This window comes from Pseudomonas sp. 3A(2025), assembly GCF_054589175.1.
The window spans coordinates 1-55,928 of record NZ_BAAILM010000050.1; the positions used below are offsets into that span (position 1 = coordinate 1).

Here is a 55,928-nt window from a genome sequence, read left to right on the forward strand (position 1 = left end):
TGCAGACCTGCGTCGCTGCGCTCCGACTGCCTGTCCAAATGGACGTGGATCAGGTGTCCAAGTGAGCATGGAACGAGTGTCCAAATGGTAGCGGTCTGAGTGTCCAAGTGGCGTGGAATGCGCAGGAGGCAGCTCTGCTGGCGATTGAGCGCGAAGCGCTCACAGGAATCTGCGAAACGCTGCAAATCTACGACTGCTGCGCAGCCGATCGCGGGCAGAGCCCCCTCCTACAGGTCCCATGTTTGCTGCGCGACAGCGCGGCGCCATGGCGACGGGCGATCTCTCATCAAACATAAAATAAATCATCGATTTTATTGAATTAAAAACACAAATTTGTAGGAGGCAGCTCTGCTGGCGATTGAGCGCGAAGCGCTCACAGAGATTTCTGAAACGCTAGCATTTTACGACTGCTACGCAGCCGATCGCGATGGTCCGGCATTCCGGCAGAGCTCCCTCCTACATCCAATGTTTGCTGCGCGACAGCGCGGCGCCATGGCGACGGGCGATCTCTCATCAAACATAAAATAACCTATTGATTTTATTGAATTAAAAAACACCGCTTGTAGGAGGGAGCGGGCGGCGATCCGTCTCTGCTGGCGATTGAGCGCGAAGCGCTCACAGAAATCGTCGAAACGCTGCAAACCTACGACTGCTGCGCAGCCGATCGCGATGGTCCGGCATTTCGGCAGAGCTCCCTCCTACATGTTGCTGCGCGACAGCGCGGCGCCATGGCAGCGGGTGATCTCCTACAGGGCTCAGTACCCCAGCGACAACCCGGTATTACGCCGTGGATCGTTGGCGCCGTAATACTTGTTGTTGCCCACCGGCGTGCCGTTCAGCGCCGGTGCCCCGACCAGTATCGCGGCCAGGTGGTTAGGGTCTTGCGGGCCTGCAAATTTATGCCCCCAGCCTTCGAGAATCTTGCGCGTGTCGGGGCTGATGGCGAAGTTCTCCAGGTTGGTTTCTTCAGGCAGCCACTGCTGGTGGAATTTCGGCGCATCCACCGCTTCCTGAATGTTCATGCCGTAGTCAATGACATTGAGCATGGTCAGCAAGGTCGCGGTGATGATCCGGCTGCCGCCCGGCGTACCGACCACCATCACGGTCTTGCCATCCCTGGTGACGATGGTCGGGCTCATCGACGACAACGGCGCCTTGCCGGGCGCGATGGCATTGGCCTCGCCCTGTACCAGGCCGTACATGTTGGGCACGCCGACCTTGACGGTGAAGTCGTCCATTTCGTCGTTGAGGATAACGCCGGTGTTGCTGGCCATGACCCCGGCACCGAACCAGTCGTTGAGGGTATAGGTCACCGACACCGCGTTGCCCCACTTGTCGACGATCGAGTAATGCGTGGTGTTGTTGCCTTCATGCGGCGCAACGCCCGGCGCCAGGTCTTTGGAAATTGCCGCCTTTTGCGGGTCGATGGCCTCGCGCAGTTTCGCTGCGTACTTTTTGTCCAGCAGATGCTCGACCGGGTTTTTCACGAAATCCGGGTCGCCCAGGTAACTGTTGCGGTCGACATAGGCGTGACGCATCGCCTCGATCTGATAATGCATGCCCTGGGCCGAACGGAAGCCCAGGTCCTGCATCGGGTAGCCTTCGAGAATGTTCAGAATCTGACAGATCACCACACCGCCCGAGCTCGGCGGTGGCGCGGAAACAACGTGATAACCACGGTAATCGCACTCCACCGGCGCCAGCTCACGGGTCTTGTAGCGATCAAGGTCAGCCTGGACGATGATGCCCTTGCCGGCCTTGCTGGAGCTGACAATCGCATCGGCCACCCACCCCTTGTAGAAACCGTCCTGGCCCTTGCTGGAAATCTCGCGCAGGGTTTTGGCCAGGTCTTTCTGCACCAGCTTCTGGCCGACCTGCATCGGCTTGCCGTCGATGAGAAAGATCGACCCTGAGTCCTTCATGTCTTTCTTGAAATCTTCGGTGGCGGTCCACAACAGGTCGACGTCGCCCTGCTCCAGCACAAAACCTTCGTCCGCCAGCTTGATCGCCGGGGCAATCAACTCCGCGCGCGGTTTGCTGCCGTATTTTTCACGCGCGTATTCCATGCCCGACACCGTGCCCGGTACACCGACCGCCAGGTGCCCGCGCGAGCTGAGCCCGGGGATCACGTTGCCGTCCTTGTCCAGGTACATGTTGGCGGTGGCGGCCAACGGAGCTTTTTCGCGGAAATCGAGAAAGGTCTTCTTGCCGTCCGCCATCTGCACGGTCATGAAGCCGCCACCGCCCAGATTACCGGCGGCCGGGTAAACCACCGCCAGCGCATAACCCACCGCCACGGCAGCATCCACCGCATTGCCGCCGGCTTTGAGCACGTCGACACCGACATGGCTGGCCAGGTGCTGAGCGGTGACGACCATGCCGTTTTCGGCAGCGACCGGGGCGGTGGAGGCGGCGAGAACGAAGGGGCTTTCGACAAGCGCAAAGGAAACAACGAAGAGTGCAGCCAGCTTGCTGTACATCATGGGCAGAGTCATCCTTGTCCAAGGTCTGATAAAGGGGCCGTGCAGCAGCAGCCCCCGAAAGAGCATAGCGGCAAAACGACAGGAGGCCGCACCGGCCTCCTGTTTCGGTTACTGGAACTCGCCAGACACCTCGGACCACAGGCTGACGGGTTGGCCGCGGCCCTTGAACAGTTCGATCTCGCGCTTGATTCCGGCGCTGATCTCCCAGCCCGGCAAATCGACGATGATCAGCTCTTGCATCGCGTCCATGAACACCGCATCGACCGGCGCCCACAGTTTGCCGATGGCGGCATTGTCCTTGCCTTCGAAAGCCAGGTTGATCGGGTGTGACATCGACACCTGACTGAACACGGCGTGGCCCGATTCGATGATCGCTGCCGCAACTTTATTGCACGCCACAAAGCGCTCGTGAATCACCGACTTGTCAGCGTGGCTGTAAGGGCAGGCCAGAAAAATCTTTCTCATTGCATTCTCGTTTTTGGTTGGGTGATGAAGATCAGGCCGGGCGCAAGGCTTCGCCCTGCGTAGCCGGGTCACGCTGTTCGGCGGCACGATCGGCCGCTTCATAGCGCAGCGCCGCCGGCACGGAAATCCTGATGGCAATCGCAACCGCCAGCAGGCCACCGAACAGCTTGGCCAACAGCACCGGCATGATCAGGCCCGGCTGGAAATTCGCGGTAAAGGCCAAGTGGTCGCCGATGGTCGCCTGGGCACAAACGCCCATCGCCACGCACAGCACCTTGTCACGGGCGTTCATGGTCTTGAACATGTGGTACACCGCGATGATGTTGGCCAGCACCATGACGAACGCTGCGGCGCCGGCGCTCGACAGGCCGAACTGCTTGCCCAGCACGGTCATGGGTTTGCGGCAGTAGCGCTGGAACAGGTAGCAGATCGGAAAGGTGCCGGCGAGCATGATGCCAATGTAACCGGCGATCTCGATGGCCCGGAACAGCTCCTTCTGGTCAGCGAACATCGGGTCGAAACCCCATACGCCGAAGGTCTTCATGAAGAAGCCGGTAAAGTGCTCGACGATGGCCAGTGCCAGGATGATCTTGATGAAGGCGTCCATGATTTTGCCGAACACCAGAAAGCCGCTGACCATCAGGTTGGCCCGGTAACGCAGGCCGGCCGCAATGGCGAAACAGAACACGAACAAGGGCGCCAGCAACTTGATCGACGCGACGAAATCCAGGGTCAGGTAGTGCAGCGCCGGCGAGTTGGTCGAAACGATGTCGCGCACCGGAATGTTGAAGGCGGTGATCATCAGCATCGAGGCCAGCACCGCAAACGGAATGCTGATCAGCCCCGCCATCGCCCCCAGCGCCAGGTACTTGTGGTCCTTGCGCTCCAGCATCATCAGGCCGACCGGAATCAGGTAGACGATCGTCGCCCCGGAGGTGTAGCCCACGATCATCGCGGTGATCCACACATCGCGATTGCTGGTCAGGGCATCGGCCAACTGGTAGCCGCCCATGTCCACCGCAATGATCGACAGCGCGGCAATCGAGACATCCGAGCCCAGCAGGCTGAACCAAGGCCCCAGCGCCATTTCGATGAAGCGCGACAGAAACGGAATGGAAATCATGATCCCGGCCTGCGCCAGAAACACCGGCCCGATGGAGTGGATACCATTGACGAATTCACGGCCCAGGCCGCTGTCGGGTTTAAGCACCGACGCACACGCCCCGATCACGGCGCCCAGCATGATCAGCCAGATCACATAGTTGCCAAACTCAGCCATCACTTTCCCCTTTATCTGTTTTTATTGAACGCCCGCCCTTTTCAGAGCCGGCGCACCGATACTTCTGACCGGTTATCAACCACATCGCATGCCATTCGTTGTTTTTCTGTGGTTTTGTGTGGGAAAGCCACTGGATTCGGTCAAAACGGCTGCGTATGCTGATCGCAAGCCCCGTGGCATCTGGCCTGCATCCACGCCAACACCTGGCGGCAAAACCACCGTTTGCACTTCTCGATGGCTTGCGCAACGCTCGTAAAACCGGCCGTGTGCGCCCTATGGGTGCCGCAGTAACACGGGTGCGCTAACACAGAGCTCTCCAACCGTTACACAGAGGTAAAGATGCGACCGGGTGAAAGACGCCAACACATCCTCGAATTACTGCGCCAGCGCGAACGCATCTCGGTCGACGAACTGGCCCGCGCGCTGAGCACCTCACAGGAAACCATTCGCCGCGACCTCACGGTGCTGGCCGATGACGGGCAAGTGACCAAGTTTCACGGCGGCGCTTCGTTACCGCCGCGCGGTGAGCATGAGAATGCCTTCCAGACCCGGATGAACGAGTTTTCCCAGGAAAAACGCACCGTGGCGCGCTATGCCGCCGGCCTGTATGCGCCAGGCGACAGCATCCTGATCGACACCGGCACCACGACCCTGTTTTTCGCCAGAGAACTGGCCAGGCTCAGCCGCATCACGGTGATTACCAACTCGCTATTGATTGCCCAGAGCATCGGCGCCAGCGGTAACCGGGTGTTCATGATCGGCGGCGAATACCGCCCGGAGTCGGAACAGAATATCGGCGCACTGGCCATGGAGCAGATTGCGCGCTTCAACGCCGAACACGCAGTGGTTACCATCGGCGCATTGAGTGCAGACGGCGCGTTCGACTTCTCGATTGAAGAGGCTGAAATCACCCGCGCGATGATTGCCCGAACCCGCTACCTGACGGTGATCGCGGATTCGTCGAAGATGGGCAAGCGCGCGTTGTTTCAGGTGTTTCCGCTGCAGCGCATCGACCGGCTGATCATTGATCGCAAGCCGGTCGGCGAACTGGCCAGGGCGCTGGCCGAGGCACAGGTGGAAGTGCATGAAGCGACACCGGCGCGGCAAGGGCCGGGTTATTGAGCGCTGCGTTACGGTTACCGCCACCCCCTGCAACGCTGCACGGCCTGGCCGAAGGTCTCGCGCCATTCCAGGGCTTGTGCGGTTTCTATGCGTGGGCGGAACTGCGTGCTGGTGTTGCGCGGTGGGGTCAGTTCGATGCCCAGGCCCTTGGCCGCCAGCGCCGCGCAACCAAACGAGGTCAGTTCATCGAAGCGCTGGGTGACGATGCAGCGCTGCAAGGTGTCGGCCAGAAACTGCGCGAAGTACGGGCTGCGCGCCAGGCCACCGTCGATGGACAATCGGTCGCTGACATTGAGAAACCCGTCCATGGCGGTAATCACTTCGGCACTGCGCAGCGCCACGCCTTCGAGCAACGCCTGGCACATGTCCTGACGCGTGGTGCCGCCGCTCATGCCGACCCACAAAGCGGCTGCGCTGCGGTCCCAGTGCGGGCAGGCCAAGCCTGAAAGCGCCGGCACAAACGCCAGTTGCCGCGAGATGGCCGGCGGCTCGGCAAAGGCTGCCAGTTCGGAAAAGTCGCTGAACAGCCCCAGCCGCCCTGCCCACTCCACCGCAGCACTGGCGTCATAGACGCCGCCGTCCATGGCGTAGGTCGGCTTGCCGTCGATCTGCCAGGCGATGGTCGCCAGCAGGCCTTTGTCCGGCGCACGAATGATCTGCTCGCCGGTCACCGTCAAGGCAAATGCACCGGTGCCGAAAGTGATCTTGGCGTCGCCCTGGTTTCTGCACCCATGCCCATACAGCGATGCCTGCTGGTCGACCAGTGAGGTGGTGACCGGCGTCACGCCGATTTCGCCAAAGTAGCCCACCGTGTCGCGAATCTCCGGCAAGGTCTCGATGGGCACGCCAAACAGTTCGCACAACTCAGGGTCCCATTGCCCGGTGGAAAGATTCATCAGCGAGGTTCGGGACGCGGTGGTGACATCGGTGGCGAACACGCCGGTCAACCGGTCCAGAAACCAGGCATCCGTAGTCCCAAGGCGCAGGCGCCCGGTGCTCAGGGCTTTTTGCGCAGCCGGCAGGTTGCGCACGATCCAGGCCAGCTTGCTGGCGGAAAAATACGGGTCCAGCGCCAGCCCTGCGCGCTCAAGGGTCAGCGCTTGCGCGCCATCGGCCTTGAGCCTGGCGATTTCGGCCCAGGTGCGGTTGTCTTGCCAGACGATTACCGGCGACAGCGGCTCGCCGGTTCTGGCGTCCCAGGCCAGGCAGCTTTCGCCCTGATTGGCGATGCCGATGGCGTCGACCCGCCCGGTCGCTTCCAGGCAGCGCTGAAGGTTATTGAGCAGTTCCAGCGGGTCATGCTCGACCCAGCCGGGCTGCGGATGATGCTGCTGATGGCGCAGCGAGAGCTGGATATCGGCAGACCCGTTTTGAGTGACGACCAGTACCCGGGTGCTGGTTGTCCCTTGGTCGAGAGCGGCTATACGCATGGTTGGGGTTTCCTCGAAAATCTGTTCATTGCTCGACAAAGTCGACTTCAATCCGCTGTACGCCATGCGGCACCTTCAACGCCGCAATCGGCACCAGGATGCGCCGCTCCGGCAGCGCCGAGGTCGCACGCGACCACAATTCGCGGCCATCGGCGCACACCCGCAAACGCCCTTGAGTGGCCTGGCTGACGCGCAATTGCAGATGCTGCAAACCGGCCCCAAGGGACGGGTTCAGCCGCTGCGGTACACACAGCTTTAAACCGGTCTGGCAGACAATCTCGATGTCGGCGGCGCTCGTCGTCAGCTCACCGCGCAAGTCGCGGGCAATGAAGGTGGCGATCTTGCGGCCTTCTCGGTACGACCAGCCGGCCGTCTCGATCGGGCGCAGCAAATTGCCCGCCGCAAAATAGGCAGGGTCCGAACAACGCCCGTACTGATCGATGGCCGGTCCGCCACTGTGCGGGTCGAGCGTCAGATCGCTCAGGCGCACCAGGCTCGACTCCGGCACAAAGCGTCCGGTCAGCAACACGCCGTCGCAGGCAAACTCTTTGACGTTGCCATCGGCCAGCCTGACGCTGGCGCCTTCGACACGGCCGGTGCCGTGTACCTCAAGCAACTGCGCACCGAAATGCATGGGCACACCACACAGCCTTGGAAACAGGGTCAAGGGCCAGCGCGCGGTGCCTCGCGAGTTGGCCTCGATCATCGCCACCGGCTTGATGCCGGCGCGCCGGCAACTCCATACCGACGACAGGCTGACCAGTTCGGTGCCGACGATCAGCGGCCGCTCGAACGGCTTCAAGTGCTCGACGTACAGGTACGACTGCAAGGCGCCGGTGTTGATCACGCCCAACGGCCGGTCGCCGCCCACTAAACGCGCCGAGCGCGGTGTTTCGCGGGCGCCGGTGGCGATCAGCACGCGCCTGGCGCGCAATGTGGCCGGGCCTGCCGGGCTGACCAGCTCCAGACGGCCCTGACTGCCCAAGTGGGTAATGGTGTGCAAAAGGCGGATATCGACGCCAGCCTTTTGAGCCTCGCTGACAGTGCGCCGTGCGTACTGCGGGCCGGTATAGAGACGGGCGTATTCGCGCAGGCCAAACGGCGGATGCGCGCAATGCCGGGGAATGCCACCGGCCTGGGCTTCGCGCTCCAGAACCACGACCTTGTCGATGCCCTGGCGGCGCAGTTCGATGGCGGCCGCCAGCCCCGCAGGACCGGCACCGATGATCGCTACATCCACCGATTCGATGTTCAAATTGTCACTGAGGCTCATGGCAGGCACCTGTCGCAAGAGGAACAGCAAGACGGCCAGCGCTCAGTTCGGCCACCCGCGCCCCGCAATAAAAACCCTGGCATCGGCCCATGCAGGCCCGCGTGCGGCGCTTGAGACCACCCAGATCGCCGGGCGGCAAGGCACTGCCGAGGGCCGCACGAATCTCGCGCAGAGTGACCATTTCGCAATGGCAGACAATTTCGCCGTAGCCCGGCTGCTGATAATCGCGCGGCCGATGCTCGGCCAGGTTGGGCAGGCTCGGCCACTTCAGGTCTTCGCTCATAACCGGCGCATGATGCCCTTCGTACAGGGTGAACACATGCCGGGCGATGCCCAGCGCCGCCGTCAGACCGGTAGAGCGAATGCCGCCCACGGTGATCCAGTTCTTGCCCTCGACCTTGTGGATTCGATACTCCTTTTTCTCGGTCGCCGGGCGCAGGGCGGCGTAGGTCGCCGTGACCGGCATGCCGTGCAGCGCAGGAATACGCTGCACAGCCGCATCGACCAGTTGCTCCAGCACCTCGCTGTCGAGCCGTGCATGCAGCCGGTCCTGCTGCTCCTCGGCGGTCGGGCCGACCAGCAGATTGCCGTACACGGTGCGGGTCAGCACGATGCCCTTGGTACGCTCGTTGGGCACCGGCAACACGATGTTGCCCAGATAGCGCGAGGCGGCCTTGTCGAACACCACGAACTGGCCCTTGCGCGGGTGAATGGAAAAACTCGCTTCACCCAGCAGTTTCTGCTCCAGATGATCGCCGAACAGGCCGGCACAGTTGATGACCGTTCTGGCCAGTACCGTGCCCTGCCCGGTGCTCAGCCGCCAGGTCTGGCCATCGAACTCGCCGCCGCTGACCTCGGCATTGAACTGCACGCGGGCGCCATGCAGCAAACCTTGCAGCACATAGCCCAGCGGCGCCGACCACGGGTCGATCAGAAACTCGCCCGGTACCTCGACGGCGCCCAGCGCATTCAGTGCCAGATGCGGTTCACGCTGGCGGATGTGCTCGCGCCCGATCAGGCGCGCGTCGCTCACGCCATTGTCGTGGGCCTGGGCAACGATGCCGTCGAGCTTGTGCAGGTCTTCCTCGTTCCAGGCCACCACCATAGCGCCGGACTTGAGCAGCGGCAGCGACATATTGTGGTGAATCTCGAGGTATTCCTGATAGCCGTCCTGCATGCACTGCAATTCAAGGCTGCCACGCGGCGCATCGAAGCCGGTATGCAAAATCGCACTGTTGCCCTTGCTGGCGCCCGACAGAATATCGGCGCTCTTTTCCAGCAACAGCACGCGCGCGCCCTGCAACGCAAAGCGCCGCAGTACGGCGCAGCCCACCACGCCGCCGCCGATCACGACGACATCGTAGGCTTGTGGGTGAATCGGTATCGGATGGGTCATGTTCCTGCCTGTCTGGACTGCCTGTCTAAAGAAGTCGGCTTGCCCAGAACAGTTGCAGTGCACATGCCATTGACCGATTGGATGAACAGATGACTGCCCGATCACACTCAATCGGGCATAAATCGGGCATCTATCTGTGGAGTAACCGTCTTGCGGGTCAAGCAGCCTCAGGTAGCCATCGCCGCAAGTTCTGACTCCTTGCGCACTGACTGCTTTTGGCCTGGCCCGAAGCAATCGGTCAGGCAGGCGGATCGGTCACGACCTGTGGACTCGGTCAGCCGTGCCACACAGTGCTACCGTGCTGCACAAAACCGCAGCAAAGGGTTACCGGTGCACGCTTTTTTGACGCACACCCGGCTTATTGCGGCTCAGCCTGAAGGGGTCGATAAGAGGCTTTTTCCGAGGTTTCCGGCATCAACAGCAGGTACAGGACAAAGCCCACGGCGGCCACCGCCGCCAGGGTCATGAACGCATGGGCATAACTGAGCTGGACAATGATCACCCCGGCGACCGTGGCGCTGATCGAGGCGCCCACGCCTTGCGCGGTCGCAATGGCGCCCTGGCTGATATTGAAGCGGCCAGTGCCGCGTGTGAGGTCGGCCACGACCACCGGAATCAACGCGCCATAAATACCGGCGCCGATGCCGTCCAGGCACTGCACCGCGACCAGGTAATACGGGTTATCGGAAAAGGTGTAGAGCACACCGCGAATCGCCAGCACCGCAAAGGCCAACAGAAAGATCGGTTTGCGCCCGAAGCGGTCGGCCGTTCTGCCTACCACAATCGCCACCGGCACCATCACGCACTGCGCCGCGACGATGCACAGCGCCACCAGCGAGGTGGCGCTGTCCTTGCCGACGATATGGGTGAGTTGCTGGCCAATCGAGGTCAGCATCGCCGCGTTGGCCAGATGAAAGATCGCTGCCAACAGCGCCAGCAGCATCAAGTGCCGGTTCGACAACAAGACCTTCCAGGCCGACACCGGGGGATGTTGGGGATCGTGCGCCGCACCCTCTTCCAGACCCCGCGCCAGATCGTTGTCGATCTCGTGCGCCGGCACGCGCCACAAGGCGGCAATCGAGGCAACCGCCATCACTGCCATCAGCCAGAACACCACCATCGGCCCGAAGGCATAACCGAGCATGGCGGCCAGCGCCGCAGAAGCCGCATTACCGGCATGGTTGAAGCCTTCGTTACGGCCGATATGCCGGGTGAAGGCGGCAGGACCGACGATGCCCAGGGTGATGGCTGCCAGCGCCGGGGCAAAGATCGCTGCCGCCACCTGTGCCAACGATTGGGTCAACGCCACCGCATAGAAGCCAGAAATCAGCGGCAATACCAGGCAGCACAGCGTGACAACAAGGGCTGCGATAGCGACCATGCCGCGCTTGCTGCGCGTACGGTCGATCAGCGCGCCCATCGGTGTTTGCGCCAGCAACCCGGCCAGGCCCGCCAAGGTCATGACGAAGCCGACGGTGGCCTCGTTCCAGCCTTCGCCGGGACCACGCACTGCAATCAGGTAAATGGCCAGATACGGTCCCAGGCCATCGCGCACATCGGCCAGGGTAAAGTTGAGCGCATCGAGGCCGCGCCGGGTACGCGGTGAAGGCTCACCGCGCCTGGCTGCGATAGAAGAAGGAGTGGCTGACATGGAAGGCTTCCAGACAATGGAGTGGTAACTCCCCCTGCCCGGCCGCGCCAGCAAAGGTTACGAAATATGACCAAGGCCAATCGGCGCAGTGCCGGTGTCGGCGCAAAGAAATATTGCGTTCGTTACTGGCCGCTCAATACATCCACTTCTGCACGATCTCATCGCCCAGATGCTCGCGCAGCAGGTCTTCATTGTCCTCTTCACCATGGGCTTCGAGCAGGCACTTGAACATGAGCACATCGAGGTACTGACCCACGTCGGTGAAGATTTGCGTAAGCATCGGCGAGTCGTCGTGATCGAAGTACCAGACCTCGCCGGCTTCGCGGTGAAAACACCACAGGTTGCCGTTGCCCAGATAGTCGCCGAAGGCAATCAATGCATCGACCAGCGCCCACTGCTGATCGGCGTCAGCGGCATCTTGCAGAATGTCGGTAATGCCGGGATAGGCATCACGCAACGGCTCGATGTTGGCGTATTTGGCGGGCGTCACGCTGCACAGCGTTTCAGCCAGGTTCAGCGTGCCTATGTGCTGGTGATAACGACGCAGCAATGGGGGCAGCGAGCACCCCAGACGCTGTTCGAGTACATCCAGCGCCTGAATACTGACCGGGCTGAGGGGGTCGGGATTTTCCCATTGCGCAAGATGCGCCTGGGCGCAGGCACGCCACCAGTCCAGGCGTGTGCTGTCATCGGCAAATTGTGGCCATGCCAGGGGCGGGATTTCGCTGGCAGGCTCCGGTGTGTCGTTGGTTGTATTCATTCAAGCCCCATCAATTCAAGACGCTATCCATTCAAGACGTTATCGCCGCCAGGTCATCGTCGAGAACACGCCGTCGCGATACACCCAGGCATGCAGCAGTGCCGCCGACAAGTGCGCCAGCACCGTGGCAAACAGGGTCCAGGCCAGCAGGCCGTGGGCATCGCGCAGCCAGGCATAGGCCTGTGGGCTGGCCGGCACGATGGCGGGCAGGTTCCAGCCGCTGAACACCGTGACCGGATAGCCACCGGCCGACAGCAGCGCCCAGCCCAGTACCGGCAACGTCAGCATCAGGGCATAGAGCATAACGTGCGAGGCCTTGGCCAGGAACGCCTGCCAGCCCGGCACGCTGGCCGGCAACGGTGGGGTCTTGTGGGTCAGGCGATTGATCAGGCGCACCAGCGCCAGCACCAGGATCGCCAGGCCCAGCGGCCGGTGCAGGTCGATCAGGAAAATCCGGTGGTGCACCGAACTGACCATGCCCACGCCGATAAACAGCATGGCCAGAATCATGAATGCCATCAGCCAGTGCAGCACGCGCGCCAGGGTATTGAAGTGGCGTGGCGATTGATCGTTGGACGGCTTCATGGCGCGCTCCTTTGTTCGGCTGGATTGCCAACCGCATCCGTGGCTTTGCCGTAACCGATTTCCCGTTCGCGTGCATTGAACGAGCGCGAATAGGCCGCCGAACGGGCAACAAGGATCGGGTCGTTGGACAGGTCGACGCCGACCGGCACGATGGTCGGGTCGAAATTGATGTCACGGCAGGCGCCGGTGGCCTGATCGGCAACCTGGGTGACTTCCAGCGTCCCGGCCACCACTTGCTGGCGGTCGGCGGGCCATGGCTGCGACGGGTCATCGACCGGGTCACCGGGCTGCGCCACTTGCATGACAAAGTCCCAGTAAAGCGGCTTGTCGGCCAGCTTGTTCTTCAGGTCCTGAAACAGAAAATCCTGGCCGGCCTGTGCGCTGCGCTCGACAAAGGCGTCGTGTGCACGCATGTGCCAGCGCACCGGCACGCGCTTGCCATGCGCCGAAGTCAGGATAAAGGCGTTGATGCCATGGAAATCCACCCCGGAATAACTGCCGGGCGCCGGTGCTGCCTTGGCGCGGTCGAGAAATTTCTGCGCCTCGGGGTACTGCTGCAGAAATTGCGCAACCTGTTCAGGGACCGGCTTGCCGGTGGCAGGATCAGGGGTCATGGCTTTTTGCAGGGCCAGAAAACCTTCGGCGTCATGGGTGGCGAAGTACGGCTGGTTGTTCATCGCCATGCGCCATTGCTGGTTATCGTCGGTGGTCATCAACAGCGCCATGCTGATGGTTTTGGTCGAGTCATCGCCGGCAAACGGGCTGCCGGCGCCTACCGAGAAGCGCCCCACGATCGGTGTTTGCGGCTGCGAGAAAGCCCGCGCCTTCGACAGCGCGCGGCCTTCGTCGGTCGGGCGAAAGGTCGCCGCAAAGCACAGGCCCTTGCCATGCGCCCGGCGAAAGCCCGGCGGAAAGGTCGGCGAGGCATTGACGAACGCCTTGGCGGTGACCCGTTGACCGACCCAGCCAGCGCTCCAGGCAAAGGCCAGCGCCAGGGAGCCGGCAATGACGCCGATGACCGCTAACGGCCACCACCTGCGATTATTGGCGTACTGTGTTTTCGACATGAGATGAACAATTCCGAATGATGGTTGCCGCACACCGAGTACGGCATCAGTTTGAGATCACAGCCTGATAACGCTAGTTCAATACACCAGCACGACTGAACCTTGACTGATCAGCGTACTGATTCAGCAAACAGACGGAGTTTTTTGGAAACTTGAGCGCTCAAGCGACTCAAACAGACATTAGGGCAGCTACAAGCTTGAAGCTCCAAGCTCGAAAAAATACCGATGCAATGCCCAACCACCCGCAGAGGCAATTAGCAATGAAAGTACTGATGGTTCTGACCTCCCACGATCAACTCGGTGACACCGGCAAGAAAACCGGCTTCTGGCTCGAAGAGTTCGCGGCGCCCTACTACGTGTTCAAGGATGCCGGTGCGCAGGTGGTGCTGGCTTCACCGGCCGGCGGTCAGCCGCCGCTTGACCCGAAAAGCGATGAACCTGATGCGCAGACCGAAGCGACGCATCGCTTCAAGGCTGACGGCGCCGCCCAGGACGCGCTGGCCAGCACGGTGAAACTCGACACGGTCAAGGTCGAGGACTTCGACACTGTGTTTTATCCCGGTGGCCACGGCCCGCTGTGGGATCTGGCCGAGTCGCCAACCTCTATCAACCTGATCGAAAGTTTTCTGCGCACCGGCAAACCGATTGGCTTTGTCTGCCATGCGCCTGGCGTGCTGCGTCATGTCAAAACCTTCGATGGCGCGCTGTTGATCGAGGGCCGTCGGGTGACAGGCTTTACCAACAGCGAAGAAGAGGCCGTCGGCCTGACCGATGTGGTGCCGTTTCTGATCGAGGATGAATTCAAGAAAGCCGGTGCGCTGTATGAGAAAGGCCCGGATTGGGGCGTTTTCGTGGTCGAGGATGATCGACTGGTGACAGGCCAGAACCCGGCAAGCTCCGAGGCGGTGGCCGAGAAGCTGATCGAACTGGTCAAGGAATATCGCTAAAGGTTGTTTGCCAATCGCGTGTTGGAACACCGTCGTCGTAGGAGTGGCTTTAGCCGCGAAGGGCAGCACCACGCAAATCAGCGGTGCCTGTTTCCCGGCTAAAGCGGTTCGCCGCCCGGCCGGTCCTACGGTTCGCCACCCGGTCGGGCCGAGGCTTAAAACGCCGTCACCACCGTCACTCCCGCCGTTTCAAAGCGGTCCATATTCACCAGCGCATCGATGGACTGTTCCAGGCTGATGGTTTTGCCCACCAGTTTTTCCGGCGCCAGCTTGCCCGAGGAGATCATCTCGATCATCGCGCCGTAGCGGTGCGCCTGCATGCCGTGGCTGCCGACGATCTCCAGCTCATGGCCGATGACTTTGCTCATTGGAATGGCTGGTGTGCTGTGGTCGGCGAGCATCAAGCCCACCTGCACGTGCCGGCCACGCCGGCGCAGGTTGCTGATCGAGTTGAAGCAGGTGGTCGGGTGCCCCAGCGCGTCGAGTGACACGTGCGCGCCGCCTCGGGTAATTTCCTGCACGGCCTCGACCACGCTGGCGACCTGGCTGGCATTGATGGTTGCCACCGCGCCCAGCGAGCGCGCCAGTGCCAGCTTGTCTTCGGCAATGTCGATGGCGATGACATTGGCGCCGACCGCTTGCGCGATCATCACCGCCGACAGACCCACACCGCCGCAACCGTGCACCGCCACCCATTGCCCGGCGCTGACCCGGCCCTGGTCCACCACCGCGCGGAACGAGGTGACAAAGCGGCAGCCCAGGCTGGCGGCGGTGGCGTAATCCATGTTCTCCGGCAGCGCCACCAGGTTCAGGTCCGCCTGATGAATGCCGACATATTGCGCAAACGAGCCCCAGTGGGTAAAACCCGGCTGAAATTGCGTGTGGCAGACCTGCTGATTGCCGCTGTTGCATTCCGGGCACGCGCCGCAGCCGCCCACGAACGGCACGGTAATGCGGTCGCCGACCTTCCACTTTCTGACGTCCGAGCCCGTGGCGACCACCACGCCGGCCAGTTCATGGCCGGGCACATGCGGCAACTGGATGTCCGGGTCGTGACCTTTCCAGCCGTGCCAGTCGCTGCGGCACACGCCGGTACCCAATACCTGAACGACCACGCCGTGACGCTCGGGCGTGGGGTCATCCACGGTCAAAAGCCTGGGCGGCTGGGAAAAGGCTTCGTAGACAACAGCTTTCATGGGATCACCTCGGTCTGAAAATGCGCTGACAACTCCCTGAAAATTATGAATGAGCGCTCTGAAATTACTTTGCAGATTGCAATTGACGCTTCCTGAACAATGAAATTAGGCTTCATTAAACCTTAAAAGACCGAAGGATTCTTTCATGACACCCGTTCTGGATAAGCTGGATGTTGCACTTGCAGAGCGCCTTCAGCGTGACGGCCGATTGTCGAATGTGAAGCTCGCCGAGCAACTGTCGCTCAGCGAAGCGTCCTGCTGGCGCCGGCAAAAGCGCCTGGAAGAAAGCGGCATCATCGAGGGTTATCAAGCGGTGCTGAATCGCAAGCAACTGGGGCTGGGGGTCATGGCCTTTGTGCAGATCTCCTGCCATGAGCACAGCGAAGAAGCGACGGCGCTTTTCGAACGGATCATCGAGTCGGCCCCGCAAGTGCTCAGTTGCCACAACACCACAGGCGAAGCGGATTATCTGCTGCAAGTGGTGGCCAAGGATCTGGACGGCTACAGCCGCTTTGTCGAGAAAGTGCTGCGCAAACTGCCGGGTGTTTCCAGCATTCGCTCCAACCTTTCGTTGCGCGAGCTGAAAACAACCAACAGATTGCCAGTGAGCGAATTGCTGAGTATCTGACCCAGGCTCAGCCGCGCTGTCCCACCTTCACCCACGCCATCAGCAAGGCTGAAGACAGCACGCCAACGGTCATGAAGATATAGGCCGCGCCCGGATTGCCGGTCAGGCCGATCAGGTGGCCAACGATCCACGAACCGACAAAGGCGCCCAGAGCGCCACAGGCGTTGATCAGCCCGATTGCGCCGCCGAATACATTGGCCGGCAGAATCTCCGGGATCAGCGCAAAGAACGGCCCATAGGGTGCATACAGCGCAGCGCCCGCCACGGTCAGCAAGGCAAACGACAGCCAGAAATGGCTCGACCCCAGCAGGTACGAGCAGAAGAACGCCAGCGCGCCCAGCGCCAGCAGCGGCCAGACAAAGTGTTTACGCTGCTGGGTTTTGTCTGATGCCCACGACACCAGCAGCATGGTTGCCACTGCCGCGACGTAAGGCACTGCGCTCAACCAACCCACCGTGACGATGTCGGCGGCTGCGGCCTGCTTGATGATGGTCGGCAGCCACATAATGAAGCCGTACACGCCGATGCTCCACAGCGCATGCACGCCGCACAGCTGGATCACCACCGGGCTGGTAAAGGCCTGACGGTAGTTACGCACCGCCTTGATGCCCTTCTGCTCTTCGGCCAGTACAGTGGCCAGGCGGCTTTTCTCGGCATCGGTCAGCCAGGTCACCTGCTCGGGTTTGTCGCGTGCCAGGCGCCACCAGACAAAGGCCCACAACACCGCTGGCGCGCCTTCGATGATGAACATTTCACGCCAGCCCCAGGCCTGGATCAGATAGCCCGAGAGCACCGACATCCACAGCACCGTGACCGGATTGCCCAACACCAGAAAGGTGTTGGCGCGCGAGCGCTCTTTGCGGGTGAACCAGTTGCTGATGAAGATCAGCATCGCCGGCATCACCGCCGCCTCGACAATGCCCAGCGACACCCGGATGAACATCAGCATCGGGATATTGGTCACCATGCCGGTGGCCATGGCGCACAGGCCCCAGAGAATCAGGCTCCAGAACACCAGTTTGCGCACGCTGTATTTCTGCGCGTAAATCGCCCCCGGTACCTGAAAGAAAAAGTAGCCGAGAAAAAACAGCGCGCCGATCAGCGACGAGGTGCTCTTGGTGATGCCCAGGTCCTGCTCGATGCCGGCGGCGCTGGCGAAGCCATAGTTGGCGCGGTCCAGATACGCCAGGCTGTAGGTGATGAAAATCAGCGGAATCAGGTACAGCCAGCGCTTGGTCGCAAAACCTTTGGTCAAGGTGGTTGCCGCGCTGTTGTGCTCAGTAAGCGTCGTCATGGATTAACCCTGTTGTTGTTGTTTTCAGGACTGGAAAAACCGTTCACACCACGCAGGTCATGCCGCCGTCGACGAACAGCGTCTGGCCGTTGATGAAGTCGGAAGCCGGGCTGGCCAGAAACACCGCCGCGCCACACAGCTCATCGACCCGCCCCCAACGCCCGGCCGGCGTGCGCTTGCACAGCCATTCGGAGAACGCCTGATCGTCGACCAGCGCCTGGTTCATTTCGGTGGCGAAGTAACCTGGCGCCAGGCCGTTGGCCTGGATGCCGTGACGCGCCCATTCGGCGCACATGCCTTTCGTGAGCATTTTCACCGCGCCCTTGGAGGCGGCATATGGCGCAATGGACGGCCGCGCCAGCTCGCTCTGCACCGAACAGATATTGATGATCTTGCCGCGCCCGCGCGTGATCATGTGCCGGGCCACGGCTTGGGAGACGTGGAATACGCCGTCCAGATTGACCTTCATGATGTCGTGCCAGTCGCTGGCAGCAAACTCCTCCAGCGGCGCACGGCGCTGAATACCGGCGTTGTTGATCAGTATGTCGATGGCGCCGATACGCGCTTCGAAGGCATCGATCGCCTCGAATAACTGTGCACGGTCGGTGACGTCGAAAACGGCGATCTCAGTGTTGATGCCCTCCTCGCGCAGTTGCTCGGCCACCTGCTGCGCCGTCTCTGCATTGCGATGATTGATCACCACGGTGGCACCGGCGGCGCCCAGCCCGCGCGCCAGCTCCAGGCCAATGCCGCGACAGGAACCGGTGATCAAGGCGTTACGCCCATGCAATTGAAAACTCTCGACAGTGAATGCCATGCTGTTGTTCTCCACGCCATTGAAGTGGCAATGCCTTTGCCGTCACTTCACCCCAGCGCGAGAATCACGTCCAATCGTCATTGCTGATCTGGTGATCAAAATCCATGATCAGTGTTTTTCAGTCCTTCACTGCCGAGCCTCCGAATGGAAATCAAACACCTGCGCGCGTTCGTCATCCTTGCTCAAGAGCTGCATTTTGGCCGTGCCGCGCAACGCCTGGCGATTGTGCAGCCGGCGTTGAGCATGCAGATCAAGCTGCTGGAAGAGGAGTTGGGCGTGCGTTTGTTCGAGCGCAACCGGCATTCCGTGGCCTTGACCGCCGTGGGTGCGCTGTTTTTGCCTGAAGCCCAGGCAACCTTGCATCAAGCCGCGCATGCCGCCGATGTGGCCAGGGCCGGCGGGCGTGGTGAAATTGGCCGTGTGCGCCTGGGGTTTGTGTCCTCGGTGCTGGCAGAACTGCTGCCAACGCTGATCCGCACCCTGCACGAGCGCTTTCCACGTATCGAACTGGAACTCAAGGACATGCCCGGCCCGGATCAGGCGGCGGCATTAAAACAAGGTCAGCTGGATTTTGGTCTGATGCGCTTGCCGGTCAGCTACCCCGGTATTCAGACGCTGGCGATGCTGCAGGAAAGCGTGGTGATTGCCATGCCGCACGATCATCCGCTGGCGGCGCGCAACGCTTTGCAGCCCGTAGACCTGGCGCAATGGCCATTGCTGGTGCTCGCGCGGCGTTATGCGCCGGGGTTTCATGATGAGTTGATGCAGGCGCTGAAAAACCACGACACGCCGCTGACCATCGCCTCCGAGCTTGGCGAGTTCACCACCATGCTGGCGCTGGTATCTGCTGGCCTGGGCATTGGCCTGCTACCCGCCAACGCCGCACGAGCATTGCCGGGTAATGTGGTGGCCAGGCCCTTGCTGCTCGGTGATTACCGGGCAACGACGGGGCTGGCCTGGGTTGAGTTGAACAGCGCGGTGAAAACCACGGTGTTCAATTTATTGAATGAACAGCGGCTGGATTCGAGGCAGTCCTAAGTCCCCAACTCAATCCGGTAATACGCCTGTGCGGTGCGCCAGAAAAAAGCGTCGCGCTGCTCAGGTGTATCCCCGGCCAGAAAATCCGCCATATGCCGCACCAGCTCGCCATAACCAATGCGCAACCCGGCCACCGGAAAATTGCTGGCAAACATGCAGCGATCATGACCGAACATTTCCAGCGTTTCGCGCACGATGCTGCGGTTTTCATCGACTCGCCATCCTGGTTCCGGCAACCCGAACTCCGAGACCTTGACCGCCACCCGAGGCAAGCGCGCCAGCGCCTGCATGCCGCGCCGCCAGCCGGCCAGCCCTTCGGGGCTACGGTCCCAAGGCAGCCCCGTGTGGTTGAGAATCACCGGCAAGTCGGGAAAATGCTCCAGCAACTGCGCCGCCTCTTCGAGGTGCCACCAGGGTACGCGCAAGTCCCACGACAAACCGTGTTCTTGCAGCAGTCGCAAGCCAGCGTGCCAGGCAGGGTCCTGCAAACTGCCCGGCGCGCCATGAACCGAGTCCCGCTGCCCTGCCCCTTTGGCTGTCACCGGTTTGCAGCGGATACCGCGCAGCAGCGGCGATTGCCCATGCGCCTCAAGCATCGCCTGCGCCGTGGCGGTATTGGTCAGCGGTGCCCAGGCGACCAGCACCGTGGGCAACTGCGAGTATGCATTCAACTCGGTCAGCCACTCGGTCTCCGCCACCGGGTTGACACGCGAATGCTCGGCCTCGCAATGCACCGAGGCCAGCAGGCGAAAATCACGGGCATCGCGTTGCAGGTCTTCGGGCAGGTAATCGCGACGCAACGCCCGGTAGTCGCCCAGAAAGAAGCCGGGTTCGCCCTCCCCCTGTAGCCAGGGATAGTCCAGCCGGGACAAGTCCCAGAGGTGGTGATGGGCATCGATCAGGGCGAGTTGGCTCATACCACGATCACCTGCGACACATCGGGCTCCAGCAGGGTGTTGAAGTAGCGGGTCACTTCGCGGGTGTGCAGGTCAAGCATGCCGACCCGCTGGTCCTTCAGGGTGACGAAGGCCAGGTCTTTGGTGGGGTGAAAACTCATCGCAATGGCGGTGCTGGCCAGATCGATACGCGCCAGCTCATTGAGCGCGGTGTCGAATACCGACAGCGAGGTTTCGCCGTAGTTGGTGACATAAAGCAGGTTTTGCCGATCACGATAGATGCGCGTCGGGTCGATGCCGGTTTTGCCACGGGCAACGATCTCCAGGCTGTCGGTGTCCACCGCCACGATCGAGTTGTCGCTGCGGGTGGCAACATACAGCACTTTTTCGTCGGCACTGAAGCAGTTGCCTTCCGGGCGGCTGCCCGGCTGCAGAGGCTTGGGCGCCTGCGTCGGGTCCTGCGGTTTCAGGCGGGTGACGGTGTTGCTGAGCAGGTTAAGGGCAAAGGCCGTCTCGCCGTCGCGTGTCAGGGCGACCAGATGGCTTTTGTAGCCGCCCGACGGAATGGCCCGGTCCGGCACATCGCGTTCTTGCGGTGCATCGAAAATCAACAGGGTCGAGTCGCCTTCGCTGAGCACGTAAAGACGCCCTTTGTCGTCCATCGCCAGGCCGTGCGGGCGCCGATATGGCCAGATGTCCAGGGTGCGCACGTGCTTGCGGGTCTGCAGGTCGATGACAAAAATCGAGGTGCCGCCCTCGCCTTTATGGCTGGAGGTTTCGATACCGTAATGGCCGACATAGGCGAAGCGGTTCTGCGCGTCGACGACAAATTCATGGGGAAAATCCGGCAGGCGGATGTGCTCAAGGGCATCGCCGCTTTCGACATCATAGAAACTGAAGGTGTGGGCACATTTTTCGACCAGCAGCAGTATTTCGCGACTCATGATTGGATACTCCGGAGTTGTTATTGGAATTAACGTTCGCAACGAGCAGGTAAAAACAGGGCCAGCAACGCGGCCAGCGCCAGCGACATAGCCAGGGCGTAAATGCCCGCGCCCTGGTCGTAATGGGTGATCAGTACGCCGACGATGTACGGGCCACAGAACCCGCCCAGATTGCCCAGTGCGTTGATCAACCCGCGCGCACCGCCCGCCGCTTCTGCGCTGAACAGCTTGGGCGGAATGGTCCAGAACACGCCCGCCGCCGATTGCAGAAAGAAGCCACAACCGACCAGCGCACTGTAGGCCAGCCAGATGTTGTCGCGCAGCACCACCGACATGAACAGGCACGCCGCGAACCCGGCCAGCGGAATACAGACGAAAATGCGCCGTTTGCCGGTGCGGTCAGACAGGTTGGAAAACAGGAACATGCCCGCCAGTGCGCCGAGGAACGGCAGGATCGACAGCATGCCGACCATGCCCATGCCGCTGTGGGTCAGGTTCTTGATGATGGTCGGCAGCCACAGGGTGAAACCGTAAATACCGAACTGATAGAAGAAGTTGACCGCAATCAAGTGCCACAGCGTGCTGTCGGGCAAGATCTGCCGAAGCGACTGGTTGCCCTTGCCTTCCTTGTGCAGCCCTTCCTGTTCGGCGCGCAGGGTATTGACCAGGTAATCGCGCTCTTCATCGCTGATCCATTTGGCCTCCTGCGGGCGGTCGCTGATGGTGAAACACCACAGCACCATGACCAGCGCCGACAACACCCCGGCGACGATGAACAGCATGCGCCAGTCATAGACCGCAATGATCCAGCCGGCCAGCGGCGCACTGACAATCCCGGCCAGTGGCACGAACATGATCACGATGGCATTGGCCCGACCGCGTTCGTGGTCCGGGAACCAGTTGGCAATCATGGTCAGCACCACGGGCAACATACCGCCCTCGGCCACCCCGAGGGCAAACCTCAGAATCAGCAGTTCATATTCGTTGCGCACAAACCCCGTGAGCACCGACAGCACGGCCCAAGCCAGCAACGACCAACCGATAAAGGTTTTGCCGCTGCCGTGCACGGCCAGTTTGCCGCCCGGCACCTGCAAGAACAGGTAACCGATAAAGAAGATACCGCCGGCAAACCCCACCATGCTGGCCGGCACGCCCAGATCGCTGGCCATGCCGCCCGGCATGGCGAAGGCGATACTGATGCGGTCCATGTAAGACATGATGCAGGTGATCAGAATCGGTGGAATCACTCGCAGCCAACGCTGGCTGGCGACCCGTGTCGCGGAGGATGCAGCGGCGCCTGAGGCCGCTTCAATAGTGCCCGTCATACTGGAGTCCCTTTTATTGTTGTTAGTGGCAAGCGGGGTAAACGTGATCGTTTAAAACTGGCCATCCACCAGGCGCCGGATCCCTAGCGGGTTGGCGTCCTTGAGCGCCTCGGGCAGCAAGGCATCGGGGTAATTCTGGAAGCACACCGGTCGCAGGAAACGATCGATGGCCAGCGAACCCACCGAGGTGCCGCGTGAGTCGGAGGTCGCAGGATACGGCCCGCCATGCACCATCGCATCGCAGACTTCGACGCCGGTCGGGTAGCCATTGAGCAGGATGCGCCCGACCTTTTCCTGCAACGCTTCCAGCAGCCAGGCATGGCTGGCCAGTTCCTGTTGCTCGCCAATCACCGTGGCGGTGAGCTGGCCGCCCAGACCATCGAGTGCCTGACACAGCATCGCCTGATCGTCGAGTTCGACCACCACCGTGGCCGGGCCGAAGACCTCCTCCTGCAAGACCTCGTCGCCCTCCAGCAACAGCCGCGCCTGGGCCTGGAACAATTGCGCGCGGGCCTGATTGCCCTGTTGTGCCTGCCCGGCCAGATGGGTGATGCCCGGATGTTCGTGCAGGCGTTGCAGGCCGTGCTCATAGCTGGCCAGCGTGCCGGCGTTGAGCATGCTTTGCGGTGCCTGGTCGGCCAGTTTGGCGCCCAATTGCTCAATGAAGGCGCTGAACGCCTCGCTGCGCACGCCGATCACCAGACCGGGGCTGGTGCAGAACTGGCCACAGCCGAGCGCCACGGAACCGGCCAGTTCGCCGGCAATCCGCTCGCCATGCAGGTTCAGCGCCTCGGGCAACAGGAACACCGGGTTGATGCTCGACATCTCGGCGAACACCGGAATCGGCCGTGGTCGCTGCGCCGCCAGTTGGCTCAAGGCATTGCCGCCCTTGAGCGAGCCGGTAAAACCGACCGCCTGAATTGCCGGATGGCTGACCAGCCATTGGCCGACGCCGCCGCCATAAATCATGTTGAACACGCCTGCCGGCATGCCGGTGCGTTCAGCGGCGCGGATGATGGCTTCGGCCACCCGCTCGGCGGTTGCCATGTGCCCGCTGTGTGCCTTGAACACCACCGGGCAGCCGGCCGCCAGCGCCGAGGCGGTGTCGCCGCCCGCGGTGGAAAAGGCCAGCGGAAAATTGCTCGCACCGAACACGGCGACCGGACCGACGCCGATGCGGTACTGACGCAGGTCTGGCCGGGGCAGCGGCTGGCGGTCGGGCAAAGCGTGGTCGATCCGTGCGCCATAAAAATCGCCACGCCGCAGCACCTTGGCAAACAGGCGCATCTGGCCGCTGGTGCGCGCCCGCTCGCCTTGAATACGGGCATTCGGCAAGGCAGTTTCGGCACACACCAGGTCGATGAACGCGCTGTCGAGTGCGTCCAGCTCATCGGCGATGCTGTCGAGAAACCGCGCCCGTTGCTCGGCCGGCAGGTTACGGAAAATCGGGTAGGCCGTTTGCGCCGCACGTGCGGCGGCGTCGACCTCGGCTTCGGTGGCTTGCACAAAGGGGTGCGCCAGCGGCTCGCCGCTGCTGGCTACCACGCTGTGCTGCAAGACCGTGCCTTGCGCGCTGCGTTGGCCGCCGATGAAGTTGTGTCCATTATTCGATGACATGAAAACCTCGTTAGCCATGACGCCGCCGACTGTGGGCGACGTCGACAGGCGCTGATCACTCGATGATGTTGAATTCGCTCAGGTACTCATCGGAGATTTCCAGGCCCAGGCCGGGCTTGTTGTCGTCGAGCTGGATAAAGCCGTTGACCGGCTGGGGCTCGCCCTTGAACACGTAATAGAACAACTCGTTACCGACCTCGACGTCGAACACCGGGAAGAACTCGGCCATTGGCGAAGCGGTGGTCGACATGGTCAGGTGATAGTTGTGCATCTGCCCGGCATGCGGAATGACCGGCACCGACCAGGCCTCGGCCAGGGCGTTGATCTTGCGCGCGGCGGTAATGCCGCCGACGCGGTTGGTGTCGTACTGGATCACGTCGACGGCGCGGCGCTCCAGCAGGTCCTTGAAGCCATACGAGGTGAACTCGTGCTCGCCGCCGGAGATCGGCATGATGCCCATCTTTTTAAGCTCGATATAACCTTCGATGTCGTCGGCAATCACTGGCTCTTCCAACCAGCGCGGCTCGAACTCGGCCAGTTTCGGCAACATGCGCCGGGCGTATTCCAGGGTCCAGCCCATGTAGCATTCGAGCATGATGTCGACGTCGGGACCGGCCAGTTCACGCAGCGCACGGACCTGCTCGATGTTGCGGCGCATGCCGGCCGGGCCATCCTTGGGACCGTAGCCGAAGCGCATTTTCAGCGCGTTGAAACCCTGGCTCAGATAGCCCTGAGCTTCTTCGAGGAACAGGTCGAGGTTGTCGTTGGCGTACAGCTTGGAGGCGTAGGTCCAGATCTTTTCCTTGGTGCGCCCGCCCAGCAGCTTGAACACCGGCTTGTTGACCGCCTTGCCCATGATGTCCCAGACCGCGATGTCGATGGCCGAGATGGCCGCCATGCCGATGCCTTTGCGGCCCCAGGCGTGACTCTGGCGGTACATTTTCTGCCAGATGTATTCGTTGTCGAACGGGTCTTCACCAATGGCGATCGGCGCCAGGTAGGTGTCGATGATTTCTTTGGCGACCCGTGGTGCCAGGGCGCAGTTACCGATGCCGACGATGCCGGTGTCGGTTTCGACTTCCACCACCAGCCAGCCGTGGAAACGGAACGAGCCCATGGCGTCGCCACGCTCGAACAGAATGTCGCTGGCATTGGTGCAGAAGTGCGCCTGCGGAGGAACGACCTTGCCTTTCCACTCGAATACACGGGTACGAATCGCTTTGATTTTCATGCGTCAGGTTTCCTTTTCCAGTGCTTGTTTTAAGTCAGCCGACCTGAACCGGTTCGTGCTGTGAGGAGGGTTTCTGGGTGTCCTGGCGATTGAGCCGCGCCAGCAAAATCGCGCCGACGATGCCGACCGCCGCCAGGGCGAACATGCCGGCCCGTGGGTCGGCGAACTGGGTTTCCATGACCGTCTTGAGGTTCGGCGCCACAAAGCCGCCCAGGTTGCCGATGGAGTTGATCAGGGCAATGCCACCGGCCGCCGCTGCGCCACTCAGGTAGCTGGTGGGAATGGTCCAGAACAGTGGCTGCACCGCGACAAATCCGGCGGCGGCAAAGCAGAACGCCAACACCACCGGCACCATGCTCGACCCCAATGCCGAGGCGGCAATGCCCAGCGCCGCCATGCCCAGCATGCACACCGCCAGGCGCTGATGCTGGCCGGTGCGGTCGGCGTAACGGGTGATCAGGCGAGTGACGATGAGCGCACAGATCCATGGAATCGCGGTGATCAGGCCAACGCTCAGGCCGATGTGCCCGTCGAGCAGCCCGGCGATGCGGGTCGGCAGGTAAAACACCACGCCATACACGCTCATTTGCACGGTGAAATACGCCAGGCAGAATTGCAGCACTCGACGGTTACGCAACGCACTGAGAAAAGAATGCGGGCTGCTCTGCTGCTTGCGCGCATCTTCTTGCGCCAGCGCGGCTTGCAGTGCCTGTTTTTCCTCGCTGCTCAACCAGCGTGCTTCGGATGGGCGATTGACCAGATAGAAGTAAGCGACAACCCCGACCACCGAGGCCATCAGGCCCTCGACCACAAACAGCCACTGCCAGTTTTTCAGGCCGAACACACCGTGAAATTCCAGCAACCAGCCCGACAGCGGGCTGCCGAGAACCAGCGCCAACGGCAGGCCGAAATAGAACAGGCCCAGCGCCTGACCACGGCTTTGTGCCGGGAACCAGTAGGTGAGGTACAGAATGATGCCGGGGAAGAAACCTGCTTCGGCGACACCGAGCAAAAAGCGCAGCGCGTAGAAGGTGTAGGCGTCGTGGGCGAACATCATCGCCGCCGACACCAGCCCCCAGGTGACCATGATCCGGCACAGCCAGACCTTGGCGCCGAGCTTGTGCAGCATGTAGTTGCTGGGCACCTCGAAGAAGGCATAACCGATAAAGAAGATGCTCGCGCCAAACGCAAACGCCGCATCGCCCAGCCCGGTATCGGCCAACAGCGCAGCCTTGGCAAAACCCACGTTGGAACGATCGATGAAGGCCAGGATGTACATGAGGATCAGGAAAGGCATCAGCCGCAGGCGGCTCTTGCCGATGGCGCGTTCGAGCGCCGGCGCAGTAGCGGAATGTTCCATCAGAAGTGTTCCTTGTGCCGATGTGTCCCTGCTGTGGCGGGACGGGCTTTTTGTAGTTGTTGTCGACGAATCGATGGGTTGATTTAGCCAGTTGCGGGGATGAGCGGCTAATCACTTATCCATATCCAGTGATAGCTACAGGTAATGGCTGGGCGGGGATGTCGGGGGATGGGGTTATAGGAGGACGAGAAAAGCGCAAGTCGCCGGCTCAATGGCCGGCGACTGCGGACAGGATCAGGCAATACTTGCCCCAAGGGCCGGGAACACGTCGCTGAACAGCAGGCCGATCAGTTGCTGACCGTCCGGTGTGGACCAGTCCTGAGCGATCTCGGCGATCAGGGTGTTGGTGGCCGTGAGTACCACACCGGCATCGTGCATGCGCTGGCGGGAGAACGCCTCGGACAGATCGCTCGGAGAACCGGAAGCGTCCATCACAGCCTGCACATTGAACCCTTCAAGCGCCGCGTCGATGGCCGGGAATATCAGGCAAACGTCAGTGGTCACGCCGGCCATGATCAGGTGTTTGCGCCCGGTCGCCAGCACTGCATCGCGAAACGCAGCGTAGGCCCAGGCATTTACCACGCCAGGGCGCTTGATCCGGGCAGCATGGGCTTCAGGCAGGATCTGCGCAATTTCCGGCAGGATCGGACCTTGGGCGTTGTCCTCCTGGCTGGAGGTGATCACGGTGGGCAGATTGAGGATCTTTGCCAGTTTGGCCAGCGCAATCGACTGTTTGGCAGCCAGTTCGGTGTCAATGTTCTTGATCAGTTGCATGGTTCCGACCTGATGGTCGATCAGCAACAGTGCAGCGTTTTCAGCCGTGAAGCGTTGTTGGGCCATGGTAGAGCTCCTTTGGTAGGGGAATCAGGCAAGAGGTAGTGGCGGGCCGCTGAACAACGCGACCTTGATGTTGCCCAGGGGCGCGGTGAGCAACAGCTCGCGCGCGGCGTCCCGGGTGTGAAACAGCGCAGCCTTGAGGTCTTCGCTGTCAAAACGAGTACCGCCCACCTCCAGCGTGCCGAAGATCGGCAAGGCAAACAGGATGTGGCCGGCAGGGATAGGCACGCTCAGCTCAAAGCCCTGCTCCAGAGAGATGTCCAGCAGCGTGACCTCGGTCGGCGGCAGCAGTGGCGAGCACGTATCGCCATAGCGGCCTAGCGGAATGCGGATTCGCCCCCCCGGCAACTGAACCACCGGCACGTCCTGAGGCTCGATGCTCAACGCAAACGGCGCAATATTTTTCCGGGCAGGTGCGAGCTCGACAAAAATTTGCAGACCATGCACCGTTTTGCCCGACTCGGCCGGCACCTCTTCATGCACTACGCCCTGGCCGGCGGTGGTCCAGTGCAGCCCGCCAGGCTGAATCAGGTTGTCAGTGCCAATGGAGTCGCGGTTGGCCATGCCGGTTTCGGAGTCGGGCAGCAGGTACGACACAGCTGAAATACCGGCATGCGGGTGTGCCGCAAAGGTCGGCGCATTCATCCAGTAATGGTCGACGCCAAGAAACGGCGAGAGCAGCTCTGGTTCGCCCCGCAGGCTCAACCCGCGAAAACGCCCTGCACGGTTGGCACGCTTGAGAGCCACAACGGCATCCGGTGCCTCGACCTGATAAGGGGGAAGAAAAAGCGAGTTCATGACGATGTCCTCAGGGTTGATAGGGCCATCATCGGGCTTATTTATTTTGGGATAAACCGGACTGAACGGATAACATTGCTCCACCAATGGAGCAGTGCAATGGAACAGTTTTTGAACGACATGGCCTTGTTCGTCGAGGTCGTCAAAGCCAAGGGATTCCGTGGTGCGGCGGACGCGACCGGGGTACCCAACTCCACGCTGTCGCGGCGCATCAGCCAACTGGAAAAAGCCGTGGGCTTGCGCCTGTTGCATCGCACCACACGCAAGGTCGAACTGACTGAGGCGGGGCAGATTTACTACGAGCGCTGCAAGCGAATTGTCGACGAAGCCAGGCTGGCCCATGAGCAACTGGGCGACATGCTTGCCCAGCCCAGCGGCGTGCTGCGCGTCTCGTTGCCGGTAGATTTTGCCGTCACCTACCTGGCGCCGCTGATTGCGGATTTCGCCCGCCACTATCCGGGCATCCGCTTCGACTTGGACCTTAATCCTCGACGCGTCGACCTGATCAGCGAGCCATTCGATGTAGCGATCCGGATCGGCGAATCGGAAAACTCGCAATTGATCGCCCGTCCACTGGCGCGATTACCCACCGGGCTTTTCGCCTCCCCGGATTACCTTGAGCGCTCAGGCGAACCCGGCGTACCCGAAGACCTGACGCAACATGAGTGCCTGGGCATGGCGAAAATCAACACCTGGACGCTGCATGACGACGAACGCTCGGCCACGATTTCGGCCGGCAGTCGTTTCGTGCTCAATAACGTGGGGATGATCCGACGCTTGGCGACACTCGGCATGGGCATCATCCTGTTGCCGGTAGAAATGGCCACCGACGATGTTGCCAGCGGGCGATTGCGCCGTGTGCTGCCGCAGTGGCAAGGCAATGCGATCCCGGTCTATGCCATCACCGAGACACGCCTGCTGCCGGCCAAGACGCAACGCTTTATCGAATTTGTGCGCGAGCGCTTGCTGAACGCCTGAGCAAGCGGCATAAAAAAACCGCATGACGTGCAGAGCACGGCATGCGGCAAACAGGATGCTTTATAGCGCGATCAGGCGTTGTTACGGCCCATCCGGCAGGCGATCTCGAAGGCCTGGCGAATCGCGCCGGGGTTGGCCTTGCCCTGCCCTGCGATATCGAACGCGGTGCCGTGCGCCGGTGTGGTGATCGGGATCGGCAGGCCGCCCTGTACGGTGACGCCGCGCGAGAAGCCCATCAGTTTGATCGCGATCTGGCCCTGGTCGTGGTACATGGTCACCACCGCGTCAAAGGCGCTGGCATCGCCCTGCACCTTGAGAAAGATGGTGTCGCCCGGATACGGTCCGTCAGCGTCGATGCCCTTGGCCTGGGCGGTGCGCACTGCGGGGGCGATGATGTCGATTTCTTCGCGGCCGAACGAGCCGTTGTCGCCGTTGTGCGGGTTGAGGCCGCACACGCCGATGCGCGGTTTGCTCAGGCCGTTGCGCTTGAGTGCGGTGTCGATCAGTTCGATGGCTTGCACCACCTTGTCATGGCTAAGCAGGCCCGGCACCGAGGCCAGCGAGACGTGCGAGGTCACGCGTGAGGTCCAGAGGTTGTCCAGCACGTTGAACTCACAGAACGGCCCATCGAAACCCAACTGCTCGGCGAACCAGTGCAGTTCGTCGCTGTGGTCCATGCCGGCCATGTGCAAGGAGGTTTTGTTCAGCGGCCCGAACAGTACCGCATCGGTGTTTTTCCCGGCGGTCAGTTTCAGGGCAATCTCGAAGGTATCGAGGCAGTAGCGGCCGCCCTTGGCGCTGGCTTCGCTGCGCACGAACTCGCCCTCGGTGTCGCCGCGATAGTTGAAGAACAACGGCGTGTCGTCGCTGAAGTCGAGGTTGTCCACCGAGCTGACGTGGCGATAGGGAAACTCGACGCCGGCGATGCGCATGCCGCGTTGCATCTCGGCCTCGTCGCCGATCAGGATGACCTGCGCCTGGCTGCGCGCCTGGGGTTCGGCCAGCAGGCGGGCGATCAGTTCGGGGCCGATGCCGGCCGGGTCTCCCAGGACCATCGCGATGCGGGGCTTGCTCATAATTGACTCCTCATGGGTTGTTCACAACGGTAGATGCGCCGTGCCGTGCTGTAGAACAGCCGCTGCTGATCCGCGTGCGGCAAATGCCGGACGATCTGTTTGAAGCCGGTGTAGATGTCGTCGAACGAGCCGCACAGGCTGTCGACCGGAAAGTTGCTGGCGAACATGGCCCGCTCGCTGCCGAACATGGCGATGATTTCGCGCACGATCCAGGCGTTGTCGTCTGCGCGCCAGGGCTTGCCGCGCTGGCCGAGGCCGGAAATTTTCACCACCACGTTGGGCTGTTCGGCCAGCCGGGCCATTGCCGCATGCCAGCCGGCCAGGCCTTGTTCGCTGCGGTCGGCCGGCAGCCCGGCATGGTTGAGAATCAGCGTGGTCTGTGGAAAATCGCGCGCCAGCCGCTCGGCTTCGGGCAGGTTCCACCACGGCGTTTGCAGGTCGAAGTTCAGGCCCAGCCCGTGCAGCGCGGCAAAGCCGTGGCGCCAGCGCTCGTCGCTCATCAGGCTGCGGTACAAACCCACCTGCCCCGGCGATTCAGGGCCGCCCGGTTTGTGCCGCACGCTGCGCACACTGGGGAACGCCGCCTGCTCGGCCAACAGGCCAAGGGCTTCGGGATGATCGAGCCAGGCCTGAGCGACGATGGCATTGGGCACGCCGTAACGGCTGCGAAGTTGCTCGACGAAACGGGTTTCGCCCAACGGGTCGCGGGGGTCCCATTCGGTTTCGACATACACCGTTTGCACCACGTCGTGGCCGGCGGCGTCGGCGAAGTATTCCGGCGGCAGGTAGCGACGCTTGATGGCCGAGTAATCGCCGTAGCGAAAGGCGATATTCGCCTCGGGCGCCAGCCAGGGATGGTAGTTGCTCTGCGGATCCCAGAAGTGGTGATGGGCATCGACGATCGGACCGCTCCAAAGCTCATTCATCAAGGGCTCAGACATCGCGCACCTCACGCTGGCCGTCCAGGCTGATGAACAAGGTGGCAAACACAAACAGCGCCGCGCAAATGGCGAAGAACGTCAGGGCCGCGCCAAAGCCGCCGAAGTATTGCAGGATCAGACCGACCAGAATCGGTACGAAGATGCCGCCGATGCTGCCCGCCAGGTTCATCACCCCACCGATCAGGCCGACCCGCGCCGGTGCTGCCAGCAATGACGGGAAGCTCCAGTACAGGCTGCCCCACATCAGGAAGAAGGCCGTCACCGCCAGCAGCGCGACCGCCGCGAACGGGTTGCTCAGGGTCGGCAGCAACAACAGTGCGCCAAGAGCGATGACGCCCGAGAAGGTCAGCAACCCCTTGACCGCCAGACCGCGGCGCACGCCTTTGCGAATCAGCCCGTCACACAGGAAACCACCGGCCAGCGAACCCAGCGCGCCGCAGATAAAGATCGCAAACGTCGCCGCGCCAATGCCCTTGATGTCAAAGCCACGCGCCTGGGCCAGATAGCTCGGGCCCCAGGTCAACAGGCCGAAATACACCATCGCCCAACTGGCGCGACCGATCAGCAAGGCGCTCAGCGAACGCGGTGCTATCCCCAAGCCCTTGACCGGCACCTGAGCGGCCTCGGCCACCGGGATCTCACGACCGGCGTTGATCTTGTCCAGTTCCTGCGCATTGACTTGCGGGTGCAGCGCCGGGTCGTCACGCAGGTAACGCCAGGCCAGCCAGGACAGGGCCAGCGTGGCGATACCGGCGATGACGAACGCCGTGCGCCAGGAATCGAACACGGCAATCAGGTAGGCAATGATCAGCCCGCCCAGGGCCACGCCCAGCGGGCTGCCGCTGTCCATCATCACCGCGCCACGGCTGCGCTCGCTCGGCGCCAGCCACAACGAAATCAGCTTGCCGCCCGAAGGAAACAGCGGTGCCTCGGCGGCCCCCAGCGCGACACGGGCAAACAGCAATGACAGGCCGCCCGTGGCAAAACCGGCCAGTACCTGAAAGGTGCCCCACAGGCCGGTCGACCAGGTGATCACCCGGCGCGGCCCAAAACGGTCGATCATCCAGCCGCCCGGCACCTGCAACAAGGCATAGGCCCAGAAGAAGCTGCTGAGGATCAGGCCCTGCATGCTCGGCGACAGCGAGAATTCATGGGCAATGGTCGGCATGGCGATCGACAGCGATACGCGGTCGATCAGATTGACCATGGTCAGCAGAAAGATGATGGCGAAGATGCGCCAGCGCACGGTGCTGGCGCGAGCAACCTGGCTGAGCGCCGGGTTATCTGAATCAGGCTGGGCACCTGCCACTGGCAAGTGCGCGTCACCGGGACGGGCCATGAGGATTACCTCTATGTTGTTGTTTTTGTAATGCTGCCTGGCACTGATGAAATAGCGCCTGGGCCGTACTATCGAAGCCGTACCGATAACCGTCTAATCAAATATTGAAATACACCAATAGCCTTGGGTTATACCGCTGCCATCACGCTATCAGACGGGTACCTATAGCTGCTGGTTATCGGTGTATGTTTTGTTTTGACTAGACGCCTCTGCCCGTTCTTCCCACACTCCCTCTCAGGTTTTGCCCGCACCACGACGGGCAAGCCGCAATCTTTTCATAACAAATACAATAAAAAGAGGTTTCACCATGCGAATCGCATCGACCCCAGGCGTATGCCGTCTTCTGCTCGGCTGCACCGTGCTCTGCGCCAGCACACTGCCCTCAGTGGCCATGGCCTGGCAACCGGAAAAGAACCTCGAAATCGTCGTCGCCGGCGGCCCCGGTGGCGGCACTGACCAGCTCGGGCGGCTGATTCAGTCGATCATCACCACCCACAAGCTGCTGGACGTCAACACCGTGGTGCTCAACAAGGGTGGCGGCAACGGTGCCGAAGCCTTTCTCGATATGAAGATGTCCAGGGGCGATGCCGACAAGCTGGTGATCGGCACCAACAATGTCTACCTGCTGCCGCTGGTCGCCAAGCTCGGTTATCAATGGCAGGAATTGACGCCCATCGCGGCCCTGGCCGAAGACGACTTCATTCTCTGGACCTACAAGGACGCGGCCTGGAAAGACGGCGCGGCCTTTTACGAGGCGGTCAAGGCCGACCCGTCGAAAATGCGCATGGGCGGCAGCCAGTCCAAGGACGTCGACCAGACCCTGACCCTGCTGCTGAACAAGACCACCTCCAGCAAGCTGGTGTATATCCCCTTCAAAAGCGGCAGTGAAGCGGCCACGCAACTGGCCGGCAAACACATCGCCGCCAACGTCAACAACCCCGCCGAAAGCATCAGCCAATGGCGCGGCGACCAGGTTCAGCCGCTGTGCGTGTTCAGCCAGCAACGCATGCAATACACCACCAAAGTCGCCGGCGACAAAGCCTGGTCGGACATTCCTACCTGCCACGAACAAGGGCTGGGCATCGACCAGTACCGCTTCCCGCGCACGGTGTTCATGCCCGGCGAAATCACCGCCGAGCAACGTGCGTTCTACACCGAACTGATGCGCAAGGTCAGCGAGGCGCCGGAGTTCAAGGCCTATGTGGCGCAGAACGCACTGGTGCCGACCTTTCTGGAAGGCGAACAGCTGACCGCCTACATCGAGCAGGACACCGCTCGGGTCACGCCCGTGTTCAAGGACGCCGGCTGGCTGCAAAAGTGAGGGGTGATTTATGTCTCATACACCGCAATCGCCGGCGCTGGTCGGCACGCGCTGGGTAGAACTGGGCCTGGCGCTGTTTACCCTGTTGATCGGTGCCGTGGTCATGTACGGCAGCCTTGAACAAGGCATCGGTTGGGGCGATTCAGGGCCCGAACCCGGTTACTTCCCTTTTTACATTGGCCTGTTACTGGCCTGCGCCAGCCTGGGCAATGCCGTACTGGCGCTGATTCGCTGGCAAGCCTTGAGCGTGGCCTTCGTCAGCCGCGCCGCCTTCGGCCAGGTGCTGTCGGTGTTCGTACCGATTGCCGTGTTTGTGGCGGCGATGCCGTTCACCGGTATTTACCTGGCCTCGCTGGTGTTCATCGGCTGGTTCATGTGGCGTGACCGGCTGCGCGCCAAACCTTACGGCGCGTTGACCATTTGTGCGGTGGCGGGCGGCGCGGTGCTGGCCAGCTACCTGATCTTTGCCCTGTGGTTCAAGGTCCCGCTGGATGCCGGCCCGCTGGGCGACTGGCTGGCCATGGCCAGGAGAGCACTGCAATGACTGAGTTCGATTCGTTGATGCAAGGCATGAGCGTGATCATGACGCCCGGACACATCGGGCTGATGGTCATCGGCGTGCTGCTGGGCATTCTGGTCGGCGTGTTGCCCGGCCTGGGTGCCCCCAACGGGGTGGCGCTGCTGTTGCCGCTGACCTTCACCATGTCGCCGGTGTCGGCGATCATTCTGTTGTCGTGCATGTATTGGGGGGCGTTGTTCGGCGGTTCGATCACTTCGATTCTGTTCAATATCCCCGGCGAGCCGTCATCGGTGGCGACCACATTCGACGGCTACCCCATGGCCCGCGAAGGCCGTGCCGCCGAAGCGCTGACCGCCGCCTTCACCTCGGCGCTGATCGGCGCCCTGGCCGGCGTGTTGCTGCTGACCTTTTTATCGACGCGCATTGCCGAATTCGCCATGTCGTTCAGCTCGCCGGAGTTCTTTGCGGTTTACCTGTTGGCCTTCTGCACCTTTATCGGCATGAGCAAGAACCCGCCGCTCAAGACCGTGGTGGCGATGATGCTGGGCTTTGCCATGGCGGCGGTGGGCATGGACACGGTGTCGGGCAACCTGCGCCTGACCTTTGACCAGCCGATGCTGATGACCGGCATCAGTTTTGAAGTGGCGGTCATCGGCCTGTTCGGTATTGGCGAGATTCTGTGCACGGTCGAGGAAGGCCTGGTGTTTCGTGGCGAGCATGCGCGTATTACGCCGATGACCATTCTGCGCACCTGGGCCAAACTGCCGCGTTACTGGCTGACGATTGTGCGCAGCACACTGGTCGGCTGCTGGATGGGCATCACGCCCGGCGGGCCGACGGCGGCATCGTTCATGAGCTACAGCCTGGCGCGGCGCTTCTCGAAAAACCGCGATAACTTCGGCAAGGGCGAAGTCGAGGGTGTGATTGCCCCGGAAACCGCCGACCATGCCGCCGGCACCAGCGCTTTGCTGCCCATGCTGACCCTCGGCATTCCAGGTTCGGCCACTGCCGCAGTGATGCTCGGCGGCCTGATGATCTGGGGCCTGCACCCTGGCCCTACCCTGTTCGTGGAGCAACACGATTTTGTCTGGGGCCTGATCGCCAGCATGTACCTGGGCAACGTGGTCAGCCTGATCGTGGTGCTGGCCACCGTGCCGCTGTTCGCCTCGATCCTGCGCATTCCGTTCTCGATCATTGCGCCGATCATCATCATGATTTGCGCCATCGGCGCCTACTCGGTGCACAACTCGATGTTCGACATCGTGCTGATGCTCGGCTTCGGCGCCTTGGGCTATCTGTTCAAGAAGCTTGGCTACCCCATCGCACCGCTGGTCCTCGCCGCCGTGCTGGGCGACAAGGCCGAAGATGCGTTTCGCCAGTCGATGCTGTTCTCCGACGGCCAACTGGGCATTTTCTGGTCCAACCCACTGGTCGGCGGGCTGACCACCGCCGCGCTGCTGATGCTGTTCTGGCCGCTGATTTCCAGGGCCATACGCGGTGCTTTCGGCTGGCGGACAAGCCGCGCCGTCAAGCGCACATCGGCGTCTTGAACGTCAGTAGTGGCAGAGCCTGGCAATTCTTGTCAGGCTCTGCGCACCTTTCGCTGCGAGCCAGGCCGATGACCCAGATTCCTGCTGCCCATGTAATCCACAGTCGCCTGCGCCTGCGACAACTGCGGTTGATGCTCACGTTGCAGGAGCTGGGTTCCTTGCGCCGGGCTGCCGACCACATCGGCATGACCCAGCCGGCCGCCACCAAGATGCTGCACGAGGCCGAAGACTTGCTGGGCGTCGAGCTGTTCGAGCGCCTGCCACGCGGCATGCGCCCTACGCAGTTTGGCGAGACGGTGATTTATTACGCGCGCATGGTGTTTGCCGAACTGACCGGCATGCGTGAAGAACTGGTGGCGCTGGAGTCCGGCAACCTCGGCCGGGTCACGGTCGGCGCCATTCCGGCACTGGCCTCGGGCCTGTTGACCCGCACCATCGCCAACCTCAAGTCCAGCCACCCACGCCTGTCGATGAGCATTCAGGTCGACACCAGCGATGTGCTGGTTCAGGCCTTGTTGCAGGACCAACTGGACGTGGTGCTGGGCCGCATCCCCAGCGGTGCACGGGCCGAAGAGCTGATTTTCGACAGCCTGGGCGAAGAGGAACTGTGCGTGATCGCAGGCGCCCAGCACCCGCTGGCCAGCGCCAAAAGCTTAACTTGGGCCGAGCTGCAAAACATGACCTGGGTGCTGCAACAACACCCAAGCCCGATGCGCTCGATCATCAATCAGGTGTTCCACAATGCCCGCGTCGACATTCCGGTGAGCATCGTCGAAACCACCTCGATCATGACGCTGCTGTCACTGATCCAGCAGACCGACATGCTCGGCGTCACGCCAGTGTCGGTGGTCGAGGATTACCCTGGCCGTGATTTGCTGGCCATCTTGCCGATCAACTTCGAAGCGCGCCTGCCGCCTTATGGGTTGATTACCCGCCGGCATCGCGTCCAGTCTTCAGCCATGCAGGCGTTCATTCAGTCAGTGAAGGCCGAGCAGGCGCTGGTCAAGCGCTAGACGCTTGCCAACATCAAGTCCAGGTTCTGCACCGCCGCACCTGCCGCGCCCTTGCCGAGGTTGTCGAACACCGCCGCCAGCAGCACCTGTTCACCGTTTTCAAAGACCATCAATTGCAGGTCATCGGTGCCGTTCATGCGCTGCGGATCCAGCGCCGTCATGGCCTTGGCCTGCTGCATCGACAGAACCTGCACATGAGCGGTGTCGGCGTAGTGCTGTTCAAGAGCCGCGTGTAACCGCTGGGCATCGACACCCTTGGGCAACAAGCGCAGTTGCAAGGGAATCGTCAGCACGATGCCCTGGCGAAATGAGCCATAGGCCGGCACGAACAAGGGCCGTTCGGTCAGGCCGCTGTGCTGCTGGATCTCCGGTACATGCTTGTGCGCAAGCCCCAGCCCGTAGACCTGAAAAGCCGGCGCAGTCGAGCCGTTGCTGCCCTCGTGCGCCTCCACCGCCGCGCGCCCGCCACCGGAATAGCCCGACACGGCATGAATGCTCAGGGGGTAATCACGCGGCAGCAAACCGGCCTCCAGCAAAGGCCGCAACAGGCCCACGGCACCGGTGGGATAACAACCGGGATTGCTGACCCGCCGCGCGCTGGCGATGCGTTGCGCCTGCTGCGGGTTCATTTCTGCAAAACCGTAGGTCCAGTCCTGGTGGTTACGGTGCGCGGAGCTGGCATCGATGACCCGCACGCTTGGGTTTTCGATGCTCGCCACCGCCTCGCGGGCGGCATCGTCCGGCAGACACAACAGCGCGATGTCGCAGGCATTGATGGCCTGAGCGCGGCGCTTGGGGTCTTTGCGCTGTTCAGGCGCCAGGGTGAGCATCTGGAAGTCGGTACGGCCTTGCAGGCGTTGCTGGATTTGCAGGCCGGTGGTGCCTTGGTCGCCGTCGATGAAGACGAGAGGAGTGGTCATGGAGAAGTGCTCGCTGGCAGAAATCAACAGCCGCGATCTTCGATGCCACAGCTAAATAGTTAAAGTTGAATTTTAAAACCATCCTGTTCAGTTTTTATGAATGATGATTAGCTCCCTGCCGGCGTGGGTAGGCGCGTAACAACCTCCCTTGCACTGTGAAGCTGCGGCGCACAATCAAGGAGCGCATTGCCGGCAGCCGTACAGTGTTGTCTCGCAACGTGCGGGTTGACGGCCCTGTGGTTGCATTTGCCTATCCGAAAACTATACGAGGCTTATCCGCTAATCCCGGCCTGCTCGCTAAAACGGTGTATGGCATGAGCTTTGCTCGACTGAGTTGAAACGAAGCCACTCCAGGCCCGTTATCCAGGACCGTCAGGTGTATCGTGACCAGAACCGACTTCGAAACCACCGACAGGACACACGCCATCGCAGGCTGTGATCTGGGCACCGCCCGTGCGCGCATGGCCGATATCTGCGGGCCTCACCAGTTGCATGCCAGCCGCCCCGAACGCCTCAGTTTTCAACACTGCGGTTATATGTTCGGCACGCTGTCGACAACCCTCGGAACCCTGGGTTACGGCACGGACGTCACCGTAGCCGTCGGTGAAGAGCACCGGCTCAGTTGTTATAGCCTGACCCTGCCAGTGGCCGGTGAGCAGGCACTTACAGTCGGTGGACGGTGCCTGCATTCGGATCGTGATCATGCGGTGATTCTCTCGCCCTTCGCGACCCAAGAGCTGAGCATCAGCGGCGAATGCCGCGAGTTACACGTCGCGTTGCCCGTCTTCAGCGTGCAAAGCGTATTGACCGAGCTGTTGCAACGTTCGATCGATCAGCCCATCACCTTCGAGCCGGGCATGGATGCGGTCAATGGTGAGTCTGGTTCATGGTGGCGGATGGTCCGGCACCTGATCAGCGAGTTTGAGCAGGGTCCTGCGCTGTACGGGCATTTGCTGTTCAACCGCGATATAGAAAGCGCGCTGATCAAAGGCCTGATCCTCGCGCAACCCAACAACTACTCCGAGGAGTTGCGGCATCTGCATGCCGATAAACCACCGCACTATTTGCTCAAGGCCAAGGCGTTCATCCATGCCAACGCCAAAGAAGACCTGTGCCTGGAAGATATAGAAATGGCGTGCGGGGTATCGCGGGTGAAACTGTTCGAAGGATTTCGCTCGCACTTCGGCAGTTCGCCCATGGCGTATCTGCGCAAGTACCGCCTGCTTGCAATACGCCAACAGATTCTGCAAGACCGCTCGGCGCGTAACGTGTCACCCATCGCGATGGAGTGGGGGCTTAATCACTTGGGGCGGTTCTCTACCGATTACCGAAAACTGTTCGGCGAGACGCCCCGCGATACGCTTATGCGCGCTCAGAATCGTACTGACCGCGCACATTGAACCGTTTCGTTAAAACCGCTGAGGCGCTACGGTGCCCAGCGGTTCACTCTGTGCCACGCGCAAGAACTGGCCACGCAACCATGGGTCGTTCATGCCCTGACTCACGACCCGGGCTCTGACCGGGTCTGGAAGCACGGACACTTCGCCGTACAGGCAAGACCAGCGCTGACAGTGCTCTGCCAGCTCACGCTGACTGTTTTCCCATGCACGCAGCCGCTGCGGTATGTCCCGTGGATCGTCCAGGCCCTCCATGAAGACAGCCAATGCCAGGCCGGTCTGCATCGCCATTCCCCCGCCCTGCCCCAGATTCGGCGGTTGAGCGTGAGCCGCGTCGCCAATGATCGCGGCCCTTCCCGCACTCCAGGCCTTGACCTTGACAATGCTGTAAGCCGACCAGGGCAACAGCGTATCGACCCGGTCGATCAGATGCGCCCAGGCCGGGAATGATGCGGTCCATGCTGCTTTATCCAGCGGGCCGGCGCACCCGATACGATCACTGCGCTGGCACGTGAACGCCAGGTAGATCTGCGATGCGCTCAAGGGTGTGATCAACAGACGGCGTTCGCCGCTCCAGCACTCGATGTATTTGCCCTGGCCGTTGACGCCGAGATCTGCCTGATTGCCTTCGATAATGGCGCGCAAGGCGCCTTCGCGGGTCTGTTCGTGAAGCAGCTCAAGTCCCAGGCTGCGCCGTACGGGAGACCAGACCCCATCAGCGCCGATCACCAGATCGGCACGCTCGGTATGCCCACTGACAAAACCCAGTTCAGCGTCGGCACTCGCTCCGACAACCTCTGCGCCGGTATGGATCTGCACGCCAGCAGCCAGTGCTGCGTCACGCAGCCCATTGAGCAGATCGCGCCGGGGTACGGTGACCAGGCGCACATTGGGCGGAAAATCGCCGGCATCGATGACTTGATTCAGATGATCGCGCTGCTCCATGGCGCGGCCATGAAAGGCGCCGTCCTGAACGACGTGTGCGCCAAGCGACTGCAGAATTCGCAGGCCATTTTCCCAGATGTAGATACCCGAGCCCGAGGCCCGCAGCTCAGCCTGACGCTCATACACCGACACGTGCCAGCCACGCTGCGCCAGCGCCGTGGCGACCGTTAACCCGCCAAACCCTGCGCCTGCGACAAGCGCCTTCAGGATGTTTGCCATGTTCAAGCCCCCGTACGTTCTGTTGGACGCAGAAAGTTGCGAATCGCCGAACTGACGGCATCCGGGCTTTCCAGGGTCGGAAAATGTGTGGTGCCCGGAATGTGGCAGGGATGAAACCAGGGATGTTCTGCTGCGAAATCCTGCTGTAGCTGGCGGTACTCGGCAGACAGCGGCTGAGAGTAGATGTGGCACACCTCAGGCTTGGCAGGCAGGCTTTCCATACGCTGCAACGGGCTGCCCCATTGCTGGTAATTGCGCGCAATTTCACGGCAGGCACGCATCCACATGTCGCCGCTGAAACCTGGCATCTCGACGCGCAGATGTTGCAGCACATCAGCGTTGTCGGTTGAGGCCGCCCACTCATCAAAAAAGCTTTGCCGGCCGGCGGCGAAGCGTTCCGGGTCTTGCCCTTCTGCCAGTTGCTCCCAGAACCCGGGGTGAGGCTGCATGAGCCAGTCGACGACGATGGTTTTATCGAGCATATGGCCGAGGCGTTCACAGACATCGATATTGACCCAGCAGCCATGGGAAGTGGACACCATATGAAACGGCTGCAACCCCAGTGCGCGGACAAAAGCGATCAGGTCGAGCGCCAGGTCCTGCGATGAAAAATCGCGCGTCAGCGTTTGCGCTTCGTCGTGGCCGCGCCAATTGGCACAGATGACATGAAAATCGGACGCCAGCAGCGGGACGATGTTCTTGAACAGTCGATGATCCTGCGCCCAGCCGCTGAGCAGCAACAGCACTGGCGCGGCAGGGTCACCGTGTTCGGTATAGGTCATGAAGGCGTCATTTACAGCGATCGATTTCATTGCAGTTTCCTGTCGATGGGAGGTGAACACGTGGCAATCATGCTAAGTGCGCCCTACTCACCGAACTATCCGCTTTGGTGGGCAATACCAGCCGCTTTTTCGCCCTCGCTTTGCGCCTGAACCCACCCCCATTGCGCGCCCTGGAAGAAGAACGGGATAGCCATTTCGCATAACGCGGATAGAGCACTTGCTGCTTCGCATCGCACCATCACCGGCAGTCGGCCACAGACCCGAACCCAATAACGAGCCGACCGTTATCAGCACTTCTTACTGTCCTCAAAAACATCGGGATTGCGTCCGGCAACACCCGAGCACAATTACATTCAGTCTGGAGCAAGCAGGGTGAAATACTTTCCAACCTATGCAGACATAAGCGTGCGCAACCGTGATCGCCTGATTGCAGGCCTGATCATGGGATGTTCCCTCAATAGCGGGGCACAGGCCGCCGATCTTCCGGTAGTCAACCTCGGCTCGACGACCTTCTACGACGGTGCCGAGATACCCGGCGGCAAAGGCTGGAGTGCCTCACTGTTTTATCAGAACTACCGGGGCCACAAGATTACCGACAACAAGGGCCATGAAATCGGCTTGCCGAAGTCCGATACCCGCATCGACAGCGTATTGATGCAGTTGATCTACCAGGGCGAAGGCGGACCGATGAACACCGACTGGGGCTTCTCGGCCGTGCTTCCGGTGGTCACCCAGGCCCATGTCGACGACGGTCTCGATAACGCTGTACTTGATGGCCATGAAGGCCTCGCCGACCTCAATATCGGCTTCTATCTGCAGTTCAAGCCGATCATGGGCGACAACGGCCCACGTTTCGTGCAACGCCTGGAAGCCGATGTCATCGCTCCCGTGGGTGACTACGACAAACACATTGCGATCAATCCCGGCACGAACTTCTGGTCGTTCAATCCTTACTGGGCGGCAACATTCTGGGCCACGCCCAAGACCACGATTTCCTGGCGCCTGCATTACTTATGGAATGCCCGAAACACCGGCCCATCGCCAGAAACCTATGGGGCAGGTGTAAACACGGTGCAAGCCGGCCAGGCTGTGCACCTCAACTTCAACGCGCTGTATGCCTTTACGCCAAAGTTCTCGGCCGGCATCAACGGCTACTGGCTCAACCAGTTCACCGACACCAAGGTCGACGGCGATGAGGTTTCCGGGCGCCGCGAGAAGGTCTTCGCCATAGGTCCCGGTGCCCTGTATGCGTTTTCGCGGCAGGACGTGCTACTGGCCAACCTGTATGTCGAATCCGGGGCGCGCAACCGCCCCGAGGGCAACCGCTTCGTCATGCGCTGGGTGCACAAGCTATGAACCCTTCACATTCAAGTCCTGCATCCGCCATGGGAGCTTCTTGCATGAAAATGTCTTCGCTCGATAGTCGTCAGCTCGCCACGCTCAAACACTGGAAGACCACCAGTTTGCTGTTGGGGGTGGTCGCGCAATTATTCCTCGCAGGCGACTGGTACGGTTTCGCCGCCGTGATTCCTTTCGTCTCCGACACCCTGCATCTCTCAGCGCTGCAGATCGGCATTGTGCAGGGCTCGTTCTCCATCACTTATGCGTTGGGTATGATCTTCTGGGCCGCGCTGGGTAACCGGATTTCCACACGGGCGCTGTATTGCAGCGGCTTGTTGGGGGTCGGTGTGTTCATGCTGTTGCAGTCGCGTGTGACCTCTTATGAAGCCTTGGTGGCATCACGCCTGGTGGTGGGTTTCTTCGATGCCGCCGTATGGATCGCGGCGGCAAAACTGATCGTCACCTGGTTTCCTCCGGCGCAGCGCGGCAGGGCCTTGAGCGCCCTGCTTGCCGCGTTCAGCCTGGCAATTACGGTGGACTTTGCGGTGGGGATACCCTTGGCCGAAGCCGTCGGCTGGCGCGGCTTCTTTGTGGTATTGGGCGTTGGCACCCTGATGGTCGCAGCGCTCGGCTGGCTGCTGGTGAAGAGCGAACGTCATAGCACAGGCTTGCCCGTCTTCGTCTGGGACGATGAGCCGCCGGCCAATCAGGCGAGCGCAAAAGTCAGTCTGATTTTCAAGTCGCGCTGGTTCTATATCGCCTCGCTCGCCATATTCGGCGACATGTTCGCGATTTCTGCCACCGCGACCTGGGTAGTCCCGGCCTTCATCCAGACGCAAGGCATGGCCCCGGCATCCGCCGCCACGATCGGCACGTTGATGGGTGTGTCGCAGATCATCATGTTGCTGTTGGGCGGCTATTGCAGCGATCTGTTCCGCCGTCGCGTGCTGATTCTCAAAATCGGCGCCCTGCTCTCATTGCTGTCGGCGCTGTCGTTCCTGCTGACCGTGAAGATGGGGCTGCCCTACAGCGGCCTGCTCAGCGTGGCGGCAATGAGCGGTGTTGCCGTCTTCAGCGGCGGGGCCATCTTTGCACTGCTCAGCGAAAAGTACGGCGACCAGTTAAGTGGTAATGCCATCGGCTACGCGGAAATGGTCGGTATTTCCTCGACCTTGATCGCGCCGGCATTGATGGGCGCAATCATTGAAGCCAGTGGCTCGTTCGTTGCCGCGTTCAGTGCCTTTGCCGGTGTCCAGGCAGTCATTTTCCTGATTCTGCTCTGCACTCGCACAGAGGTACGCCAAAGTGCTGGCGATCGCTACGGCGGAATAGCTAAAGTTGAACCCTGAAACGTTTGGGTTCAGTTTTTCTGATCAGGAAATTATCAATGCGCGAAATCAGTCTGGACCGCCTGCGCACGCTGGTCGCCATCGCTGACCTGGGTTCGTTCGCCGAAGCGGCCCGCGCGCTGAACCTGGCGCCGCCCACGGTCAGCCTGCATATCGCTGACCTTGAAGCACGGGTCGGCGGCTTGCTGTTGTCGCGTACTCGTGGCCGGGTGCAGCCGTCGGCGATTGGCGAAACGCTGATCGAGCGCGCACGTCGCCTGCTGGCCGATGCCGAGCAGGCGCTGGAGGATGTGCAGCGTCAGGTTCAGGGATTGGCAGGACGGGTACGGTTGGGCGCCTCGACCGGGGCCATCGCGCAGTTGCTGCCACAGGCCCTGGAAACGCTGGGCCAGGATCATCCGGCCATCGATGTGCAGGTCGCGGTGCTAACCTCGCAAGAGACGCTGAAAAAGCTGGTCGACGGCGCGCTGGACATCGGCCTGGTAGCGTTGCCACAGGCGCCGATAAAGGGCTTGAGCATCGAGCCGTGGCGGCGTGACCCGGTCATGGCGTTTTTGCCAGCGCGCTGGGAGTGCCCGGAGCTGATCACCCCCGCCTGGCTGGCGGCCCAGCCACTGATTCTGAATGACAACAGCACAAGGCTTTCGCGGTTGACCACAGAGTGGTTCGCCAGCGACGGGCACCACCCTGCGCCGCGTATCCAGCTCAATTACAACGACGCGATCAAAAGCCTGGTGGCCGCCGGTTACGGCGCAACGCTGCTGCCGCATGAAGCCTCTACGCCGTTGCCCGATACGCGCATCGTCATGCGGCCCTTGCAGCCGCTGATGTGGCGCCAGTTGGGCATCGCCCATCGCAGTGGCGAGGTCGAGCGTTCTACACAGCATGTGCTGGAGGTGTTGTGGGGGTTGAGTGCCGACTGAAGCAGCCGGTTGTTTTCCGGCGCTTTTATTCGTCTTTCAATAACCACTCCTCAGCGAAAGGCACTGCACATGACCACTCCTTACGACCTCATTCAGTCCGCCACCCGCCAGCATCAGCATCAACACCAATGCGGCGCCTACACCTTCGACGACGGCCCGGGCCTTGTCGCGCTGGTACAACAGGAACGCCCGCTGCGCGTGCTGGAGCTGGGCACCGCACTGGGCTTTACCGCCTGCTGCCTGGCCTCGGCCACCGAACAGACCCGCGTCGATACCCTGGAACGCGACCCGGAGCACGTCGCACTGGCCCGCGAACAGGTGCAAAACGTGGGCTTGGGTGAACGGGTCACGGTGCATCAGGGCGACTTTCTCGAGACGCTCGCGCACCTGAACGAGCCTTATGATTTGGCGTTTTTCGATGGCTTTGCGCCTGACACGCAACTGTTGGCAGAGCTGCGCCGGTTACTGCGCGATAAAGGGATATTGGTGTGCGCCAACCTGGGACTGGCGCGGGATGGGCAGCGTCAGGCGTTGCTGGCGGAACTGGGTGATGGCGCTCGCTGGGAGGTGGTGAGCAGCCTGGAAGACGGGGGGACGCAGGTGTTCAGGAGGGTTTGACTAAATAAGCACAGATTAAACGGGTCACGGTGCTTTACTGCAACAGTACTGCTGACCCTGGCTGAGAGTGAGGAAATGCAGCGACCAGTAAATACAAGCAAACCAAGCCTATCGCTGAGAAAAACAGAGGCCAAAAAATACAGCCTCTCAAATAAAATTGAATCCTGCACTCGCACCAAGCTTATGAATTTCCGCTATCGTTTGTTCGGACAAGTACCCGTCCTGAATAAACTCTACTTTAGCAACAGGCAGATTGAAATTAAACTCCAAAAACTCAGGCTTGATTGTTTGCTTGACCCGCAAAATGTGCTCCACGCCCCCCAGTCTTAAAAGCAAGGCCGGGATCATTTCACACAAGTCGATCTGTACGGAAAAGCACATCTCATACATGACATACGACCTGGTCAAACGTGTACGCCCCCCAGGCCTGACAAAATCACCTTTATTTCAACGTCATCAGTGCCTACCCCCATTAAAGCAATCACCTTCTCAACATCCTCATCAAAGCCTCTAAAGGTCAGAGACACGGTTTTTATAGCCAATGCATCCATTATTGCTCCTCATTCTGACCACGAACAATCACGACTGACCTCCAATGGGATACTGCAGACCGCCACACACATTTTTCTTAACGCGAGCGAAGACGATCTTCATACACAACTTTCTCAGGCAGCCCATCCTTAAACCTGAAATATTCCACACAGACGTGCCCCTCAACAACTATCGTTCTGCGTGCTATATCACTGGCCAAAAAAATTTCTGAAACATCAGTAGACCCATCGCCATCCCAATCCATTTCAGCCCATGTATAGCCTTGAGCCCAGCTTGAATACAACCAGAAAACCATATATAAACCAGGCAATATGCCAACCACCGCCACTATGACTGCCCCGCACTTTAAGTTACCCATCACGTACTCCAACCGCCAGATCCTGAACCCTTATCGATGCGTACCTTGGGTAGTGCCTCTTGCTACCGCCATCGAAAACTCATACCAGGCCGCTCGTACAATTGAGTCTATGGCTACCAGAAGCGTACACCGACTGCCAGGTTTCCACCATGCGTTTTCTGTTAAAGTTCCTGGCGCAGGCTATAGTAAAGCTATTCAAAAAAAGACAGGGCTTATGGCGAAATGAAAAATATCCAGGTCATCGATAGTGCTGAAAACTGTGTGTATGACATTTTTGCAGCGACCGAAGAGGAGTTTTGTCTGATTTTCCCACACGATACAGACATCGCATTCATTGACGAGGTTTATGAGAATGGCTCTCCATCAATGCTTGATGCCGCGTTCCTGGCGATCTGGAAAAGGCCAATAAAAAAGACCGACGCACATGGCATACATGGGATTCTTTTCTATGAACTGGAAGAAAAAAAGAAATACTACCCTCAACGCAAGGATCGAGAGGCCGTTAATCCGGATGGATCGTTGCTCAGATAGTGCATCACTCCCGACCAAAGCAGTGGGCGCAATACAGACACCGACAATTTTTGAGAGCACGCTTGAAGCAAAGAGGCACACGGCATGAATATTATTTTACTGGCCATGATAGTGTGGGGCGTTGGGCTATCAGCGTCCATGGCCTTTTTTCCCAAGAAAGTCTTGGATTATGTAGCATCGAACCGAATGTGGCGCTGGTATTTTAAAGCAGTATTTGGGTACACCCCTGAAAAACTGAGAAGTGCTGGATTTGTTTTACGCGCTCAGGTACATGGGCGCATTACCTTGTTTTTTACGGCGATAATTTTTTTGATTAGCTTCCGGCAGCTTACCGGTTTTTGAAGATGTAAGCCGCTATGGATATACGGAAGAGTTCTTCGGTCTCCGGTGGAAAGATCAGCGTGGTCATAACACAATTTTCAGCCCTGTGAAACCTAACCCCCAAGAGCCCTCTGCGATTTTTGAATTCTACTTTTTAAAAACGAACCCACAATATCTTTATCCGTGATAAATTAGCGGCTTACGTGTAGAGAATCCTATCATTTATTATTCACACAACCCGCTATTGTTTTAGGATTGAAGAAAACCGAAAAATAATAAATCTCACTTCTCGGCTTAAAAAAAAGAGTAGCATGGAGTCTTTCTTTACAAAAAACATAGCCATCTGCATATGTCGTATTTAAAAAGCGCCACCCACTGGATTCAAGCTCCACCTTATAGTGTGCCAAAACCTCATCAGAAACCAACGATGATGCATAATGCTTCGAAATAATGCCTGAAAAACCTTTATACCCCTCGAAATCAACAACAAGTGCAGCACCTTGCTCCGGCAATATCTTACTTGACTCTGAACGCAGTACAGACAATGGAATAAAACTGCCTCTGGGGAAGCTCAACCCTTTGAACCAATACACCATCCCACAGAAAAATAGCACCACATACAGCACTTTAAGCCCTAACAGTATTTTCTTGCACTTAAGACTCATTGCCTGTTCATCACATTATTTTCAGGACCAGGACTGCCCCTCTCATAACCCAGCCTCAAACTAACATTCATTGCCACAACTGCCTGACTCATGGATACGCCTCCTGCCACCCTATAATAGAAACCTGCCGACACACCCTACCACCCAGCAAATTTATTTACTCCACCCCAGCTATAAGCCGGGTAGCTTCTGCCAAGCCACATCACGAATCTGAATAAACAGTAAAAATTTGTAGAGCAAACATACCACTTGGAATTTGCTCGCCTGGCCCAGCCTCTCTGCGCCTGCACCATACAGTAAGTTCCTGCCCTTCTTTTTTGTAAGGGTAGGCCACTATCACCCAGCCCAAGTCGAGCATGCTTAAAGCCGAAAAAAATCGCTATCATGGCTTAGCTCTCAACAATAGGACCGGTGCCATGGTTTGGCCCTGGCCCATACAAACCATCCATAGACACAAAATATTGTGTTTTGGCTGTCAAGGTCAATCAACAGATTCAGATGTTTGAGCCAGTGCAGAACGCGCCCGGATTGGCGTTGACCGTGGTTTTTCCCAGTCTGCATTTGCTTGATGCACGTCTATAAATCGATTGTTCAAAGACGGCGGTGAGACGTGAAGTCTGGGTCAGGATTTTTTCTACTCTAACAATCGTCACCTTGAAGATCGGGGAGACATGGGCTCGGTACGGCTTGAGCGCTTCTCCATAAATTGCCATATCCGGCAATAAAATAGACGAGCTGAAACGTTTGACCCACTGGCTATTCGCTTGCATTTGGAGATAATCCCACACAATTCAGCAGGGCAAGAGCGCTTCCCGCGTTCACTGTGCAGGTGTGTATGAACTCTCCTATCCCGCGTTTCAAAGGCGACGGTTTCTTGCTTGGGCTGTCGCTCTGTCTTGTCCTGAGCGTGTGTGTCACGGCCACTTTGATCTGGCTTCCCAATCCGATGCCCGCCCATGGCTATCTGGAAGTTGCCTTGATTGCCCAGACGCTGTTGTTGTTTGCACTCTGTACCTCGACACGCCGCCGCCAACAACAGTCGCAAGCGCAGTTCAACGAGTTGATTGCACGGAAAAACCAGATCCGTTTCTTGAACGCTCGATTGACCAATCTGATCAATGCCGCGACCCAGGTCGCCGTTATCACAACTGACACCCAGGGGCGGATCCAGCTGTTCAGCGACGGTGCCCAGGCGTTGTTCGGTTTTAGTCGTGAAGAAATGCTCGGCTGCAATAACGTTCAGAAGCTGCATGTCAAAGAGCAGATCGATGCACGCCGACAAGCGCTGACGGACCCTGCCCTGCAGGCCCTGAGCGACCAGCACCTGGTGTGCAGACTCTCGAGCGACGATAACGGAATCAGTAAAGCGACCGAGTGGACCTATCGCCGCAAGGACGGCAGCCAGTTCACCGGCGAGTTGCGCCATGCCCGGTTCAGTGATGCCAACAGCGGTGAAGTCGAACACATCAGCGTGATCATCGATGTCAGCGAGCGTATCGAATTGCTCGACCGCCTCAAGGAAAGCAAGGCCCTGTTGGCGCTGCTGACACAGAATATTCCGAACATGCTGTACCAGTACCATTTGCGCGCACCGGGCGATGGCTACTTTTCATTTTGCAGCCCAGGTATCGAAGATCTTTTCGAGCTTAAAGCTGACGACGTGATTGGCGTCAACTTTACCGGTAACCCGTTGTTTCAGCGTATTCATCATGAGGACTTGCCGCTGATCCGCGAGGTGACCATAAAGTCGGTCACCACCGGCGAAGGCTGGATGTGTGATTTCCGTGTAGTGCTACCCAGCAAGGGCCTGCGCTGGGTACGCGGGGATGCCCATGCCGAGCGCCTGCCGGATCAGACGTTCGTCTGGTATGGCTCGTTCAGCGATATTACCGAGCTCAAGGACCGCGAAGAGAAACTGCGTATACAAGCCGTCACCGATGAGTTGACCGGTATTTATAATCGTCGTCACTTCATTACTTCGCTGGACCAGATGGTCGACACTGCACATCGCTACGGCGCACCTTTCTCGTTGATCCTGTTTGACCTGGACCACTTCAAATCCATCAACGACCGGTTTGGTCACGAGACCGGCGACGAGGTGCTGCGGCAAGTCTGCCGATTAGTCAGCCAGCGCCTGCGTAGCAGCGATGTGTTTTGCCGAATTGGCGGCGAAGAACTGGCGATTCTTTGTCCGTTTACGTCACAGGACAATGCTGAGCAGTTGGCCAATGCCTTGTGTGCGTCATTGGCCAATCACGAGATTGCGCTGGCTGGCAATGTAACCGCCAGTTTCGGCGTTGCTACCTGGGTGCAAGGCCTCAGTGCTGAAGCATTGCTGCGCTGTGCAGATCTTGCCAGTTACAGCGCCAAACAGACCGGGCGCAACCGGGTTGTCAGTGCCGATGGCGCTACTGCCCATCAATGCCCGGTGACCACCTGAGCGGACTGCCTTTCACCGTGAGTAAAACCATGAACCCGCGCTCGCGATGCAATAAGCAGGCTTAGCAATAACAGCATCACCAAGACCCAGGGAAAAGAACCGGCTCCCCATTGACCGAGCAAAACACCGCCCAGTAATCCGCCGCCTGCGATCGCGCTGTTCCAGACGACGACGTTCATCGACAGCGCGACATCAGCGCCCTCACCTGCCGAATCGGCGAGTGCCGTTTGCAACAGCGTGGCAGCGCCACCGAACGTCAGCCCCCAGATAACAACCCCGATGTAAATGCCAAGGGCAGAGTCTGCAAACAAGCCGAAGAAAACCGATACCGCGGCGAAGGCTGCGAGGCTGGCCAGCACTGTCTTGCGCAGATGGCGATCAACCAGCCGCCCCGTGGCCCAGATGCCCGCCAGCGCGGCGATACCAAATGCCAGCAAGACCCGGTCAACGTCACTCGCCAGCCCGGCCCCGGACACAAAGGGCGCGACGTAGGTATAAAGAATGTTGTGCGCCAGCATCCAGGTGAACACCACCCCAAGCACCGAGCGTACGCCGGGGGTGAAAAAGACCTGACGCAACGCCATGCGCTGTGAGGAGGACTGGCCTGGGTAATCCGGCACTTTGATCAGCACCCAGACGATCAGCAGCAGGGTCATCCCGGACATCAATCCAAACGCCATGCGCCAGCCCATGAAGCCGCCCAGCCAGGTGCCCAAAGGCACCCCCAGTGACAGGGCGATGGGCGTTCCGACCATGGCGACCGCCAGCGCGCGGCCCTGCAATGGGGGGATAACCATGCGTCGTGCATAACCCGCGACAAGACTCCAGGCCAGTCCCGCAGAGACGCCAGCGAAAAACCTCGCGATCAGGGTCAGCCAGTAACTGGACGACAATGCAGTGACGGAATTGAAAATCAGAAAGCCGACAATCGTCAGCAACAAGACGGTTCTGCGGCGCCAGCTTTGCGTGGCAATGGTCAGCGGAATGGCCGCCAGCAGTGAGCCCAGCGCATAAACCGTCACCATCTGCCCGGCATAGGATGCCGAGACCTCCAGGCCACTGCTTATCTCGGGCAGCAGGCCCGCAGGCAGCGTCTCCGTCACGATGCAGATAAACCCGGTCATCGCCAGTGCCAGCAATGCCCCAAGCGGCAGTTTTTCACCTTGTCTCTCATCTGTAGCCATTCGATCTCACCCGACTAATATACTGATCGGTATAAATATAGGGAGCAACCTACAGGTAGTCAACGACTTATGTATCGATTAGTATTTAAGTAATTCTGGAGGAGATCCGACCATGGCACAGATGGGACGCCCGCGCACGTTTGACCGTGACGTAGCAATCACTCAGGCCCTGCATTTGTTCTGGGAGCATGGCTACGATGCAACCTCGCTGAGCCAGCTCAAGGCCGGCATCGGTGGAGGCATCACCGCGCCCAGTTTTTACGCCGCCTTTGGTTCGAAACAGGCGCTGTTCACTGAGGTGATCGAGCGCTACCTCACCACCCATGGCCGGGTGACCGACAGCCTGTTCGATACGGATCTGCCGCCCAGAGAGGCGATTGAACTCGCCCTGCGCCGCTCGGCGAAAATGCAATGCGAGCCCGATCATCCCAAGGGCTGCCTGGTGTCGCTGGGCCTGATGAGTGCTTGCTCGGATGAAAGCAAGGCCATCTCCGAGCCGCTGGCACGCGCAAGAAACCTGAACCGTGCGGGAATGATTGCGTGCATCGAGCGCGCCATCACCGCCGGTGAATTGCCGGAGACGGTGATACCGCAAACGCTCGCCGCGGTGTTCGACAGTTTTATGCTGGGCTTGTCGACACTGGCACGTGATGGTGTCCCACATGCCACGCTGGATGCAGCGGTGACTCAGGTGATGGGGGCTTGGGATAGCGCGCGGATCGATGCGCGTGGGTAAATCTGCTTTGTAGTGCCAGTGGCGTGCAGTAACAGGTTGGGAATGTTTTAAAGGGTCACGTTGAATCCCTCATCCTTGAGGGCATCCCGCAAAATGACGTCTATTTGAATCGAAGGCTCAGCGCCTGATCAGCAGGCTTCAGAAAATCGAAAGTGGATAATTGAGAATCAGGCGGTTCTCGTTGAAACTTGTGTTAGTCCCCCAATCACGACGCAACGTCGAATTACGCCATTTGATGTTCAGGCTCTTGAACGCGCCGGACTGAAAAACATAAGCAAGCTCACTCTCACGCCCCCATTCCCTGGCATCCGTCAGGGTACCGACATGGACATCGGTGCCCTTGAGGTAACGGTTCATAAGGGTCAGGCCCGGTACGCCCAATGCCGCAAAGTTGTAGTCATGCCGCACTTGCCAGGAGCGTTCATTGGCATTCTCGTAGCTTGAGTTGTAACTGTCATTGCCCAGCGAGCCACCCGACGTACCGTTGACTTTCATCCAGCCGTCCTGGCCCGACACCTTTTGCAACCCGACATAGAAGGTATTGCCACCGAGCCTGGCTGAAAACAATCCGTACCCGGTACGGTTATCAAGGTCTCCACTCAGGGAACGTCCTTCATCCTTACCGATGAACCACCCTGCGTTGACACCGAGTACCCAGTCACCTACGGGCTGACTGTGGGTGAGCTGTACCAGTTGCTGGCGGTAAATATCTTTCAGTTCAGCGTTCCAGAGGCCAAGCATCGTGCGCTTGTCATTGAAGGTGTATTCGCCGCCCACAAAGTTGAACCGGTCCGTCCTGCCCGCCGGTTTCTGTGCAAAGAACATGTCTTCCATGCTGGCGTCATTTCGCGGACTGTTGCCACGAAATTGCCCGCCATACAGGGTCACATTTTCGATTTCGCGAGAGGTTATCTGCGCGCCCTGGAACGTCTGAGGTAACGAGCGACCGTCATCCGAGCGCAGGATCGGCAGGATGGGCATCCACTCGCCGACTTTGAGTTCTGTGGCAGATATACGTGCCTTGCCAGCAATGGCCAGGCGGCCGAAATCATCCGCTGGACGACCATCGTCGTGCACGGGCAGCAATTGCGTTCCGCGTGTGCCACGTCCCCCATCGAGTTTTATGGCGTACATGCCAATCGCGTCGGCACCAAAACCCACGGTTCCCTGCGTGAAGCCTGATGTGTAATTCAGAATGAACGCCTGGCTCCACTCCTCGGCTTTACTTTGTGTGGCTGAATCACTGACGAAGTTTCGGTTGATATAAAAATTACGCAGCGTCAACGTCGCAGTAGAGCCTTCGATAAAGCCAGTGTCAGCGGCCTGCACGCCCATTGCCGTGCCGAGTAATGGCAATACGAAGAACAGCGAAGAGTGATTGTAAACAGCATCGAATGCACGGATTTTCATTGTTATTATTTCCATCACAGACAGTTTTCATGAGCACAGCCAAGCCAGCTGAAAGCTCACGGATGAGGTTCAGAACAAACGTTTCAATAAATTGACTCGTGCCCCTGAAACAACGAGTGTTTAAACAGTTCCCGAATCGCCCATACCCACAAGACCCTGAGTCCGGGACGAGCCGGGCTGGCGTGCGGTGGCGGCAGCGTCCAGCAGGCCACGACGGCCGAGGCTGTCGATAAGTGAGCGCAAACCAAACTCCCACTGCGGTGCCAGGTCGCTGGTGGTCACACGGTTACACAAGTTACCCAGCAGTGAATTGCTGATGCTCACTACATCGCCCGGCTTATGGGTAAAGCCGTTACCGGGCTGGTCGCGGTCCTGATTAGGGGCGAACAAGGTACCGAGAAACAGCACCAGCCCGTCCGGGTATTGATGATTCTCGTTGATGGTTTGCTGCACCAGGTCCTGCGGGTCGCGGCTGATCTTGCGCATGGAGCTGCGGCCGCAGAGGACGAAACCATCCTCACCTTCAACCCGCAGATCCACCTCCGCGCTGCGTACATCGTCCAGGCAGAAGCTTTCGTCGAACAAGCGCAGCAGCGGGCCTAACGCGGTGGACGCGTTGTTATCCTTGGCCTTTGACAACAGCAAGGCGCTACGGCCTTCGAAGTCGCGCAGGTTGACGTCATTGCCAAGCATGGCGCCTTTTATACGGCCATCGCTCGACACTGCCAGCACCACTTCCGGCTCAGGGTTGTTCCAGCTCGACTTGGGATGTATGCCAATGTCAGCGCCATAACCCACCGCCGACAGCGGCTGGGCTTTGGTGAACACTTCGGCATCCGGGCCAATGCCGACCTCCAGGTACTGGGACCACAACCCCTGCTCTACCAACACCTTGCGCAGCGCTTCAGCCTGGGCTGATCCCGGTACGATCTGCGACAGGTCAGCGCCAATGCGGCTGACCAGTGACTCACGCACAGCATCGGCTTTGGCGGGGTCGCCCTTGGCCTGCTCTTCCACCACACGTTCCAGCAGGCTGGTGGCAAACGTCACACCGGCAGCCTTCACTGCCTGAAGGTCGATGGGTGCCAGCAACCATGGCTGGCGCGGATCGCGCTGAGCCGGATCGCTATTGTCCAGCAACGCTGACAGCTCGATCAGTGGCTGGTCCAGCGGCAGGGTACGCAGGTAAGCCACAGGGTCAGTCACTTCCAACAGGGCCGAAACGGTCGCTACATAGGCGCTGATGTCGTGTACAGCGCCGTCCTTTACAAAGACCACTGAAGGGCCCAGATCCGGCAGCCATACCCGCCCTACCCAACTTCCAGCGTCGAACACGCTGGCATCGTGGCTCAGCTTCAGCGAAGGGTTGGTGCTCAATCGATCAGTCATAGGTGTACCTTTACTGTCATTTATCGGGATCAGCTCAAGGCTGCAGTGCTGGGGATGCCGTCGATCAAGCGTCGAATACCCAGTGGGTTGGCATTCTGCAAAGCCGCTGGCAGCAAGGCGTCGGGGACGTTCTGATAGCAAACCGGACGCAGAAAGCGATCAATGGCCAGCGTGCCGACGGAGGTGCCGCGCGCATCGGAGGTGGCCGGATACGGACCGCCATGGACCATCGCATCGCTCACCTCGACACCCGTCGGGTAGCCGTTGAGCAACACGCGACCGACCTTCACTTCCAGCGCGGCGAACAAATGCCCAAAGGCACTCAGGTCGTCGCTGTCAGCCAGCAAGGTGGCGGTGAGCTGGCCGCGCAAGGCATCGACGGCACGCAGCAGTTCGGCTTCATCGGCAACCTGCACGACCACAGTGCAAGGTCCGAATACTTCCTCCTGCAACAGTTCATCCTGCGTCAACAGCAGGCTGACGTCGGCCTCGAACAACTGTGGCTGCGCCTGTGTGCTGTGTTGCGCGGCACCACTCAGATGCTTGACGCCAGGATGCGCCTGTAGCGCCTGCAGGCCTTTTGTGTAGCTGCTGAGCGTGCCGGGGTTGAGCATGGTTTGCGCCGCCTGCTCGGCCATGTGCCCGGACAACTGTTCGATAAAGGCGCTGAA

At 60.1% G+C, this 55,928-nt stretch carries 53 protein-coding genes (1 of these 53 running past the window's edge); 18 read left to right on the forward strand and 35 right to left on the reverse strand.

Annotation, left to right across the window (positions count from 1 at the left end):
* Window positions 1-755: 755 nt before the first annotated feature.
* The 3 genes from ggt to eutH form a co-directional block, all read right to left on the reverse strand.
* Window positions 756-2,480: a gamma-glutamyltransferase gene (gene ggt, locus ACYP2A_RS19410; protein ID WP_459747617.1), complete on the reverse strand. Its 1,725-nt coding sequence runs from the start codon at window positions 2,478-2,480 to the stop codon at window positions 756-758.
* A gap of 111 nt (window positions 2,481-2,591) precedes the next feature.
* Window positions 2,592-2,948, reverse strand: a complete 357-nt coding sequence (locus tag ACYP2A_RS19415) for a DUF1937 family protein (RefSeq protein WP_459747375.1) — start codon at window positions 2,946-2,948, stop codon at window positions 2,592-2,594.
* A gap of 31 nt (window positions 2,949-2,979) precedes the next feature.
* Entirely contained in the window at window positions 2,980-4,227 is a 1,248-nt protein-coding gene (gene eutH / locus ACYP2A_RS19420) for an ethanolamine utilization protein EutH (protein ID WP_459747377.1), read from the reverse strand.
* 339 nt (window positions 4,228-4,566) lie between these two features.
* Between eutH and ACYP2A_RS19425 the strand changes: the two genes are divergently transcribed.
* Window positions 4,567-5,349 carry a DeoR/GlpR family DNA-binding transcription regulator gene (locus tag ACYP2A_RS19425; RefSeq protein ID WP_459747379.1) on the forward strand — a complete coding sequence of 261 codons (783 nt, stop codon included), beginning with the start codon at window positions 4,567-4,569 and terminating at the stop codon, window positions 5,347-5,349.
* 14 nt (window positions 5,350-5,363) lie between these two features.
* On the opposite strand, the gene ACYP2A_RS19430 is transcribed toward ACYP2A_RS19425, so the two are convergent.
* From ACYP2A_RS19430 to ACYP2A_RS19460, 7 genes are all read right to left on the reverse strand, one after another.
* Complete coding sequence (locus ACYP2A_RS19430; RefSeq protein WP_459747381.1) at window positions 5,364-6,779, reverse strand: FGGY family carbohydrate kinase; 1,416 nt, start codon at window positions 6,777-6,779, stop codon at window positions 5,364-5,366.
* 25 nt (window positions 6,780-6,804) lie between these two features.
* Window positions 6,805-8,052: an NAD(P)/FAD-dependent oxidoreductase gene (locus ACYP2A_RS19435; RefSeq protein WP_459747383.1), complete on the reverse strand. Its 1,248-nt coding sequence runs from the start codon at window positions 8,050-8,052 to the stop codon at window positions 6,805-6,807.
* On the reverse strand, window positions 8,039-9,448 hold the full coding sequence (locus ACYP2A_RS19440; protein ID WP_459747385.1) for an FAD-dependent oxidoreductase: 1,410 nt from the start codon (window positions 9,446-9,448) through the stop codon (window positions 8,039-8,041). The genes ACYP2A_RS19435 and ACYP2A_RS19440 overlap by 14 nt, the downstream gene beginning before the upstream one ends.
* A 358-nt stretch (window positions 9,449-9,806) precedes the next feature.
* On the reverse strand, window positions 9,807-11,099 hold the full coding sequence (locus tag ACYP2A_RS19445) for an MFS transporter (RefSeq protein WP_459747386.1): 1,293 nt from the start codon (window positions 11,097-11,099) through the stop codon (window positions 9,807-9,809).
* A gap of 133 nt (window positions 11,100-11,232) precedes the next feature.
* Window positions 11,233-11,859, reverse strand: coding sequence for an SMI1/KNR4 family protein (locus ACYP2A_RS19450; RefSeq protein ID WP_459747388.1), 627 nt, complete (start codon window positions 11,857-11,859; stop codon window positions 11,233-11,235).
* 39 nt (window positions 11,860-11,898) lie between these two features.
* A complete protein-coding gene (locus ACYP2A_RS19455) occupies window positions 11,899-12,444 on the reverse strand; it encodes a cytochrome b (protein WP_459747389.1) in 546 nt (181 codons plus the stop codon).
* The gene (locus ACYP2A_RS19460) at window positions 12,441-13,511 is read right to left on the reverse strand and encodes a catalase family peroxidase (protein WP_459747392.1); all 1,071 of its coding nucleotides are present in this window, start codon (window positions 13,509-13,511) and stop codon (window positions 12,441-12,443) included. Before ACYP2A_RS19460 ends, ACYP2A_RS19455 begins: the two co-directional genes overlap by 4 nt.
* A gap of 260 nt (window positions 13,512-13,771) precedes the next feature.
* Here ACYP2A_RS19460 and ACYP2A_RS19465 point away from each other — a divergent pair, with 260 nt between their 5' ends.
* Window positions 13,772-14,458, forward strand: a complete 687-nt coding sequence (locus ACYP2A_RS19465) for a type 1 glutamine amidotransferase domain-containing protein (RefSeq protein ID WP_459747393.1) — start codon at window positions 13,772-13,774, stop codon at window positions 14,456-14,458.
* 155 nt (window positions 14,459-14,613) lie between these two features.
* Here the strand turns inward: ACYP2A_RS19465 and ACYP2A_RS19470 are convergent, their stop codons facing one another.
* Entirely contained in the window at window positions 14,614-15,654 is a 1,041-nt protein-coding gene (locus ACYP2A_RS19470; RefSeq protein WP_459747394.1) for a zinc-dependent alcohol dehydrogenase family protein, read from the reverse strand.
* Between the two features lie 145 nt (window positions 15,655-15,799).
* On the opposite strand from ACYP2A_RS19470, the gene ACYP2A_RS19475 reads away from it, so the two are divergent.
* Entirely contained in the window at window positions 15,800-16,282 is a 483-nt protein-coding gene (locus tag ACYP2A_RS19475; protein ID WP_459747395.1) for an Lrp/AsnC family transcriptional regulator, read from the forward strand.
* Window positions 16,283-16,289: 7 nt separating this feature from the next.
* Here ACYP2A_RS19475 and ACYP2A_RS19480 read toward each other — a convergent pair whose 3' ends face one another.
* Both ACYP2A_RS19480 and ACYP2A_RS19485 read right to left on the reverse strand, forming a co-directional pair.
* A complete protein-coding gene (locus ACYP2A_RS19480) occupies window positions 16,290-17,576 on the reverse strand; it encodes an MFS transporter (protein ID WP_459747396.1) in 1,287 nt (428 codons plus the stop codon).
* 43 nt (window positions 17,577-17,619) lie between these two features.
* A complete protein-coding gene (locus ACYP2A_RS19485) occupies window positions 17,620-18,393 on the reverse strand; it encodes an SDR family NAD(P)-dependent oxidoreductase (RefSeq protein ID WP_459747398.1) in 774 nt (257 codons plus the stop codon).
* Window positions 18,394-18,537: 144 nt separating this feature from the next.
* Here ACYP2A_RS19485 and ACYP2A_RS19490 point away from each other — a divergent pair, with 144 nt between their 5' ends.
* Window positions 18,538-19,431 carry a LysR family transcriptional regulator gene (locus ACYP2A_RS19490; RefSeq protein WP_459747399.1) on the forward strand — a complete coding sequence of 298 codons (894 nt, stop codon included), beginning with the start codon at window positions 18,538-18,540 and terminating at the stop codon, window positions 19,429-19,431.
* Here the strand turns inward: ACYP2A_RS19490 and ACYP2A_RS19495 are convergent.
* The 8 genes from ACYP2A_RS19495 to ACYP2A_RS19530 form a co-directional block, all read right to left on the reverse strand.
* Window positions 19,428-20,348, reverse strand: a complete 921-nt coding sequence (locus tag ACYP2A_RS19495; RefSeq protein WP_459747400.1) for an amidohydrolase family protein — start codon at window positions 20,346-20,348, stop codon at window positions 19,428-19,430. The two genes, ACYP2A_RS19490 and ACYP2A_RS19495, sit on opposite strands and share 4 nt — an antisense overlap.
* Entirely contained in the window at window positions 20,345-21,271 is a 927-nt protein-coding gene (locus ACYP2A_RS19500) for a YncE family protein (RefSeq protein ID WP_459747401.1), read from the reverse strand. Before ACYP2A_RS19500 ends, ACYP2A_RS19495 begins: the two co-directional genes overlap by 4 nt.
* Before the next feature lie 29 nt (window positions 21,272-21,300).
* A complete protein-coding gene (locus tag ACYP2A_RS19505) occupies window positions 21,301-22,596 on the reverse strand; it encodes an MFS transporter (RefSeq protein ID WP_459747402.1) in 1,296 nt (431 codons plus the stop codon).
* Between the two features lie 51 nt (window positions 22,597-22,647).
* Window positions 22,648-24,213 (reverse strand): aldehyde dehydrogenase (NADP(+)), encoded by a 1,566-nt coding sequence (locus tag ACYP2A_RS19510; protein ID WP_459747404.1) that lies wholly within the window; start codon window positions 24,211-24,213, stop codon window positions 22,648-22,650.
* A gap of 55 nt (window positions 24,214-24,268) precedes the next feature.
* Window positions 24,269-25,444 (reverse strand): L-rhamnonate dehydratase, encoded by a 1,176-nt coding sequence (locus tag ACYP2A_RS19515; RefSeq protein ID WP_459747405.1) that lies wholly within the window; start codon window positions 25,442-25,444, stop codon window positions 24,269-24,271.
* A 34-nt stretch (window positions 25,445-25,478) separates the two neighbouring features.
* Complete coding sequence (locus tag ACYP2A_RS19520; protein ID WP_459747406.1) at window positions 25,479-26,804, reverse strand: MFS transporter; 1,326 nt, start codon at window positions 26,802-26,804, stop codon at window positions 25,479-25,481.
* Between the two features lie 234 nt (window positions 26,805-27,038).
* Window positions 27,039-27,644, reverse strand: a complete 606-nt coding sequence (locus ACYP2A_RS19525; protein WP_459747408.1) for an isochorismatase family protein — start codon at window positions 27,642-27,644, stop codon at window positions 27,039-27,041.
* A gap of 24 nt (window positions 27,645-27,668) precedes the next feature.
* The gene (locus ACYP2A_RS19530) at window positions 27,669-28,439 is read right to left on the reverse strand and encodes a pirin family protein (protein WP_459747409.1); all 771 of its coding nucleotides are present in this window, start codon (window positions 28,437-28,439) and stop codon (window positions 27,669-27,671) included.
* 99 nt (window positions 28,440-28,538) lie between these two features.
* On the opposite strand from ACYP2A_RS19530, the gene ACYP2A_RS19535 reads away from it, so the two are divergent.
* Window positions 28,539-29,417, forward strand: coding sequence for a LysR family transcriptional regulator (locus ACYP2A_RS19535; protein WP_459747411.1), 879 nt, complete (start codon window positions 28,539-28,541; stop codon window positions 29,415-29,417).
* A 71-nt stretch (window positions 29,418-29,488) separates the two neighbouring features.
* Here the strand turns inward: ACYP2A_RS19535 and ACYP2A_RS19540 are convergent, their stop codons facing one another.
* The 3 genes from ACYP2A_RS19540 to ACYP2A_RS19550 are packed head-to-tail and all read right to left on the reverse strand — an operon-like array spanning window position 29,489 to window position 32,773.
* The gene (locus ACYP2A_RS19540) at window positions 29,489-30,493 is read right to left on the reverse strand and encodes a 4-hydroxythreonine-4-phosphate dehydrogenase PdxA (RefSeq protein WP_459747413.1); all 1,005 of its coding nucleotides are present in this window, start codon (window positions 30,491-30,493) and stop codon (window positions 29,489-29,491) included.
* A complete protein-coding gene (locus tag ACYP2A_RS19545; protein WP_459747414.1) occupies window positions 30,490-31,419 on the reverse strand; it encodes an amidohydrolase family protein in 930 nt (309 codons plus the stop codon). The genes ACYP2A_RS19540 and ACYP2A_RS19545 overlap by 4 nt, the downstream gene beginning before the upstream one ends.
* A gap of 7 nt (window positions 31,420-31,426) precedes the next feature.
* A complete protein-coding gene (locus ACYP2A_RS19550) occupies window positions 31,427-32,773 on the reverse strand; it encodes an MFS transporter (protein WP_459747415.1) in 1,347 nt (448 codons plus the stop codon).
* 307 nt (window positions 32,774-33,080) lie between these two features.
* Between ACYP2A_RS19550 and ACYP2A_RS19555 the strand changes: the two genes are divergently transcribed.
* The 4 genes from ACYP2A_RS19555 (at window position 33,081) to ACYP2A_RS19570 (ending at window position 37,177) form a co-directional block, all read left to right on the forward strand.
* Window positions 33,081-34,094: a Bug family tripartite tricarboxylate transporter substrate binding protein gene (locus ACYP2A_RS19555; protein WP_459747417.1), complete on the forward strand. Its 1,014-nt coding sequence runs from the start codon at window positions 33,081-33,083 to the stop codon at window positions 34,092-34,094.
* A gap of 10 nt (window positions 34,095-34,104) precedes the next feature.
* Entirely contained in the window at window positions 34,105-34,638 is a 534-nt protein-coding gene (locus ACYP2A_RS19560; protein ID WP_459747420.1) for a tripartite tricarboxylate transporter TctB family protein, read from the forward strand.
* A complete protein-coding gene (locus tag ACYP2A_RS19565) occupies window positions 34,635-36,164 on the forward strand; it encodes a tripartite tricarboxylate transporter permease (RefSeq protein ID WP_459747422.1) in 1,530 nt (509 codons plus the stop codon). The genes ACYP2A_RS19560 and ACYP2A_RS19565 overlap by 4 nt, the downstream gene beginning before the upstream one ends.
* A gap of 68 nt (window positions 36,165-36,232) precedes the next feature.
* Window positions 36,233-37,177 carry a LysR family transcriptional regulator gene (locus ACYP2A_RS19570; RefSeq protein WP_459747424.1) on the forward strand — a complete coding sequence of 315 codons (945 nt, stop codon included), beginning with the start codon at window positions 36,233-36,235 and terminating at the stop codon, window positions 37,175-37,177.
* Here the strand turns inward: ACYP2A_RS19570 and argC are convergent.
* Window positions 37,174-38,097: an N-acetyl-gamma-glutamyl-phosphate reductase gene (gene argC, locus ACYP2A_RS19575; RefSeq protein ID WP_459747426.1), complete on the reverse strand. Its 924-nt coding sequence runs from the start codon at window positions 38,095-38,097 to the stop codon at window positions 37,174-37,176. The genes ACYP2A_RS19570 and argC overlap by 4 nt on opposite strands.
* A gap of 461 nt (window positions 38,098-38,558) precedes the next feature.
* Here argC and ACYP2A_RS19580 point away from each other — a divergent pair, with 461 nt between their 5' ends.
* On the forward strand, window positions 38,559-39,497 hold the full coding sequence (locus ACYP2A_RS19580; protein WP_459747618.1) for an AraC family transcriptional regulator: 939 nt from the start codon (window positions 38,559-38,561) through the stop codon (window positions 39,495-39,497).
* A 9-nt stretch (window positions 39,498-39,506) separates the two neighbouring features.
* Here the strand turns inward: ACYP2A_RS19580 and ACYP2A_RS19585 are convergent, their stop codons facing one another.
* Entirely contained in the window at window positions 39,507-40,658 is a 1,152-nt protein-coding gene (locus tag ACYP2A_RS19585; protein WP_459747428.1) for an FAD-dependent oxidoreductase, read from the reverse strand.
* Between the two features lie 2 nt (window positions 40,659-40,660).
* Window positions 40,661-41,470: an alpha/beta fold hydrolase gene (locus ACYP2A_RS19590; protein WP_459747429.1), complete on the reverse strand. Its 810-nt coding sequence runs from the start codon at window positions 41,468-41,470 to the stop codon at window positions 40,661-40,663.
* 411 nt (window positions 41,471-41,881) lie between these two features.
* Here ACYP2A_RS19590 and ACYP2A_RS19595 point away from each other — a divergent pair, with 411 nt between their 5' ends.
* The 4 genes from ACYP2A_RS19595 (at window position 41,882) to ACYP2A_RS19610 (ending at window position 45,671) form a co-directional block, all read left to right on the forward strand.
* A complete protein-coding gene (locus tag ACYP2A_RS19595) occupies window positions 41,882-42,796 on the forward strand; it encodes a SphA family protein (protein WP_459747620.1) in 915 nt (304 codons plus the stop codon).
* 44 nt (window positions 42,797-42,840) lie between these two features.
* On the forward strand, window positions 42,841-44,130 hold the full coding sequence (locus tag ACYP2A_RS19600; protein ID WP_459747431.1) for an MFS transporter: 1,290 nt from the start codon (window positions 42,841-42,843) through the stop codon (window positions 44,128-44,130).
* Window positions 44,131-44,168: 38 nt separating this feature from the next.
* Entirely contained in the window at window positions 44,169-45,053 is an 885-nt protein-coding gene (locus ACYP2A_RS19605) for a LysR family transcriptional regulator (protein ID WP_459747432.1), read from the forward strand.
* Window positions 45,054-45,122: 69 nt separating this feature from the next.
* A complete protein-coding gene (locus tag ACYP2A_RS19610) occupies window positions 45,123-45,671 on the forward strand; it encodes an O-methyltransferase (protein WP_459747435.1) in 549 nt (182 codons plus the stop codon).
* 147 nt (window positions 45,672-45,818) lie between these two features.
* Here the strand turns inward: ACYP2A_RS19610 and ACYP2A_RS19615 are convergent, their stop codons facing one another.
* Together ACYP2A_RS19615 and ACYP2A_RS19620 are read right to left on the reverse strand one after the other, a co-directional pair.
* Complete coding sequence (locus ACYP2A_RS19615) at window positions 45,819-46,061, reverse strand: hypothetical protein (protein WP_459747438.1); 243 nt, start codon at window positions 46,059-46,061, stop codon at window positions 45,819-45,821.
* A 14-nt stretch (window positions 46,062-46,075) separates the two neighbouring features.
* Window positions 46,076-46,222, reverse strand: coding sequence for a hypothetical protein (locus tag ACYP2A_RS19620; protein WP_459747439.1), 147 nt, complete (start codon window positions 46,220-46,222; stop codon window positions 46,076-46,078).
* A gap of 581 nt (window positions 46,223-46,803) precedes the next feature.
* Here ACYP2A_RS19620 and ACYP2A_RS19625 point away from each other — a divergent pair.
* Window positions 46,804-47,112 carry a hypothetical protein gene (locus tag ACYP2A_RS19625; protein WP_459747440.1) on the forward strand — a complete coding sequence of 103 codons (309 nt, stop codon included), beginning with the start codon at window positions 46,804-46,806 and terminating at the stop codon, window positions 47,110-47,112.
* An 84-nt stretch (window positions 47,113-47,196) separates the two neighbouring features.
* On the forward strand, window positions 47,197-47,454 hold the full coding sequence (locus ACYP2A_RS19630) for a hypothetical protein (RefSeq protein ID WP_459747442.1): 258 nt from the start codon (window positions 47,197-47,199) through the stop codon (window positions 47,452-47,454).
* 197 nt (window positions 47,455-47,651) lie between these two features.
* Here the strand turns inward: ACYP2A_RS19630 and ACYP2A_RS19635 are convergent, their stop codons facing one another.
* Both ACYP2A_RS19635 and ACYP2A_RS19640 read right to left on the reverse strand, forming a co-directional pair.
* Window positions 47,652-48,098, reverse strand: coding sequence for a hypothetical protein (locus ACYP2A_RS19635; RefSeq protein ID WP_459747443.1), 447 nt, complete (start codon window positions 48,096-48,098; stop codon window positions 47,652-47,654).
* Window positions 48,099-48,592: 494 nt separating this feature from the next.
* The gene (locus ACYP2A_RS19640) at window positions 48,593-48,868 is read right to left on the reverse strand and encodes a hypothetical protein (protein WP_459747446.1); all 276 of its coding nucleotides are present in this window, start codon (window positions 48,866-48,868) and stop codon (window positions 48,593-48,595) included.
* Window positions 48,869-48,933: 65 nt separating this feature from the next.
* Here ACYP2A_RS19640 and ACYP2A_RS19645 point away from each other — a divergent pair, with 65 nt between their 5' ends.
* Window positions 48,934-50,538 (forward strand): sensor domain-containing diguanylate cyclase, encoded by a 1,605-nt coding sequence (locus ACYP2A_RS19645; protein WP_459747447.1) that lies wholly within the window; start codon window positions 48,934-48,936, stop codon window positions 50,536-50,538.
* Here ACYP2A_RS19645 and ACYP2A_RS19650 read toward each other — a convergent pair.
* Window positions 50,517-51,722: an MFS transporter gene (locus tag ACYP2A_RS19650; protein WP_459747448.1), complete on the reverse strand. Its 1,206-nt coding sequence runs from the start codon at window positions 51,720-51,722 to the stop codon at window positions 50,517-50,519. The genes ACYP2A_RS19645 and ACYP2A_RS19650 overlap by 22 nt on opposite strands.
* A 112-nt stretch (window positions 51,723-51,834) precedes the next feature.
* On the opposite strand from ACYP2A_RS19650, the gene ACYP2A_RS19655 reads away from it, so the two are divergent.
* Window positions 51,835-52,458: a TetR/AcrR family transcriptional regulator gene (locus ACYP2A_RS19655; RefSeq protein WP_459747450.1), complete on the forward strand. Its 624-nt coding sequence runs from the start codon at window positions 51,835-51,837 to the stop codon at window positions 52,456-52,458.
* 138 nt (window positions 52,459-52,596) lie between these two features.
* On the opposite strand, the gene ACYP2A_RS19660 is transcribed toward ACYP2A_RS19655, so the two are convergent.
* From ACYP2A_RS19660 to ACYP2A_RS19670, 3 genes are all read right to left on the reverse strand, one after another.
* Window positions 52,597-53,793 carry an OprD family porin gene (locus tag ACYP2A_RS19660; protein ID WP_459747621.1) on the reverse strand — a complete coding sequence of 399 codons (1,197 nt, stop codon included), beginning with the start codon at window positions 53,791-53,793 and terminating at the stop codon, window positions 52,597-52,599.
* Between the two features lie 195 nt (window positions 53,794-53,988).
* Window positions 53,989-55,257: a fumarylacetoacetate hydrolase family protein gene (locus ACYP2A_RS19665; protein ID WP_459747451.1), complete on the reverse strand. Its 1,269-nt coding sequence runs from the start codon at window positions 55,255-55,257 to the stop codon at window positions 53,989-53,991.
* Window positions 55,258-55,286: 29 nt separating this feature from the next.
* Window positions 55,287-55,928, reverse strand: the 3' portion of a protein-coding gene (locus ACYP2A_RS19670; RefSeq protein ID WP_459747453.1) for an aldehyde dehydrogenase (NADP(+)). Its footprint extends 939 nt past the window's final position; 642 of the gene's 1,581 nt are visible here — the last part of the coding sequence; its start codon lies off the right edge, out of view; its stop codon occupies window positions 55,287-55,289.

What these genes read in the sequence shown, in the direction of transcription:
- ggt (WP_459747617.1), bottom strand. Translation starts at nt 2,480, where the DNA reads ATGTACAGCAAGCTGGCTGCACTCTTCGTTGTTTCCTTTGCGCTTGTC.
- ACYP2A_RS19415 (WP_459747375.1), bottom strand. Translation starts at nt 2,948, where the DNA reads ATGAGAAAGATTTTTCTGGCCTGCCCTTACAGCCACGCTGACAAGTCG.
- eutH (WP_459747377.1), bottom strand. Translation starts at nt 4,227, where the DNA reads ATGGCTGAGTTTGGCAACTATGTGATCTGGCTGATCATGCTGGGCGCC.
- ACYP2A_RS19425 (WP_459747379.1), top strand. Translation starts at nt 4,567, where the DNA reads ATGCGACCGGGTGAAAGACGCCAACACATCCTCGAATTACTGCGCCAG.
- ACYP2A_RS19430 (WP_459747381.1), bottom strand. Translation starts at nt 6,779, where the DNA reads ATGCGTATAGCCGCTCTCGACCAAGGGACAACCAGCACCCGGGTACTG.
- ACYP2A_RS19435 (WP_459747383.1), bottom strand. Translation starts at nt 8,052, where the DNA reads ATGAGCCTCAGTGACAATTTGAACATCGAATCGGTGGATGTAGCGATC.
- ACYP2A_RS19440 (WP_459747385.1), bottom strand. Translation starts at nt 9,448, where the DNA reads ATGACCCATCCGATACCGATTCACCCACAAGCCTACGATGTCGTCGTG.
- ACYP2A_RS19445 (WP_459747386.1), bottom strand. Translation starts at nt 11,099, where the DNA reads ATGTCAGCCACTCCTTCTTCTATCGCAGCCAGGCGCGGTGAGCCTTCA.
- ACYP2A_RS19450 (WP_459747388.1), bottom strand. Translation starts at nt 11,859, where the DNA reads ATGAATACAACCAACGACACACCGGAGCCTGCCAGCGAAATCCCGCCC.
- ACYP2A_RS19455 (WP_459747389.1), bottom strand. Translation starts at nt 12,444, where the DNA reads ATGAAGCCGTCCAACGATCAATCGCCACGCCACTTCAATACCCTGGCG.
- ACYP2A_RS19460 (WP_459747392.1), bottom strand. Translation starts at nt 13,511, where the DNA reads ATGTCGAAAACACAGTACGCCAATAATCGCAGGTGGTGGCCGTTAGCG.
- ACYP2A_RS19465 (WP_459747393.1), top strand. Translation starts at nt 13,772, where the DNA reads ATGAAAGTACTGATGGTTCTGACCTCCCACGATCAACTCGGTGACACC.
- ACYP2A_RS19470 (WP_459747394.1), bottom strand. Translation starts at nt 15,654, where the DNA reads ATGAAAGCTGTTGTCTACGAAGCCTTTTCCCAGCCGCCCAGGCTTTTG.
- ACYP2A_RS19475 (WP_459747395.1), top strand. Translation starts at nt 15,800, where the DNA reads ATGACACCCGTTCTGGATAAGCTGGATGTTGCACTTGCAGAGCGCCTT.
- ACYP2A_RS19480 (WP_459747396.1), bottom strand. Translation starts at nt 17,576, where the DNA reads ATGACGACGCTTACTGAGCACAACAGCGCGGCAACCACCTTGACCAAA.
- ACYP2A_RS19485 (WP_459747398.1), bottom strand. Translation starts at nt 18,393, where the DNA reads ATGGCATTCACTGTCGAGAGTTTTCAATTGCATGGGCGTAACGCCTTG.
- ACYP2A_RS19490 (WP_459747399.1), top strand. Translation starts at nt 18,538, where the DNA reads ATGGAAATCAAACACCTGCGCGCGTTCGTCATCCTTGCTCAAGAGCTG.
- ACYP2A_RS19495 (WP_459747400.1), bottom strand. Translation starts at nt 20,348, where the DNA reads ATGAGCCAACTCGCCCTGATCGATGCCCATCACCACCTCTGGGACTTG.
- ACYP2A_RS19500 (WP_459747401.1), bottom strand. Translation starts at nt 21,271, where the DNA reads ATGAGTCGCGAAATACTGCTGCTGGTCGAAAAATGTGCCCACACCTTC.
- ACYP2A_RS19505 (WP_459747402.1), bottom strand. Translation starts at nt 22,596, where the DNA reads ATGACGGGCACTATTGAAGCGGCCTCAGGCGCCGCTGCATCCTCCGCG.
- ACYP2A_RS19510 (WP_459747404.1), bottom strand. Translation starts at nt 24,213, where the DNA reads ATGTCATCGAATAATGGACACAACTTCATCGGCGGCCAACGCAGCGCG.
- ACYP2A_RS19515 (WP_459747405.1), bottom strand. Translation starts at nt 25,444, where the DNA reads ATGAAAATCAAAGCGATTCGTACCCGTGTATTCGAGTGGAAAGGCAAG.
- ACYP2A_RS19520 (WP_459747406.1), bottom strand. Translation starts at nt 26,804, where the DNA reads ATGGAACATTCCGCTACTGCGCCGGCGCTCGAACGCGCCATCGGCAAG.
- ACYP2A_RS19525 (WP_459747408.1), bottom strand. Translation starts at nt 27,644, where the DNA reads ATGGCCCAACAACGCTTCACGGCTGAAAACGCTGCACTGTTGCTGATC.
- ACYP2A_RS19530 (WP_459747409.1), bottom strand. Translation starts at nt 28,439, where the DNA reads ATGAACTCGCTTTTTCTTCCCCCTTATCAGGTCGAGGCACCGGATGCC.
- ACYP2A_RS19535 (WP_459747411.1), top strand. Translation starts at nt 28,539, where the DNA reads ATGGAACAGTTTTTGAACGACATGGCCTTGTTCGTCGAGGTCGTCAAA.
- ACYP2A_RS19540 (WP_459747413.1), bottom strand. Translation starts at nt 30,493, where the DNA reads ATGAGCAAGCCCCGCATCGCGATGGTCCTGGGAGACCCGGCCGGCATC.
- ACYP2A_RS19545 (WP_459747414.1), bottom strand. Translation starts at nt 31,419, where the DNA reads ATGAATGAGCTTTGGAGCGGTCCGATCGTCGATGCCCATCACCACTTC.
- ACYP2A_RS19550 (WP_459747415.1), bottom strand. Translation starts at nt 32,773, where the DNA reads ATGGCCCGTCCCGGTGACGCGCACTTGCCAGTGGCAGGTGCCCAGCCT.
- ACYP2A_RS19555 (WP_459747417.1), top strand. Translation starts at nt 33,081, where the DNA reads ATGCGAATCGCATCGACCCCAGGCGTATGCCGTCTTCTGCTCGGCTGC.
- ACYP2A_RS19560 (WP_459747420.1), top strand. Translation starts at nt 34,105, where the DNA reads ATGTCTCATACACCGCAATCGCCGGCGCTGGTCGGCACGCGCTGGGTA.
- ACYP2A_RS19565 (WP_459747422.1), top strand. Translation starts at nt 34,635, where the DNA reads ATGACTGAGTTCGATTCGTTGATGCAAGGCATGAGCGTGATCATGACG.
- ACYP2A_RS19570 (WP_459747424.1), top strand. Translation starts at nt 36,233, where the DNA reads ATGACCCAGATTCCTGCTGCCCATGTAATCCACAGTCGCCTGCGCCTG.
- argC (WP_459747426.1), bottom strand. Translation starts at nt 38,097, where the DNA reads ATGACCACTCCTCTCGTCTTCATCGACGGCGACCAAGGCACCACCGGC.
- ACYP2A_RS19580 (WP_459747618.1), top strand. Translation starts at nt 38,559, where the DNA reads ATGGCCGATATCTGCGGGCCTCACCAGTTGCATGCCAGCCGCCCCGAA.
- ACYP2A_RS19585 (WP_459747428.1), bottom strand. Translation starts at nt 40,658, where the DNA reads ATGGCAAACATCCTGAAGGCGCTTGTCGCAGGCGCAGGGTTTGGCGGG.
- ACYP2A_RS19590 (WP_459747429.1), bottom strand. Translation starts at nt 41,470, where the DNA reads ATGAAATCGATCGCTGTAAATGACGCCTTCATGACCTATACCGAACAC.
- ACYP2A_RS19595 (WP_459747620.1), top strand. Translation starts at nt 41,882, where the DNA reads ATGGGATGTTCCCTCAATAGCGGGGCACAGGCCGCCGATCTTCCGGTA.
- ACYP2A_RS19600 (WP_459747431.1), top strand. Translation starts at nt 42,841, where the DNA reads ATGAAAATGTCTTCGCTCGATAGTCGTCAGCTCGCCACGCTCAAACAC.
- ACYP2A_RS19605 (WP_459747432.1), top strand. Translation starts at nt 44,169, where the DNA reads ATGCGCGAAATCAGTCTGGACCGCCTGCGCACGCTGGTCGCCATCGCT.
- ACYP2A_RS19610 (WP_459747435.1), top strand. Translation starts at nt 45,123, where the DNA reads ATGACCACTCCTTACGACCTCATTCAGTCCGCCACCCGCCAGCATCAG.
- ACYP2A_RS19615 (WP_459747438.1), bottom strand. Translation starts at nt 46,061, where the DNA reads ATGTATGAGATGTGCTTTTCCGTACAGATCGACTTGTGTGAAATGATC.
- ACYP2A_RS19620 (WP_459747439.1), bottom strand. Translation starts at nt 46,222, where the DNA reads ATGGATGCATTGGCTATAAAAACCGTGTCTCTGACCTTTAGAGGCTTT.
- ACYP2A_RS19625 (WP_459747440.1), top strand. Translation starts at nt 46,804, where the DNA reads ATGAAAAATATCCAGGTCATCGATAGTGCTGAAAACTGTGTGTATGAC.
- ACYP2A_RS19630 (WP_459747442.1), top strand. Translation starts at nt 47,197, where the DNA reads ATGAATATTATTTTACTGGCCATGATAGTGTGGGGCGTTGGGCTATCA.
- ACYP2A_RS19635 (WP_459747443.1), bottom strand. Translation starts at nt 48,098, where the DNA reads ATGAGTCTTAAGTGCAAGAAAATACTGTTAGGGCTTAAAGTGCTGTAT.
- ACYP2A_RS19640 (WP_459747446.1), bottom strand. Translation starts at nt 48,868, where the DNA reads ATGCAAGCGAATAGCCAGTGGGTCAAACGTTTCAGCTCGTCTATTTTA.
- ACYP2A_RS19645 (WP_459747447.1), top strand. Translation starts at nt 48,934, where the DNA reads ATGAACTCTCCTATCCCGCGTTTCAAAGGCGACGGTTTCTTGCTTGGG.
- ACYP2A_RS19650 (WP_459747448.1), bottom strand. Translation starts at nt 51,722, where the DNA reads ATGGCTACAGATGAGAGACAAGGTGAAAAACTGCCGCTTGGGGCATTG.
- ACYP2A_RS19655 (WP_459747450.1), top strand. Translation starts at nt 51,835, where the DNA reads ATGGCACAGATGGGACGCCCGCGCACGTTTGACCGTGACGTAGCAATC.
- ACYP2A_RS19660 (WP_459747621.1), bottom strand. Translation starts at nt 53,793, where the DNA reads ATGGGCGTGCAGGCCGCTGACACTGGCTTTATCGAAGGCTCTACTGCG.
- ACYP2A_RS19665 (WP_459747451.1), bottom strand. Translation starts at nt 55,257, where the DNA reads ATGACTGATCGATTGAGCACCAACCCTTCGCTGAAGCTGAGCCACGAT.